A 55,045-nucleotide genomic window follows, 5' to 3' on the forward strand; every position below is an offset into this window, starting at 1 on the left:
AGGCCATGCTGGCCGAGAAGCTCAGCGCCGAGCGGCTGCTGGCCGAGCAGCTGCGCTATGCCGAACGGGCGCTGATGGCCCGCGAGCTGCACGATGTCGTGGGCCACCACCTGACCGCGCTGAATCTGCAGCTGCAGCTGGGCGGCGCACTCTTGCAGCGCGCCGATGCCGAAGGCGCGGCGCAGGCCGTCGAGAAGGCGCGCGGCAGCGCCGAGCGGCTGCTGGCCGATGTGCGCGAGGCCGTCACGGCCGAGCGCGCCTCGCAGCGCATCGATCTGAGCGAGGCCTTGCTGACCCTGGCCCAGGGGATTGCCAGCACCCGCATCGAGCTCGATATTGCCGAGGCCGCGCGCGACCTGAGCCCGCGCCTGGCCCATGCGCTGCTGCGCTGCGTGCAGGAGGCCGTCACCAACAGCGTGCGCCATGCCGGCGCCAGCCGGGTGCGGGTGGTGCTGAGCGCCGACAGCGAGTCCGTGACGGTGACGGTCGATGACGATGGCGGCGGCGCGGCGCGTCTGGTGGCCGGCAACGGCCTGACAGGCATGGCCGAGCGGATGAGCGAGCTGGGTGGACGGATGGCGGTGCGGCGCCAAAGCCCCGGCTTCATGATTGAACTGCATTGCCCGAGAGAGGCCTGATGATGAACAACCCGATCAAGGTGCTGCTGGTCGAGGACCAGCAGCTGGTGCGCGAAGGCCTGAAAGGCCTGCTGGCGCTGAGCCCCGAGATCCAGCTCGTCGGCGAGGCCGCCGATGGCGCCGAGGCGCTGGAGCTGCTCTCGCAGCCACAGGCCCTGCTGCCCGATGTGGTGCTGTCGGACATGCGCATGCCGCGACTGGACGGCCTGGGCCTGATCCGTGCGCTGGCGGCGCGGGCGCTGAACATCCCGGTGCTGCTGCTGACCACTTTCGACGATGCGGCCGCCTTCGACGAGGCGGTGCGCGCCGGCGCGCGCGGCTTTCTGCTGAAGGCCATCAGCCCCGAGACCCTGGTGCAGGCGCTGCGCGATGTCGCGGCCGGCGGCACCGCGCTGCGCCCGGGCCTGACCGAGCGCATGGGCCGGGTCGCCGCCAAGCTGGAGCGCGGCTTCGAGGCCACGCCCGAGCCCGACCCGCTCTCGCCCAAGGAGCTGCAGGTGCTGCGCCTGGTCGCCAGCGGCCGCAGCAACACCGAAATCGCCGCGCTGCTGGGCAATAGCGAGGGCGTGATCAAGAACCACTGCTCGGCGGTGTTCTCGAAGATGGGCGTGCGCGACCGCACCCAGGCGGTGCTCAGGGCGATCGATCTGGGCTGGATCTGAGGCGCGCGCCTAGAACCAGTAGTCCGCGACACAGCGGCCGTCGCGCGGCAGGTCGTCAAAGCTGTCGAGCCCGTCGAAGTGGTCGATAGGAATCGGCGCCACCGCCTCGGGTTCGGCCAGACGCAGATTCACCGCGATACGGGTGCGGCCCTGCTCATCCTTGCGCAGCCCGCGCCAGAAGGCGACGCAGCCGCAGTGCGGGCAGAAGTGGAATTCCAGCGCCCTGCCCCGCACATAGGCCTTGGACGGTCCGGACACCTGGATGCCCTCGCCTTCATAGTCATAGGCCCAGAGCGTGCCGTAGCGGCGGCAGGCCGTGCAGTTGCACGCCGTCGCGCCCTCCGGCTGGCCCTCGAACTGCCAGCGAATGGCGCCGCAAAGACAGGAACCCTGGATCATTGGAGCCTCGCCTTGCATGTCTGATGCCGGTGTCCGGCTGGAGAGCCCATCGGCTACGGCTTGGTCTTTGTTTCGCCGAAGTCTGCAGCTTGTTGCGCCCCCAGTCTAGCCAAGACAGCTTGCTTCGCGCCGATGGCTTACCCGGCTACAGCGCCAGCCGTGCCGCCCTGCGCGCTGCGCGCGCCTGCAAGGCGCTGGTCCGGCGCTGGCTGATCAGCGCCTTGCCATCATCCTCGCCGAACGCTGCGATGATCGTTGCGAACCGGTCGTCGGTCTGCGGGCAGTTCAGGGAATAGGCACGGCCACCATCGCGACGCCGCCACAGGCCGAAATCGATCAGCACGCGGCGCAGTTCCACATGGTCGATACGCAGCATGCCCTCACCGGCCTGCAGCCAGGCCAGCAGCGCCTCGTTCACCTCTTTCTCGCTGTATTCCTGGCCCGGGCTCAGACTCAGCGCCGCCAGCGACAGCATCAGCCAACGCTCTTCCTCGCCGAGACTGGCCAGAGACACCGCACTCTTGCGGCTGATCTGGTCCAGCATTTTCAGCGCCTTCTCCCGGCATTCGGTCGATGGCTGGTCGGTTTGCAGTTCCATAGGCAATCACTCCCGCATGGGCCTGTCGTCAATTTAGCCGATCAGGCGGTGGCCGGCTCGAAGTCATGCCGGTCCGCTCGTTCGCTCGCTCACTCCGCGGCCCCACGCCCCAGATGCAAGACCCAGAAGCGCTCATGCCGCCCCGGTGCGGCGGCGCAGGCCAGGCCGGCATCGCGGAATTCGGCCAGCATCAGGTTCTCGCAATGCCCGGGGCTGGCCAGCCACAGCGCCAGCGCCTCTTCCAGGCTGGCCGGCCCGGCGGCCAGGTTTTCTCCGCTCAGCCGCATGCGGTAGCCGGCGCGGTGCAGGCGCTCGCGCAGGCTGCGGGTCTTCAGGCCCTGGTGACTGAGGGTGTCGCGCTGCGCCAGCTCGCGGGCATGCTCGTCGGCCGAGGCGGCCAGCAGGGCCTGCCAGCGCAGCGCCGGCGCGGCCGGCATCGGCGCCGCGCCGCAGGAGCGTGGCTGCTCACGCAGCGCGTTGAGCCGGGCCAGCACCGAGGCCGCGTCCAGATCGTCCGGGCAGGGCAAGTCCTGACCCCGGGCGGAGCCCATCAACATCAGCGCCGGCAGCAGTAGCGCCAGCATCCTCAAGCTCGGCATTAAGACCTCTTCATGCGGAGCGAGATTATTGGCCCCGCCGACGTGGCCGGGCGCGGAAATCTGCGCACAATGCCGCAGGCTTCCCTCACATCGACGACAAAGTCCATGGCCGAACACTCGAACGCCCCGCTCGCCAGCCTCAGGATCGAGCGCCCAAGCCCCACGGCGACCGGCCGCCGGCGCCGCCTGCCCTGGCGCTGGATCGTGGCCGGTCTGATCGTGCTGGCGGTCGCCGCCGCCGTGCTCGCGCCCCGGCCTCCCGAGGTGCAGCTGGCCTCGGTACAGCAGACCACGCCCTCGCAGCAGTATGCGCAGCTGACGGCCTCGGGCTATGTGGTCGCGCAGCGCCGCGCCGCCGTCGCCTCCAAGGCCAGCGGCCGGCTGCTCGAGCTGACGGTGCGCGAGGGCAGCGTGCTCAAGAAAGGCGAGCTGATCGCGCGCATCGATGCCAGCGATGTGCAGGCCTCGATCGCAGCGGCGGCCGCCGGCGTGCGCCTGGCCGAGGCCGGCGCACGCCAGGCCGAGAGCGCGGTGCAGCAGGCCCGGGTCGAGCAGGCCAATGCCGAGGCCGAGTACCGGCGCAGCCAGGACCTGCAGGCCCAGGGCTTTGTCTCGACCCAGGCGCTGGAAGCCCTCAAGCGCCGGCTCGACGCTGCCCGCGCCGGCCTGGCCTCGGCCCAGGCCGGTGCGGGCTCGGCCCAGGCCGGTGTGCAGCAGGCCCAGGCCCAGCTCCATCTGCAGCAGGTCAACCGCGATTTCACCGAGATCCGCGCGCCCTTCGACGGCGTGGTGCTGGTCAAGAACGCCAATGTCGGCGACATCATTACGCCCTTCTCCAACGCCGCCGGCTCGCAGGGCGCGGTCGTCACCATGGCCGATCTGAGCACCCTGGAGGTGGAGGCCGATGTGTCCGAAGCCAGCCTGGCCAAGGTCAGCGCCGGCCAGCCGGTCGAGATCACGCTGGACGCCCTGCCCGGCCAGCGCTTCGCGGGGCAGGTGGCCGGCATCGTGCCGACCGTCGACCGGGCCAAGGCCACCGTGATGAGCAAGGTGCGCTTCGAGCAGCTGGACGCGCGCATCCTGCCGGAGATGAGCGCCAAGGTGGTGTTCTTGTCGCAAAAGCCCACGGCCGCCGAGCTGCAGCCGGTGCTGGCGGTCAAGCCGAAGACGCTGAGCGAGCGTGATGGCAAGACCTGGCTCTTCAGGGTCAAGCGCGAGGGCGACAAGGAGATCGTCGAGGCCGTCGAGGTTCGGCGCGGGCGCACGCTGGGGGACTTGGTCGAAGTGAGCGGCAGCGGCCTGAAGTCCGGCGATCGCCTGGTGCTGGAGCCGCCGGCCAAGCTGGAGAGCGGCGGCGTCGTCACGCTCGCCGCCAAGCCATGAGCGACGCGCCGGTGCTGATCAGCATCGAGGGCCTGTCCAAGGCCTACCGGCGCGGTGCCCAGCAGATCCCGGTGCTGCTGGACATCGCGCTGCAGGTGCGGGCCGGCGACTTCGTCGCGCTGATGGGCCCCAGCGGCTCGGGCAAGAGCACCTTGCTGAACCTGATCGCCGGCATCGACCAACCCACGAGCGGGCGCATCGTGATCGGCGGCGTCGACATCGCCACGCTCAGCGAAGGCCAACTGGCCGACTGGCGGGCCGCCCATGTGGGCTTCATCTTCCAGTTCTACAACCTGATGCCGGTGCTGACGGCGCTGGAGAACGTCGAGCTGCCGCTGCTGCTGACGGGGCTGTCGGCGCGCCAGCGTCGCGCCCATGCCGAGGCGGCGCTGGCGATGGTCAGGCTGCAGGACCGCATGGATCATTACCCCAACGAGCTGTCGGGCGGCCAGCAGCAGCGCGTCGCGATCGCGCGGGCCCTGGTCAGCGACCCCAGCCTGATCGTCGCCGACGAGCCCACCGGCGATCTGGACCGCACGACCGGCGCCGAGGTGCTGGACCTGCTGGAGCAGCTCAACCGCGAGCTCGGGAAGACCATCGTGATGGTGACCCATGACCCCAAGGCCGCCGCGCGGGCGCGCCGCCTGATCCATCTGGAAAAGGGCGTGCTGGTGCCGGACGAGGCGGCCACGGCGCTGAACGAGCGGCCATGTTCATCCTGAAGCTGCTGCTGCGGAACGTGTTCTTGCGCCACAAGCTGCGCAGCGCGCTGACCCTGGTGGGCCTGGTGGTGGCGATCTCGGCCTTCGGCCTGCTGCGGACCATCGTCGACGCCTGGTATGCCGGCGTCGAGGCCAGCAGCAGCACGCGGCTGGTCTCGCGCAGCGCGATCTCGCTGACCTTCCCACTGCCGCTGAGCTATGCGCAGCGGCTCAAGAGCGTAGGCGGCGTGGCCAGCGTGTCCTGGGCCAACTGGTTCGGCGGCATCTACATCACCGAGCGCAATTTCTTCCCGCAGTTCGCGGTCGAGCCGGCCAGCTATCTGGCCCTGTATCCCGAGTACCGGCTCAGCGACGAGCAACGCCTGGCCTTCATCCGCGACCGCCAGGGCGCGGTGGTGGGCCGCAAACTGGCCGACAAATTCGGCTGGAAGCTCGGCGACCAGATCCCGCTGCGCGGCACCATCTACCCCGGCACCTGGACCTTCACCCTGCGCGGCATCTGGGACGGCGCCGATGCCAAGACCGATGAGAGCCAGATGCTGTTCCACTGGGGCCTGATCAACGAAAGCCTGCGCAAGCAGTTGGGCAATCGGGCCGATGCGGTGGGCGTCTACATCGTCGGCATCAGCGAGCCGCAGAACGCCGCGCTGATCTCGCAGCGCATCGACGAGCAGTTCCGCAACTCGCTGGCCGAGACCCTGACCGAGACGGAATCGGCCTTTCAGCTCAGCTTTGTCTCGATGAGCGAGGCCATTCTGGTGGCGGTGCAGGCGGTCAGCCTGATCATCGTCGTCATCATCATGGCGGTGATGGCCAACACGATGACGATGACGGCCCGCGAGCGCCTGGCCGAGTACGCGACCCTGAAGGCGCTGGGCTTCGCGCCGGCCTTTGTCGCCCGGCTGCTATTCGGTGAAAGCCTCTTGCTGGCGCTGCTGGGCGGCCTGCTGGGCCTGGCTGTGACCCTGCCGCTGGCGGCCGCCTTCGCCAGCGCCGCCGGCACGCTGTTCCCGATCTTCCGGGTCTCGGCGCTGACGATGGCGCTGCAGCTGCTGGCCGCGCTGGTGATCGGCTGCGTTGCGGCCGCCTGGCCGGCCTGGAAGATGAGCCGGATCGATATCGTCAATGGGCTCAGGCACGTGGCATGAAAGCCATTCCCTTGTCCTACATCGCACGCAACCTCTGGGTGCGCCGCGTCACGACCCTGCTGACCGCCGGGGGCATGGCCCTGGTCATCTATGTGTTCGCCACCGTGTTGATGATGAGCGAGGGCATACGCAGCACCCTGGTGGCCACCGGCCAGGCCGACAATGTGATCGTGCTGCGCAAGGGTGCCGGCGCCGAGATCAATAGCGGCATCGCCCGCGGCCAGGCCGCCATCGTCGAGAGCCTGCCGGGCATTGCCAGCGCGGCCGGTGGCGGCTTGCTGCTGAGCAAGGAGCCGGTGGTGCTGAACAATCTGCCCAAGCGCGGCAGCGGCAAGCCCAGCAATGTCACGGTGCGCGGCACCTCGGCGCTGGCCCTGCAGCTGCGGCCCAAGGTGCAGCTGGTCGAGGGCCGCATGTTCAGGCCCGGCAGCTCGGAGATCATCACCGGCCGCGCGGTTGCCGGCGGCTTCCAGGGCGCCGGCCTGGGCGAGACGCTGCGCTTTGCCGGTCGCGACTGGCGGGTGGTCGGTGTGTTCGATGCCGGCCGCAGCGGCTTCGACTCAGAGATCTGGGGCGACGCCGAACAGATGCTGCAGGCCTTCCGGCGCGAAGGCTTCTCGACCCTGGTGCTGCGCCTACAGGACAGCGCGCAGTTCGACGCGCTGAAGAGCGCCATCGAAGCCGACCCACGGCTGCAGCTGGAGGCCAAGCGCGAGATCCAGTTCTATGCCGAGCAGAGCGAGGCGCTGGCCACCTTCATCTCCATCCTCGGCACGGCGCTGTCCATCATCTTCTCGATCGGCGCCATCGTCGGCGCGATGATCACGATGTTCGCCGCCGTGGCCCAGCGCACCGGCGAGATCGGTACCTTGCGCGCGCTGGGCTTTCGGCGCGGCGCGGTGCTGATCGCCTTTCTCGGCGAAGCGATGCTGCTGGCCCTGGTGGGCGGTGTGATCGGCCTGGGCGCGGCGGCGCTGATGCAGGCCGTCGATGTCTCGACCACCAATTTCCAGACCTTTGCCGAGCTGGCCTTCCAGTTCAAGATGACCACCACTATCGTCTGGCAGACCCTGCTGTTCGCGCTGCTGATGGGTGTTGTCGGCGGCTTCATCCCGGCCTGGCGGGCCGCCAGGCTGAAGATCGTCGACTGCCTGCGCGAGGCTTGATCAGGATGGTGGGGCGCTCTGCGCGGTGAAGTAAAGGAGGAGGCCGAAGGCCGGGGGACATGAACGGCGCATAGTGCCCCACCGTCCTGATCAAAGCTCAGGCCAGCGCAAGCGCACCGGGATTGATGCCGGTCCAGCGCCTGAAGGCGCGGCGGAAATTGGCGGCGTCGTAGAAACCCAGCTGCTGGGCCACGGCCTCGCTGGCCTGGCCTTGCAGGCCCAGCAGATACAGGGCCACATGGCTGCGCACCTGATCGAGCTCGGCCTGGAAATGGGTGCCATGCTGGGCCAGATGGCGCTTCAAGGTGGCGGGGCTGATGCCGAAGGCGGCGGCCGCCGTGTCCAGACTGGGCGAGCGGGTCAGATCGCTCAATAGCTGGTCGTACAGCGCCGCCAGCAGGCCGCGCCGCGCGCTGGCCGGGTCGGCACCCTGGGCCAGCGCACCGGCGGCCAGGGCGCTGCCGGCCAGCGAACTGCCGTTCATCGTGGGCCAGGGTTGCTGCGCCAGCGCGAGATCGATGCGCATCGCGTCGACCTGGCAGTCAAAGCGCAGCGCGCCGCCCAGATAGACCACATGCTGGGCCGGGTCGCGCGGCCGCGTACGGTTGAAGCTGTAGCGCCAGGGCAGGCGCTGGCCGGCCAGCTGCTCGCACATCGCGCTGACCGCGCTCATCTGCTGGTCCACCAGGAAAGCGCGCTGGGCCGGCGGGGCACCGCAGGCCTCGGTCCAGTAGAGCAACAGCTCGGAGCCGCTGCACAACAGGCGCGGCGTCAGCAGCGGGCTCAGCCGGCCGGCATGGCGCACCAGCAGCCGCAGCGCATCGAGCAGGCAGGCCGATTGCTGCAGCGCCTGGCTGGCCAGGCCGTAATGGCCCGGCAGGCTCAGCCGGCCGATCACGAAGGCGCTGTCGGCACCACAGGTCTGCAAGGGCGCCAGCAGGGCCAGCAGCTGGCGCGGGCTCAGCAAGGCCTGACCCTGCTTCACCTGAGCCGTCGCCAGCCAGGCCGGCAGGTCCAGCCCGCGGCTGCGCGCCAGCTCGGCCAGCAAGGCACCGTGGTCGGCCCAGGCGATGCAGGCGCTGTCGAGCTGATAGGGCACTGTCGACGGCGGGCCGGGCTCGGCCACCAAGCCCAAGGGCCGCAGCGCGGCAATCTGCTGGGCCAGCATCGTCATCAAGCCAGCCGGCCGGCCAGCTGGGCCAGCAGCTCTTGCGGATCGGTCGGGCCCGCAGTGCCGACGCGGGCCATCAGCACCGGCAGCCGCAGCCGCTCGCCGCCGGGCAAGGGGTAGGCAAAGCCGGCCAGCGCCTCGCGCAAGACCTGGCCCTCGCTATCGCCATGGCTCTGCGCCAGACCCGGCAAGAGCACGATGAAGCGGTCGCCGGCATAGCGGCACAGCAGCGCATCGCCACGCAAGTGCAGCAGCAGCAGCTGGGCGGCGGCCTGCAAGAGCCGGTCGGCCTCGGCCAGGCCGTGGCGGCGCGCCACCGCCTCGAAGCCCTGCCAGCCCAGCATCAGCAGGCTGCCCTCGCGGCCCTCGGCGCGCTCCAGCAGCAGCTGCTGCGCCATATAGCCGGCATCACCCAGCTGGGTCAGGCCATCGACGCGGCGATGGTCGCGGAACAGGCGCTCGCGCTGGTGCAGCTGGGCGTTCAGCACCAGCTGCTCGCGGCGCCACTGGTGCAGGCCGCAGGTCAGCAAGACCATGCCCAGCGGGGTCAGCGTCGATTCCAGCGCGTTGTCCCACAACACCGATTTCGGCAGCACCCAGAACTCGTCCAGCGTGTCGACAAAGCCGCCCAGCAGCATGCCCGCCAGACCCAGGCACAAGAGGCTGGTGACCGGGCCGGCCGGCCGGCTGGCGCGCACATAGACCAGCCAGACGCCCACCATCAGCGCCATGCCGCCCTCGCCGACAATGTCCAGCCAGACCCATTGCGCCAAGGGTCGCGCCTGGCCCTGCTGCGCATAGAGCCAGAGCAGCGCCGCCATCAGCAGCAGCAGGCTGTGGCCGAAGGCGTGCAGACCCAGCACCGGGGCCTGGGGCAGCGAACGCAGCCGGCGCGGCAGCAGCGAGGCGAGGGAAGAAGCAATCGACATGGCCTCGCGATGCTAGTGAGGCTTTGTGACAGACCGTCATCTGTGGCCGGGGGGAGTCATTTCAGCTCGGCGCCGACCCCGATCTGCGCTGCTTGAGCCGGCGTCCAGGCGGGCCGGGCGCTTGTCACGGGACTGCCATGCGGCCTGCCTAAGGTGCGCCCCATCCCTTTGCTTTGCAGCCTCCTCCTGATGAACACGACACCCCGACTCAGCCTGCTGGCCCTGTGCCTGCTCAGCGCCTTCAGCCCCGTCCAGGCCCAGGACAGCAAACCGGCCGAAACCCTGGACCGCGTGCTCGTCACCGGCCAGGCCGCCAATCTGCGCAGCGCGCTGGCCAAGCAGCAGGCCGCGCAAGGCATCGTCAACATCGTCCATGCCGACGCGATCGGCCAGCTGCCCGACAACAATGCCGCCGAGGCGCTGGCGCGTTTGCCGGGCGTCTCGGTCGAGCGCGACCAGGGCGAGGGCCGTTTCATCCGGGTGCGCGGCCTGGGGCCGGACTACAACGCCGTCACGATCAACGGCGCCACCATGCCCGCGTCCGAGGCCGACCGCCGCGCGCCGGGCCTGGACGTGGTGCCGGCCGGGCTGATCCGCTCGCTCGAGGTCAGCAAGACCCTGACGCCCGAGCAGGACGCCAACTCCATCGGCGGCAGCGTCTCGGTCAACACGCTGTCGGCCTTCGATCTGGCCGGTCGGCTGTTCAGCGTCGAGCTGGGCGCCAACCATGATGCCAACGCCGGCAAGACCCGGCCCCGCGGCTCGCTGACCTTCGCCGACCGCTTCGCCGGCCAGCGCCTGGGCGTGGCGCTGGCGCTGTCGGCCGACCAGCGCCGTTTCGCCAGCGACAACGTCGAGACCGGCGGCGCCTGGGACGGCGACAAGCTGGAGGAATTCGAGCTGCGCCGCTACGAGATCACGCGCGAGCGCGTCGGCGCGGCGCTGAATCTGGACTACCGTCCCGCGGCCGGCCAGCAGTTCTACCTGCGCGGCTTCGCCAGCCGCTTCAGCGACCGGGAGCAGCGCGAGTCGCTGGGCATCGCGTTCGAGGACGCCCAGGCCAGCGGCGCCAGTGGCGCGGCCGAGGCGGTGCGCAGCCTGAAGTCGCGCACCGAAACCGCCAAGACCCTGGCGCTGAGCCTGGGCACCGAGCTGCAGCTGAACGAGGCCTGGCGCCTCTGGGCCGAGACGGGCCTGGGCCGCGCCAGCGAGCAGACCCCCGACGGCATCGCCGGCGCGGGTTTCGCGGCCGAGTTCGACGGGGTCGGCTTCGTCGGCGGCAAGCGCCCGGCCTTGCAAGGCCCGGCCGCAGTTCGCCAGGACAGCAAGGCCTACGAGCTCGACGAGATCGAGCTGGAGAACAGCCACGCGCGCGACCGCGTGCGCCATGCCAAGCTGGACCTGCAGCGCGAATTCGATCTGGCCGGCGGTGCCGAGCTGACGCTCAAGGGCGGTCTGAAGGCCACGCGCCGCCACAAGAGCGGCGTCCAGGAGACCTACAAGTTCGGTGGCGGTGATCTTGGTGATCCCACGCTGGCCGAGCTGACGACCGGCCGCGACCTGCCCTATGCCTGGGGCAGCTTCGGCCAGGGCATCTCGGACCCCAAGCTGCGCCGGCTGCTGGAGGGCCTGGACCGCGGCGACTATCGCGACGAGATTGATTCCAGCGTCAACGACTTCGAGATGCACGAGGACGTGAACGCCGGCTATCTGCAGCTGGGCTACAAGCAGGGCGCGACCGAGCTGCTGGGTGGCCTGCGCCACGAGCACCTCGCCTTCCGCGCCGACGGCACGGCCTCGGTGGACGATGAGTTGCAGGCCAGCCAGGCGCGCACGCGCAGCCGTCACTGGCTGCCCTCGCTGCTGCTGAAGCAGGGCCTGTCCAAGGAGCTGCAGCTGCGCGCAGCCTTGACGAACTCGGTGCTGCGTCCGAGCTTCGGCCAGCTCTCGCCGGGCCTGGTGATAGACGGCGACGAGGCCGAGCTCGGCAACCCGCTGCTGAAGCCGCTGCGCTCGCGCAATCTGGATCTGGGCCTCGAGCGCGCGCTGGGCCGCGACGGTGCGCTGTCGGCCTATGTCTTCCACAAGTCGATCCGCGACTTCGTGTTCCAGACCGATCTGGCGGGCAGCCCCGGCTGGGAAGATTTCGACGAGGTGATCAGCTACGCCAACGGCGGCAAGGCCAGCGTGCGCGGCGTTGAACTGGCCTACAGCCAGGCGCTGCGCCAGCTGCCGGCGCCTTGGAACGGCCTGGTGGTCGGCGTCAACGCGACTTTCGTCGACTCGAAGGCCGCGATTGGCGGGTTCAAGGACGGGCAGTGGCAGCAGCGCCAGATCAAGCTGCCCAGCCAGAGCGACCGCACGCTGAACCTGAGCCTGGGCTGGGAAGGCCAGGGCTGGTCCACCCGGCTGGCGCTGAATCACAAAAGCCCCTATCTGCTGGAGGTCGGCGATGTATTCGACGCCGGCAAGGACCTGAAGGTGGATCGCCAGAACCAGCTCGACTTCTCGCTGCGCTACCAGATAGCCCGCCGCTGGCAGCTCAGCCTCGAAGCCCTGAACCTGACGAACGAGCGCTACTACGTCTACCAGGCCGACAACAAGGCCCGCAACGCGCAGTACGAACAATATGGCCGCAGCATCAAGCTGGGTGTGAAACTGGCGCTGGACTGATGACACCGATGACGATGAAAAGAACCTTGCTGGCGCTGGCCCTGCTCGCCACCGCCACACTCAGCCCGGCCCAGAGCCTGCAGCTCGACAGCAAGGGCCTGCGGTTGCTGGACGCCCAGGGTCAGACCCTGCAAGACCTGAGCCTGCGCGCCAAGCGCTGGGACCAGCGCGCCCTGCCCGACGGCAGCCGCCTGGCCCTGCTGCAGGACGCCGACAGCGCCGAGCTGCTGCTGGTGCGCGCGCGCCAGGGCCGGCTGACGGTCGAGGCCCGCTGGCCCGGGCCGGGCTTCGCGGTCGAGCAACTGTGCCTGTACCGCGATGCGCAGCAAGGCCTGCTGCAGGTCTTTCTGCTCGGCGAGCGCGGCCTGAGCGAGCAATGGCTGCTGCACGAGGGCCGAGCCCTGCCGCTGCGCCGCCTGGCCACGCCGCTGGAGCCGGCCGCCTGCCGGGTGCGCGACGACGAGGCCCGTCTCTACATCGCCGAGCCCGGTGTCGGCCTGTGGGCCTATGGCGCCGATGCCGAGAGCGAGGGCCGGCAGTTGCTGCAACACCTGCCCGAGGCTGATGAAGACCGGGCCGCCCGGGCGCTGGGCGACTGGCTGGCCAGCCATGCCGAGCAGCCGCGCGCTGCCCTGCCCATCGTCCTCGCCCAGGCCCAGACCACGCCTGTGGCCAGCCCCGGCGACGCGGCCGACGACCCGGCCATCTGGGTCCATCCGCGCCGCCCCGCCGACAGCCGCATCCTGGCCACCGACAAAAAGCGTGGCCTGGCGGTCTATGACCTGCGGGGCCGCGAGATCCAGTTCCTGCCGGTGGGCCGCATCAACAATGTCGATCTGCGCCAGGGCCTGCGCTACGGGCCCGGCAAGACCCTGGGCCTGGCCGTCGCGACCCAGCGCGACGAGGCCGGCCTGGTGCTGTTCGAGATCGGCAGCGGCGGCCGGGTGCGCGAGCTGGCGCGGCTGCCGACCGGCCTGTCCGACATCTACGGCGTCTGCAGCGGCCGCAACGCCAGCGGCGGGCTCGATGTGTTCGCCAACGACAAGGATGGCCGCGTGCAGCAGATCCGCCTGCTGCGTGAGCGGCACCAGGGCAAGGACGCATGGCGGGGTCAGCTCGTGCGCGAGATCCGGCTGGCCAGCCAACCTGAGGGCTGCGTGGTCGACGAGGCGACGCAGCAGCTGTTTGTCGGCGAGGAGAAACGTGGCGTCTGGCGCTTGGCGCTGGACCGCGCCGACAGCCTGCCCGAGCTGGTGATACCGGTGGGCGCCACGCTGCAGGCCGATGTCGAGGGCCTGGCCATTTATCAGGGTGGGCCCGGTCGGCGCTATCTGATCGTCTCCTCGCAGGGCAATGACAGCTACGCGGTGTTCGACGCCGACGCGCCGCATGCGCCGCGCGGCGCCTTGCGCATCGGCATCAACGCCGGCCTGGGCATCGACGGCGTGTCCGAGACCGATGGCCTGGATGTCAGCGCTGCCAATCTGGGCGGTGGTGCCTACGCCGAGGGCCTGCTGGTCGTGCAGGACGGCCGCAAGCGCCTGCCGCAGGGCACGCAGAACTTCAAGCTGCTGGGCTGGCGCGAGGTGGCGAAGACGCTGGGGCTGCGCTGAGGCTTGCGCGGCCGCCGTGCATGGGCCAGTATCAGGCCATGACATCGCCCCTCACCTACCCCCGTGGCTGGAGCACCGCCCTGCTGCTGAGCCTGAGCAGCCTGCTGGCCTGCGCCACCGAACCGCTGACCAAGCCGATTGGCAAGTCCATGAACAAGCCTGCCCAGACCAGCGCCCAGCTGCACGCCGAGATCAAGACCCTGATCGGCGACGCGCCCTGCGACGACGGCTCGCAGTGCCGCACGATCGCGGTTGGCTTCAAGGCCTGCGGTGGGCCGGGCAGCTATCTGGCCTGGTCGACCAAGAATGTCGACGAGGCCCGGCTGAAGGATCTGGCGCAGCGCCAGACGGCCGCTGAGCAAGCCGAGAGCCAGCGCGCCGGCATGATCTCGGACTGCCGCCTGGTCACCGACCCCGGCGCGGTCTGCCGCGCCGGGCGCTGCGTGCTGGGCACGGGCAGCGGCGGCGGCAGCAGCGCGAAATAGCGCAGCCATGAAAAAGGCCGCGAGCCTGTCGACTCGCGGCCTTGGCAAGACCTGCCCCCGAGAACGGAGGCAGCGGTCTGCTGATCAGTGCTGGTTGGCGCCCTGGCCCTTGGTCGGGCTCAGCTCGGCGCTGGCCGGAACCGGGGCAGCGGTGTCGACCGACACCAGGGTGCTGGCGACCGCGGCACCACCGACCACGTAGTACACCGCCCCCAGATGGCGGGTGCCGGCGGCCAGGCCGGACCAGCTCAGCGTGGCCGAGGCCGTGCCGCCCACCACCGCATTGCTGGGCATCAGCACGCGGAAGTTGCCACCGGTATCGCTGCTGCCGACCACCCAGGACGACAGCGTGTAGTCCACGCTGGCCGCCCCGTCGGCGGGCTCATAGCTGACCGTGCAGACCTTGTAGTTGCCCGCAGCCGGAGCCGTCAGTGTGATGACCTCGTTGGAGCCGCCATTGCCGCTGTAACCGACCTGGGTGCCGGCCGCATTGACCATCACCAGATCCAGATCATCCAGGCCGCCGGCCTGGAAGCCCGAGGTGTCCTCGTTGTACAGCGCGAAGCGCGCCACCATGGTGGCGGCCGGGATCGCGACGTTCTGAACCTTGACACCGGCGCCGCCGCCGGCCGCGCAGGCCGCTGCCACCGTGGCTGCGTTTCCGGTGTTGGTGCCAGCCACCGAATCCGCACTGCGGGTGGCCGGCTTCAGGCCTCCCTTGAGCGTGCTCGATGCGCCGGCATAGCCAGTGCCGATGGTCATCACGCGGTTGCCGCTGGCGGTCTTGGCCGACACCGAGGCCGGCGCCGCGACCAGCTGCGCACGTGCGGTCACCGGGCTGCGCACGCTGTGGACGCCGTCGCTCCAGGTCAGCGAGCCATAGTTCCAGGCGTTCTGCGCTGCTGTCGTGCGGGTCAGCTTGACCGAGAAGCTCTTGCTCTCACCGGCCGCCAGGTTCAACGTCGACGGCGTGACCACCGCGTCGAAGCCCGGCACCGCGATGCTGGCGTTATAGGTCGAGGCCTGGCCCGAGACATTGGTCACCGTGCGGGTCAGCGTGATGCTGCCGAACACGCTGGCCGCGGTCAACGAGGGCAGATTCAGGTTGTAGGGCTGGATGCTGCCGATGGTGCCGCAAGCCACGCCGCCCGGCGGCGTGACGCCGACGCCGCACAGGAACTTGTTGTAGTCGGCTGCTGCGATGTCATAGACCAGACCCGGATCGGCCGCCTTGGTGGGCTGGGCGAAACCTGCGCCCTGGCCCCAGGGCAGACGACCCTGCTGCATGCCGGTCAGTGTGTTGACCACATCGATGCCGGTGGTCATCAAGGCCGAGCGGATCGCCGCCGGCGACCAGCTGGGGTGCTTGTGCTTGAGCAGCGCGGCCATGCCGGCGATGTGCGGGCTGGACATCGAGGTGCCCGACAGCAGCGACCAGTCGGGGATGGCCTCGGTGGTGCCGGCGACGATGCCGTCGCGGTCCGCATAGCTGTAGGCCGGCGTGTAGGCCGCCAGAATGGAGGTGCCGGGCGCCGTGACATCGGGCTTCAGCACATTCAGATTGCCCTGGTTGGGGCCGCGCGAGGAGCCATCGGCCATCGCCGGGGCGGCGACGCTGAGATCCTTGATGGCCTGCAGATTGCCCAGGCCGCCGGTCGCGCTGCCGACATTGGCCGCCATATAGGCCTTGATCGCATCGCCGTCGGCCGCCGTCACATGGACGGTGGACAGCAGATGGCCCTGGTTGATGATGGTGTTGTTGCCACCGGCCACGTTCGCGATGATCACGCCGGCCGCACCGGCATCCTTGCCGTTGGCGCTCTTGTTGACCAGCACATTGTTGCCGCGGTTGCAGACCAGCAGCTTGCCGGCGACCTTGGCCGGGTCCAGCAGGCTCTTCTTGACCCAGGGGGCGCCGCCCACGACGGCGTTGGCGTCGGCCATGCCGAAGCATTCCTTCAAGCGCGCCTGGTCGCTGACCGACAGGCCGTCGATGCCGGCGTTCTCGGCCAGGATCAGATCGCTGCTGGGCGTGGCCGGGTTGCTCGAGGCGCCGACGTAGCTGGCGCCATTGCCCAGCGTGACCGTGCCGGCGAACAGGCGGTCGTGGGTGGAATTGCCCACCGTGGTCATCCACGGGCCGAGGTGATTGACCTGGTTGGCCGGGCCGCTATTGCCGGCCGAGGCGGCCACAAAGATGCCTGCATCGGTCGCGCCCTTGAAGGCCACATCAACCGGGTCGGCGATATTGGTAGCCGAGCCGCTGATCGAGTAGTTCAGCACATGGACGCCGTCGGCGATCGCGCGGTTGATCGCGGCGATCGAGTCGGCGCCGTAGCAGCCGTTGGCATGGTCGGGCCAGCGCGGATCGGGGCGGGTGGTGGCCGGGTCCAGACGCGACCAGCAGACCTTGTAGCTGGCGACGCGGGCGCGCGGAGCGATGCCGGCGATGCCCTCGACCTTGCTGGCGCCGGTGGCGAAGCCGCCGTCCATATAGCCGGTCACATTGGCATTGCCGGCGGCCGTGCTGGCCACATGGGTGCCGTGACCTCCGTTATCGCGCGGCGAGACGAACTCGGACGGGTGGATCTTGAAGGCCGGATTGATGGAGCCGTCGGGCAGGCTGATCACGCTGCGGAAGGCCCGCGCACCGATCAGCTTGTTATTGCAGTTCTCGGGACCGAAGCCTTCGCCGGTCTCGCAAACGCCTTGCCAGTGGGCCGGCGGCGGGCCATAGACCAGGGCGCCGGCAGCGTCGAAAGTGGGCACGCCATTGGCGTCCACCTTGTCGGCGAAGGACGGGCTTTCCGGCCAGATGCCGCCGTCGATGACGCCGACGATGATGTTCTCGCCGGCACCGGCCTGGCTGGTCGTGCCGGTCGGGCCGCCGAGCTGCGACCACAGGCCGCCGGGCTGGGTCAGACCGATGAAGCCGGGCGTGTAGTTGGTGTCGAGCTGGCGCGGCTCGTCCAGCGTGACGGCGGCCACCGCCGCATTGCTCAGCAGGCTGCGGGCCTCGGCCTCGGTCAGCAGGGCGGCGAAGCCGTTGAAGGCCAGCTTGTAGTCATACAGCTTGTGCATGGCCGGCAGCGTGGCGGTGATCTTGTTCTGCTGCTGGTCCAGATAGCTGATATAGGCCTGCACGTTGGCGGCCGACGCATCCAGGCGCGTGCCCTGAGCCGGCTTGGTCGCGGCCAGACCGGCGACGCCGCCGGTATAGGAGGCGGCCGGCGCGGCGGCCAGTTGCACGATATAGGGGCGACGTGCCTCCTGGGCGACGGCGGCAGCGGTCAGGCCGGTCAGCAGCACGGCAGCGGCCAGGCGGGTCAGCCGCGGGTTCGAGCGAATCTTCATGGGATGGTGTTCCTTCTTGGTGACGCGGATAGCGACCAGGGTGTGTTCAGCGGGCGGCCTGGCGACGGCGGATCGCGCCGATGCCCACGAGGCCGAGAGCCATCAGGCCCCAGGTGGCGGGCTCGGGCACCGCCGTGACGTTCAGGTTGTCCAGCGCGAACTGGGCCTGGCGGCTGCCGTCGGCCACGCAGTCGCCGCCGAGATTGATCAGGCAGGTCGAGACGCGCAGCTCGGTGAAGTTCAGCGCCGCGAAGGCACCCAGCGAGGCAAAGCTCGAGAAGTGATAGCGGTTGTCCTCGCCCTGGCCGGGCAGCAGGAAGCTGGTTTGATAGGTCTGGCCGCCGGACACGCCGCTCAGCACGATACGCGCGAACTCGACATCACCGGTGGAAGCCACCACGGGCGCGACAAAGGAGGCATCAAAGCTGCTCAGCTTGAACGCCAGGCCGGCGCCATGGCTGATGGCCAGCGCGCCGTCATTCAGGCCGAGGTAGTAGTTGCCGGCGGCGCCGAGCGGGCAGTCCGCGACCACGCAGCTGTCGGGAAAGCCGATCGCGCCGGCAGCGCCCTGGCCGAAAGGATCCAGTGCCGTCAGCGTGAAGCCATGGTGGCTGAAGGACTCGTCACCTGCAAAGATGGACGAGACCAGGTTGTCGATCTCCGGGCCGTCAAAGTCGATCACCGCAGCCTGCGCGGATGACATGGCGGCGCAGGCGGCGAACACCGCCGAGACCAGCGCCTTGCTGACAAATTTCTTCTGCATCGAAAACCTCACTCTGTGACCAATGATGATGGTGTTGTTTCGCACCGCGGTGTGGCATGTGACGAGGCCCCGGCGGTACCAGGGCTCGCGCAGTCGATCGTGATCGCTTTGCCGTTCAACACCGAGTGCGGCAATCCACCCCGCTCCGTGTTGAGCGCTGGATTCTGGCCGTGACAAATTCACTTGAAATCCCCACTTGCCCACCCCCGCAGGCTAGGGGGAGGCGGGTTTTCACGGAGCTGTCATCAAGTCCCGGACGGGACGGATCGGTTATAGCGGCGCACTCGCCGCCGAGGCAGCGGGGTCAGGTTTTGCCGCGCCCTCGGCCGCAGCGGCGCTGAACAGCCAGTCGCTGGCGCGCGAGGCTTGCTCGCCATCGGGGCTGATGCGCCGCAGCAGTGTCTGTTCGGCGCGACTGTGAACCGCGTGGAAACCCTGGGGATCGGTCGGCGCCGGCACCAGCACCCAGTCCGGCTTGCCGGTCATCGGGTCGACATAGGCACGGCGCAGATGGTGGCGCGGCTTGATGCCGCGCCGGTCGACCAGCAAGTCCTCGAAGCTGCGCGGATGGCTGCCGACCGCGCCGGCCGCCGCGCCCGCTGCGGCATCCTGGCCGGGCGCAGTCGGCACGCCGGCCTTCAGATAACTGGCGATCGCGCGCGCGATCTCCTGGCCGCGGAACTCCAGCTCGCGCTCGCGCTCGCGCTGCGCCGCCGTGGTCCAGCTCTGCCCCAGCGCCGCCATCGCGGCGGCCGTGATCGCCACGAAGAACAACATGCCCAGATAGGTAAAGCCCTGCGGCTGCCGGCTACCAGTCCGCATAGAGCCGCCCATCGCTGGCGCGGCCGGCCGCGCCGCTGCGCACATCGTAGAGCTGGCCCTTGATCTGCGCGTCGGGCGGCGGCCCCAGCTCGACCCAGGCATCGCGCGCACCGGCCACCGGGTCCTCGGGAATCTCGCGCAGATAGCGCGCGCTGGCCAGCTCCTCCAGCGTGTCGGGGTAGCGCCCCTTGTCGGCAGCGAACTGGTCGATCGCGTCGCGCATCACCGTCAGCGAGCTGCGCAGCGCCGTCTCCTTGGACTTCTCCAGGCTCAGGAAATAGCGCGGCGCGGCGATCGAGGCCAGCAAGGCGACGATGGCCATCACGACGATCAGCTCGATCAGCGTAAACCCACGGCTGCGCTTCATCGCCTCACCAATCCCTGTAGCGGCTGCCGTCGAGCCCGCGGCGCTCGGACTGCGAATAGACATCGAAGACATCGCGCCCCGGGCGCGGTTCGTCGGGCGGACTGTCGGCCGCGCGCAGGCCCCAGGTCTGCGCCGGCTCCAGCGTCGCCTCGGCAAAGGGGTCGCGCGGCAGGCGGCGCAGGAAATAGAGCTTGCGGCCCTCGGGCGATTTCGCATCGGGCACGCCGCGCACTAGATCCATCAGCTCATGCGGGTAGCCGCTGTCCTCGGGGCTCAGCTGGATCTGCCCGGCCTCGGCCGCGCGCTTGTAGGCATCGAGCCCGCCACGGATCTGGCGCAGCGCCTCGCGCAGCTGGAACTCCTGGCTGCGCTGCACCGAGACCTGCAAAAGCGGCCGCGCCGCACCGGCCAGCACGGCCAGCATGGCCAGCACCACCAGCATCTCGATGAGCGTGAAGCCGCGAACGCGCATGGCGGTATCAGCGCGCAGCTTCGACCGCGACCATGCCCGTGCCATCCAAACGCACCGGCGGGGTTTCGCCATTCAGGCCGGCGGCGCTGAGCGCGCCGACCCCGATATTGACGACCTGGCCGGCCGCCGCCGGCAGCACGCGCAGCACCAGCACCCGCTCGCCACGCGGCGTCAGCTCGAAGGGCAGGCGACCGGTGGCGGCCGTGCCGGCGCTGGCCTGGGCCGGCTGCAGCTTGCTTGGGTCGAACTCGATCTCGCCCTTCACCGAGAAGGCGCTGTCATGCTTGAGCGTCACGCTGACGACGCCGCCGGCCGCCACCTGGGGCGTCACGTCCAGCTTCAGCGCCACCTCGGCCTCGGCCGCTGCCGGGGCCACCGGTGTCGCACTGGGTGCCGTGCTGACGCTGCCAGGTCTTGCCTGGGCGCTGCCCGACAGGCCGACACCGGCACGCGCCTCGTTGCGCATGCGGCTGCTGTAGGCGCCGGGCATCGCATCGGTGCCGCCGGGCAGGCGAGTCAGGCCGGAGTCGGGCAGGGCCAGATTGCGCACGATGCGCGGCGTGATCAGCATCACCACCTCGGTCTTGTTGCGCGTGTCGGTCTGCACACCGAACAGCCGCCCCAGCACCGGCAGCGTCGACAGGCCCGGCACGCCATTGGCGGTGCGGCGGTCCTCGTCATTGATCAGGCCGGCCAGGATCTGGGTCTCGCCGTCGTTCAGACGCAGCGAGGTCGAGGTCAGCCGGGTGCCGATCTGGTAGGCCACCGAGCCGGCCGGGCCGGACACCTGGCGGATCAGATTGCTGACCTCCAGGCCGACCTTGATGATGACTTCGTTGTCCAGCTGTATCGTCGGCTCGACATCGAGCTTCAGGCCCACGTCCAGATAGGTCACCGAGGCCGAGACGCCGACATTGACCGCCGAGGTGGTCGTGAACACCGGCAGCTTCTCGCCGATATGGACCTTGGCCTTCTCGCGGTTGCGCACCCGCAGCTTCGGGTTGGCCAGCAGATTGACATTGCCCGAGGTGCCGCGAACGGTGGCGACCAGGGCCGGGTTGGCGACGCTGGCGCGGAAGTTGTCGCGCTGACCCAGCGCCACCTGGCCGGTCACGCCGGGCAGGCCGTACTGCACCTCGCTGGGCCATTGCAGGCCCAGCGCGTCGACACGGTCGGTTGCCAGCTCCAGCACTTCGACCTCCAGCATCACCTCGGGCTCGGGCAGGTCCACCGAGGCGATCAGCTTCTCGACCAGACGCATCACCTCGGGCGTGTCGCGCACCACCATCAGGTTCAGGCGCTCGTCGATATGGATGTCGCGCACCTTGGCAATGGTGCGCACCATGGCCTGCACCTGCTTGACGTCGGCATTGGTCAGGTAGAGGGTGCGGGTGATCAGCTCCTGGTGCTCGCGCTGCTTGCCCTGGGTGTTGGGGAAGATCAGCACCGAGCTGTCGTTGAGCAGCTTGCGGTCCAGCTGCTGGGTCGACAGGATCACGCGCATCGCCTCGTCCATCGATACATTGCGCAGAAACACCGTGACCTTCGCATCGGCGCGCACATCCTTGTCGAACACGAAGTTGACATTGCTGCTGCGCGCCAGGGCCTCGAAGACCTGGCGCAGCGGCGCCTCGCGGAACTCCAGCGTCACCGGCTTCTGGAAGGCCGCGCCGAGCTCGCCGGTCAGCGCCTCCAGCGGCCGCGCCTGGGCGATCTGCGCCAGCAGCAGGCGGGCGCCCGGGTGACTGGGCGTCTCGGCCACGATCTCATGGGCCAGCGCCTCGGCGCGCGTCAGCCGGTTCTCGCGCAAGTGCCGGCGGGCTTCGGCCAGCTTGCTCTCCTGGCTCTGGCCACGGGCGATCTCGGCCTCGAACCAGACCAGGCGCGGATGGCGCGGGTCGAGCTCGCGCAGGCGCTGCACCGCCTCGCGGGCCTCGTCCCAGCGGCCGGAAGCCCGCAGGCCCTCGATCTGCATCAGCAGCCGCGCATTGAGCTGCTCGCGGGTGCGCATCTCGGCGGCGCGCAGCGCGGCGTCGGTGGGCGTCTGGCTCAGGGCTTTTTCCAGCACCGCATGGGCCTGGGGCAGCTGGTTGGTACGGGTCAGTTCCTCGGCCTCGCGCAGCACCGGGTTGGCACAGCCGGCCAGGGCCATGATCAGCAGCCAGGCAAGTCGGTGGGATCGCAGGGTGGACATCATGAGGGACGGAAGGTGATGGTTTGGGACTGCTGGCCGGGCAGCCAGAGCAGACCGAGTCCGTTGGGGCCGACGCGCTCGACCCGCCACTGGCCGTCGATCACATCGCCGGCCTTGGCATTGAGGCTGCGGTTGCCGGCCGACAGCAGGGCCTGGCTGACGCCGCCCTCCTCCAGTCGACCGATCAGCTGGTAAGGAAAAGCCGGGGCCACCGGCGCTGGCGCGGCCTCCGGAGGTGGCGCCGGGGCCGGTGGCGGCGCGGGTGGCGGCGGTGGCGGCCCCCAGGCGGCCAGCTGGGCCTGCGGGGCCTCGGGCCAGGGCGCGCGCTCGACCTGGGCCCAAGGTGCCCGGGACGGCGGCGGCGCCGCGCTGGCCGCCGCTGCTGCCCCCGCCGTTTTCGGGCGCGCCAGCGCCACCGGCTCGTCGGCCGTCTCCTCGATCTGGGCCGCCCACATGGTCGCGGCCAGGGCCGCCGCCAGCGCGGCGGCCAGCAGCACCTGGCGCGGCGTCACCGATTGGCTGGGGCCACTCATGGCTTGCTCCCGTCCACACTGTGATGCCGCGCATGCAGCGACCAGACCAGCTCGGCATCGATCTGCGCGGCGGCCGGGCTGGCGCGGCGCAGCTTCAGGCTGTCCAGGCTCAGCGCCGGGTCTTGGCGCAGCGCCGCTTCGATAAAGCCGCGCAGCTGGGCATAGCCGCCTTGCACCGGCATGCTGACGCGCAGCCGCTCCAGGCCGGCCGTCGCATCGATGCTCAGGCGATGTTCGGTGCGGCTGCTGAGCAGCCCGGCGCGCAGGCCCTGCTCCAGCAGATCGGCCAGACGCTGCTGGCGCTGGTCGGCATCGGGCAGGGCCAGTTGCCAGCTCTGCAGCGTGGCTTCGGGGCCGGCACCGCTGGCGCGCTGCAGGCGAAGCTGGCGCTGCAGGCGCTCGGCCGTGGCCTGCAACTCGTCGCTCTGGGCCTGCCAGCGCTGGGTCAGGCCCAGCTCCAGCAGCGCCGCCAACGCGAGCGCGGCCAGCCCCAGCAGGCCGGGCCAGCGCAGCGCGCGCAGCGATTGCTGCATCGAGGCGATGCTCATCATCTTCATGGCTGGGTCACCGGTTTGGAGCGCGAGACGCGCGGCAGATCGTCGCGCAGCAGCTCGGGCCGCAGCTTGGCGCCCAGATCGAAGCGCTGGCCCACCAGCCCCTCGCCGGCGGTCTGGAAGCGGCTCAGCACCACATCGGTCCAGCCCGGCGCGGCGCTCAGGCGCTCGACCAGCTGCAAGGCCAGGGCCTGATCGCCGGCCAGCCCGTCCAGGCGCAGCTCGCGGCGCAGCGCCGTGTAGTCCAGGCCCAGCCAGCTGATGCCCTGCTCCGGCGGCTCACCCATGCCGGCCTGCTCCACATGGCTCAGCAGCGGCCCCCAGGGCGTTTGCAGCAGCGCCTGCACCTCGGTGGCGGCGCGCAGCCGCTCCTGGTCCAGCACGGCCTGGGCGCGCGCGGCACCGCGCTGGGCGGCCGGGTCGAGTCGCGGCGGGGCTGGCTGGCGCTGCAGCTGGGCCGACAGCGCGGCCACGCGCTGCTGCGCGGCGCCCAGCTGCTCACGGCTGTCCCAGGCGCTCCACAAGGCGGTGGCCAGCACCAGCGCGCCGCACAGCGCCAGCGGCCAGCCCAGCCGCGAGCGCGGTGCGCTGTCGGCGGCGAAGTCGGGACGCGGCAGCGCACCGCGCGGCTGTGCCGGCGGCTCAAACCAGGCCGGCTTGGGTGCGGCCGCATCCAGCGGCGCCAGCTGGCGCACACCCGGCAGCGCCGGCATCTGGGCGGTATCGAGCCCGTAGCCCTGCAGCAGCACCTGCGTCGCCGCGTTGCTGGCCTGGCCCTTGATCTCGGCCAGCGCCTCATGCAGGGCCAGCACGGTGGGCGCGGCCAGGCGCTGGTGGCGCAGCTCATGGACCACGCCGGCACGCAGCGCCAGCCAGCTCAGCAGGCCGCCCTCGACCCAGGCCAGCGCCGCCTGCGGCGCGCGCAGCCAGTCGGGCTGCTCGGCCGATACGGTCTGCAGCACCGCCGCCCAGGCCGGACGCAGGCCGCGCAGGCTGACCTGGTGCGCGTCCAGGCCCTGGCGCAAGGCCTGGAGATCCAGCCCGTGCAGGGCGCTGACGCCCGCCGCGCCCTCCACCCGCCAACCGGCCAGCGCCCAGCGCTGCGCGGCCGCGCCGAAATAGTGGCCGAAAAGCTGGCGCGCATAGGCCTGCAGCGCGGACTCGTCGGCCAGCGGCAGACCCGGCTCGCAGATCAGATGCTGCAGCAGATGTTCGGAGGCCACCAGCTCCAAGGCCCGGCCCGCATGCGCGGCGGGGTCCAGGCCTTCGGCCGTCAGCCACAGCAGGCTGGGCTTGGCGACGCGGGCACCCAGACCCCGGCGCCAGCGCAAGACCTGACCCTTGAGCCCGTGACCCTTGATCCCCGGGGTGCTATTCATCGAGGGTGACACGCTCGAGTTCCTCGAAAGTGGTGACGCCGCGGCAGACCGCCTCGAGCGCCATCGCGCGCAGCGGCTTCATGCCGCGGGCACGCGCGGCTTCCTTGATCTGCGACATCGGCGCGCGCGCCGCGATCAGGTCGCGCAGGCCATCGTCGAGCTTCAGCAGCTCGGCCACCGCACGCCGGCCGCGATAGCCGCTGCCGCGGCAATGGCCGCAGCCCTCGCCGCGCATGAAGCGATGGCCGGCGTCGGGCTTCAGGCCATGGCGGGCCAGGGTCGCGGCCTCGGGTTCGTAGGGCCGGGCGCAATGGCTGCAGTTCAGCCGCACCAGACGCTGGGCCAGCACCGCGTTAAGTGCCGAGACCACGTTGTAGAGGTCCAGCCCCATATGCATGAAGCGACCGATCACATCGAAGGCATTGTTGGCATGGACCGTCGAGAACACCAGGTGACCGGTCAGCGCCGCCTGCACCGCGATCTGGGCGGTCTCGGCATCGCGAATCTCGCCCACCATCACGCGGTCGGGGTCGTGGCGCAGGATGGAGCGCAGGCCGCGCGAGAAGGTCAGACCCTTCTTCTCGTTGACCGGGATCTGCACGACGCCGGCCAGCTGGTACTCGACCGGGTCCTCGATCGTGATGATCTTGTCGGTGCCAGTGTGGATCTCGGCCAGCGTAGCGTACAGGGTGGTGGTCTTGCCGCTGCCGGTCGGGCCGGTCACCAAGAGCATGCCGTGCGGCTGGCGCGCCTGGGCGCGGATCGCGGCGCGTTCGTCGGCATCAAAGCCCAGCGCGTCCAGCGTCAGCTGGCCGCCGGCCTGCTCGATGCGGGCGCGGTCCAGCACCCGCACGACCGCGTCCTCGCCGAACACGCTGGGCATGATGGAGAGGCGGAAGTCGACCTCGCGACCCTGCACCTTGAGCTTGAAGCGGCCATCCTGCGGCAGTCGGCGCTCGCCGATGTCCAGCTCGGACATCACCTTCAGCCGCGACACCAGCTGCTCGGCCACCGCCGCGCCCTCGACGGTGCGCACCATGGCCATGACCCCGTCGACACGGAAACGTATGACCGCACCGCGCACCGTGCACTCGATATGCACATCGCTGGCGCCGTCCTGCAATGCGTCGTACAGGGTGGCGTTGAGCAGGCGCACGACCGGCGAGGCCTGCTCGGACATGCGCAGCGCCGACAGCTCCTCGGTGCCGGCGCCGGCCTCGCCGGTGGCCACCGCTTCCTCGACATCGGAGAGCGCGCGGAAGTCCGCCTCGCCCGCGCCCAGCCAATGCTCGACCGCGGCCGCCTCGCAGCGCAGCCAGCGCACCGGCTGCTGCAGCCTCGTCTCTATGCTTTGCAGCAGCAGCGCATCGGGGTCGCGCTCGGCCAGCAGCATCGCGCGGCCGCCCGCACCGACCGCCAGCACCGCACGCCAGCGCTGCGCCTGGGCCTGCGGCCAACGCTCGAAGTCCAGATGCCAGGGGCCTTGCTCGGCCGGCAGGAAGTCCGAAAGGGAATGAACGACGGCGCTCACTGGACTTGCTCCACCAATTGAAAGATCGGCAGATACATCAGCACGATGATGCCGCCGATCAGCACGCCCATGACCAGCATCAGCGCCGGGTTGATGGCCCGGGTCAGCAGCTCGGTCAGGCGCACCGCCTCCTCGTCATGAAAGGCCGCCGCACGCTCCAGCATCGCCGGCAGCTCGCCGCTGCGCTCGCCGACCCGCACCATGCGGCGCGCCACCGGCGTCGCCAGGCCCTGGTCTTCCAGCGCATCCGAAAAACGTCCGCCCTGGGCCACCTGCTCGGCCGCTGCGGCCACCGCCGCGCGCCAGGGCAGGGCCACGACGCCCTCGACGATGCGCAGCGCCGCCAGCACCGGCACACCCGAGCCCAGCAGCATGCCCATGCTGCGGTACAGCCGCGCCAGCGCGAGCACGCGCAATCTCGGGCCGAGACCCGGCAGGGTCCACAGCGAGGCCTGCAGGCGCTGCCTCAGGCCGGCATGGCGCCACAGCGCAAGACCCGACCCCAGCATCAGCGCGAGGCCACCCAGCACCAGCAGCGGCTGGCTGCCGGCCGTCTGGCCGAAGCTGATCAGCGCGCGCGAGGCCCAGGGCAGCTCATTGCCCAGACCGTCCAGGATGCCGGCAAAGCGCGGCAGCACGAAGAGCAGCAGAAACAGGATCACCGCGCCGCCGACCAGCAGCAGCATGGCGGGATAGACGCAGGCCGCGATCAGGCGCGAGCGCAGACTCTCGACCCAGGCCAGGTAGCGCGCGTGCTGGGCCAGCGCGGCGCTGAGCTGGCCGGTGCGCTCATTGGCCGCGACGATGGCGCAGACCAGCTCGTCGAAGGCCTGGGGCTGGGCTTGCATCGCGGCCGACAAAGGCCGGCCCTGCTGCACCGCCTCGATCACACCATCCAGCGCCGCGCGCACGGCCGGGTTGGCCTCCTTCTCGCGCAAGGTGGTCAGCGCCTCCAGCAGCGCGATGCCGGCATCCAACAGCACGGCCAGCTCCTGGCTGAAGAGCTGCAGCGGAAAGCGCTTGCCGCGGCCGCCGCGCTTGGGGCGCTCGGCGCCCCCTGACAACTCCTCCACCTCCAGCAGATGCTGCGGCGCGACGCCGGCCAAGCCGGCCAGCGACTGCCGGTCCGGCGCCTCGATGCGCCGCGACTGCACCCCCAGCTGGGGATGAAAGATACGGATCTGGTACTGCGGCATGGAGGGCGCGAGCGATCTCACCAGTTGGTCAGATCGGCATCCTCGCCTTCGCCGCCGGGGCGGCCGTCGCGGCCCAGCGAGAACAGATCGTAGTCGCCATGTTCGCCCGGCGAGCGGTACTGGTAGTCATTGCGCCAGGGGTCCTTGGGCACGGCCTTGCTCAGATAGGGCCCGCCCCAGCGCGGCTCCTCGCCGGGTTTGCTGACCAGGGCCGCCAAGCCCTGCTCGGTGCTCGGGTAGCGGCCGACCTCGATGCGGTACTGGTCCAGTGCCTTGGACAGGCCGTCGATCTGCGCACGCGCCGCCTTGACCTCGGACTTGCCGATCTGGCCAAAGAACTTCGGGCCCACATAGCCGGCCAGCAGGCCGATGATGACCATCACCACCAGCAGTTCCAGCAGCGTGAAGCCAGCGGTCCGGCTTGCAGGGCTGTGTGACGAATTGAAGACAGGGGATCGTGACATGACAATTTGAAAACTGAGCCGGCGACTATTCCACGCCGATCAGAGGCTCGCAATCAGGGCTTGCGCTCCCCGTGTTCGCGGTGGGACTCCGCAATGTAACGGCCAAAAATGACAAATGGCCCGAGCACCGGCCGCAGCAAGAGCGTCACAAGAACGGCACAATGCCCCCCAGCGCCAGCGCCTCGCCTTTGGCCGAGGTGCGCGGTTAGCCAGGTGGAACTTTCTGACCATGCAGTCTTGCCCTTCCCTGGGATTGCACCTGGCATGACGGCCCGCGCCCAGGCCCTCTGGCCTGTGGCGTAGCGGCCCATGCACCAGGCGATGCTCGCCTGCTTCCCTTCGTTCGACTCAGAAAGTCACCTCTCATGAAAATCGCGCTCATCATCGAAAACAGCCAAGCGGCCAAGTCCGACACCGTCTTCAATGCGCTGAAGACCGTCACCGAGCCGCTCGGACATGCCGTGCACCACTACGGCATGTACACCCCCGAGGACAAGGCCTCGCTGACCTATGTGATGAACGGCCTGCTGGCCGGCATCCTGCTGAACTCGAAGGCGGCCGATTTCGTCGTCACCGGCTGCGGCACCGGCATGGGTTCGATGCTGGCCTGCAATGCCATGCCCGGCGTGTTCTGCGGCCTGGTGATCGACCCGACCGATGCCTTTCTGTTCGGCCAGATCAACGACGGCAACTGCCTGTCCATGCCTTACGCCAAGGGTTTCGGCTGGGCGGCCGAACTGAATCTGCAGGACTGCTACCGCAAGCTGTTCGAGCACGAGCGCGGCGTCGGCTACCCGAAGGAGCGCGCCGCCATCATGGCCAAGAACCGCGGCATCCTGAAGGACCTGAAGGCCGCCTCGTGCAAGGACATGCTGAGCGTGCTGAAGACAGTGGACCAGGACCTGCTGAAGGCCACCGTGTCGGGCGAGAAGTTCCAGGAGCTGTTCTTCCCGAATTGCCAGGACGACGCCATCGCCGGCCATATCCGCCGCGTGCTGGGCGCCTGAGGCAAGCAGCGCGGCGTCCCTCAGGGCGCCAGCAAGGCCTCGCGGGCCGCTGACAGCACGGCGCCGGTCAGGCGGTCCAGCAGCCCGGAGGCCGCGCGGGCGTGCTGCCAGTAGAGGGCGACATCCAGCGGTGTGTCGGGCACCAGCTCGACCAGGCTGCCCTCGCTCAGCTGACGGGCGATCATCGATTCCGGATGCAGGCCCCAGCCCATGCCCGCCGCTGCGGCGCTCACAAAGGCATGGGAGGACGGCAGGGTATGCCGCGGCAGTTCCACATGCCGGTGGCACAGGCGCCGTGCCCAGCTGGCCTGCAGCTCGTCCTTGGTATTGAAGACCAGGCTGGGCGCCCGTGCCAGGCTGCCGGCGCCGACGCCGTCCGCGAAATAGCGCTGCATGAAGGCGGGGCTCGCGGCGGCGCGGTAGCGCATCGCGCCCAGCGGCCGGCTGTTGCAGCCGGCGGCGGGCCGCGCCGCCGCCGTCACGGCGGCCAGCACCGCGCCGCTGCGCAGGCGCTCGCTGGTGTGGTCCTGGTCGTCCACCAGCACTTCCAGCAGCACCGGGCTGTCCGCCGCGAAGCTGGCGAGCGCGGGGGCGGCCCAGGTCGCGAGGCTATCGGCATTGACGGCGATCGGCAGCGGCACGCGCGCCGGCGCATCCGCTGACAGGGCCGGCAGCGCGGTATGCAGGTCCTGCTCCAGCAGGCGCACCTGATCCACATGCTGGCACAGCCGGCGCCCCGTCTCGGTCGCGCGGCAGGGCTGCTCGCGTATCACCAGCGCGCAGCCGACCCGCTCCTCCAGCAGGCGGATGCGCTGGGAAATCGCCGAGGGCGTGACATGGAGCGCGCGCGCCGCGCGCTCAAAACTTCCCTCCCGCATCACGGCGGCCAGCGCAGAGAGCGCGGCGTAGTCCAGCATCTGATTAGTTTTCCTAAACTCGATTTAGATTAGTTAGTTTGGCTTCATTGCCAAGGACTGGCAAGCTGAGCCCATGATGATTTCAAACTTGGCCGCGGCCGCACTGCTGCAGGGCCTGGCGCTGAGCCTGGGCCTGATCGTCGCCATCGGGGCCCAGAACGCCTTCGTGCTGCGCCAGGGCCTGCGCCGCGAGCATGTCGGCCCGGTGGTGCTGTTCTGCGCCGCCGCCGATGCGCTGCTGATCATGGCCGGTGTACTGGGCATGGCCCAGGCGCTGGGCGAGCGCCCCGGCCTGGCGCGCGCGCTGGCCCTGGCCGGCGCGCTGTTCCTGGCGGTCTACGGCGCGCTGGCGCTGCGCCGCGCCCGGCAGTCGGGGCAACTGCGGGCGGCGGCCGGCGGCGAAGGCCTGGGCCGCACGGCGGCGCTGGCCCAGGCGGCGGCCTTCACGCTGCTGAACCCGCATGTCTATCTGGACACCGTGCTGCTGGTGGGCAGCATAGGCGCCCAGCAGCCGGCCGAGCTGCGCGCCGTCTTCATCGCCGGCGCCGCGCTCGCCAGCGCCATCTGGTTCGGGCTGCTGGGCTTCGGCGCCCGCTGGCTGGCGCCCTGGTTCGCGCGGCCTCGGGCCTGGCAGGTCCTGGACAGCCTGATCGGCCTGACGATGTGGGTGCTGTCGGCCTTGCTGCTGCGGCATGCGTTGGCGGGGCTCTAAGGCGGGGAGTGCCCACGCTTCACGCCGCCCATTCCAGCCACTCGCCCGGCGTCAGCGCCTGGACGGCAACGGGTTTCTCGCGCGCCGCCTCGCGCAGGCGGGCCAGCGGGTCCTCGATCTCGACGTACTCGGCCATGCCCGAGACGCCGTAGTGGATGGGAATCAGGCGGCGCGCGCCCAGAACGGTCGCGGCGGCCACCGCCTGCTCGGGGGTCAGCACGCCCGGCTGGCCACTGATCGGCTGGCGCCAGCCGAAGCGTGCGCCATTGATGGGCAGAAAGGCGGCATCGAAGGGCCCGAGCTGGCGGCCGATCCGCCACCAATGGCCGTGCCAGAGCGTGTCGCCGCCATGAAAGATGCGCCGCCCGCCGGCCGACACCACCCAGGAGACCTGCGGGTCGCCGAAGCCGTCCGAGGCGGGCACGGCGGTGGCGGTGAAGTCGCCGAGCAGTTGCGGCTCCCACAGCGGGGCCGGCCGGGCCCGTGCGCCCGGCGGCACCGGCAGCGGGTTGGTGCCGGCCGGATGGATCAGCGCGCCGCCCCGCCCCAGCGCCTCGGCCACGGCGCGCGCGTCGAAGTGGTCGGAGTGGGTGTGGGTGATCAGCACCTGGCTGTCGCCGATGGCGTCGCTGACCGGGATCAGCGCGTCCTTCAGCGCGGCCCCCCAGACGGCCGGGCTGACCAGCGGGTCGATGAACAGGCTGGCCTGCGGCAGCAGCAGACGGATGCCCGCCCAGGCCAGGCGCTGGATGCGCAGGCCGTCCGCGCCGCCGGCCGCCAGCACGGGTCGGCCCGCCAGCAGCAGGGCGGCGGCGGACGATAGAAAACCCCGGCGCCGCTGGCCATCGCAACTCAGCTGTATCAAGACCATCTCCAATCGTTGTGAACGCGTCATCCTGGCAAACACCGGTGCCGACGACAAACGAGATGTTTTTCCCTTCGCCTGAGAAAAACTAAGGCGATTGATAGGATGCGCGCCCCCCTGCCAGCCCGAGGCCCGCGTGAAGCCCCGCCATCCCGTCCCGCTGAATGCCTTGCGCGCCTTCGAGGCGGCCGCCCGCTGTCTCAGCTTCCAAGCCGCAGCGGCGCAGCTCTTCGTCACGCCTGCGGCGGTCAGCCACCAGGTCAAGCATCTGGAGGCCTATCTGGGCCTGCCGCTGTTTCATCGCGGCCATCGCTCGATCACACTGAGCGCCGAAGGTCAGGCGCTGGCCGCCTCGCTGAGCGAGCTGTTCGGCCAGCTTGAGCTGGCGCTGGACCGCGCCACCGCCCCCTCGGCAGCGCAGCTCTGCGTCAGCACGATGGAATCCTTCGCCGCGAAATGGCTGGCGCCCCGGCTGCATCACTTCCACCGCGAGCACCCCGATCTCAAGGTCCGTCTCGTGACCGGCAACGAGCCGGCCGATTTCGCCCGCGGCGGTGTCGATGTCGCGATCCGCTACGGCCCCGGCGGCTACACCGGCGTGCGGGCAGAGCGGCTGATGGAAGCCCCGGTGTTCCCGGTCTGCGCGCCCGCGCTGCTGGACGAGGCCTGCCGGCCGTTGCTCAGACCCGAAGACCTGGCACAGCACACCCTGCTGCATGACGACAGCGGGGCCGGCCGGCCCGGCGTGCCCGATTGGTCGGCCTGGCTCCAAGCCGCTGGCAGCCCAGGCGTGGACGCCAGCCGGGGCCCGGTCTTTTCCAGCATCTACCTGGCCCAGGAGGCAGCGGTCGCCGGCCACGGCGTCGCACTGGGCCTGGCGCCGCTGGTCGCGCAAGACCTGCAGCGCGGCCGATTGATCAAGCCCTTCGGCCCGGATCTGCCCAACGCCTACGCCTTCTGGATCGTCACCGGACTGCAGGGCCGCAGCAAGCCGGCCATCGAGGCCTTCTGCCGGTGGCTGCAGGAGGAGGCGGCCGAGCACTGAGGTGCCCTGCGCAACAGCCCCCCATAAGCAAGAAGGCCCGTCGCGCAAAGCGCCACGGGCCTTCTGTTCAGGGTCTGAGTCGGTCGATCTCAGAAGGGAATATCGTCATCCATATCATCGAAGCCGGTCGAGGACTTCGGGGCCGGTGCCGGGCGCGGAGCCGGGGGGCGCGGTGCAGAGGCACGAGGGGCCGGTGCCGGGGCATCGAAATCGTCGCCGCGGTCGGCGCCACGGCCGCCCGCGCTGCGGCCGCCGCCGTAGCTGCTGCCACCACCGCCGCCCTCGTCGCCGCCGTCACGGCCGCCCAGCAGCTGCATCTGGTCGGCGATGATCTCGGTGGTGTAGGTGTCGCGGCCTTCCTTGTCCTGCCATTTGCGGGTGCGCAGACGGCCTTCGACATAGAGCGGGCGGCCCTTCTTGCAGTACTGGCCGACGATCTCGGCCAGCTTGTCGTTGAACACGACACGGTGCCATTCGGTCTCTTCCTGCTTCTCGCCGGACTCGCGGTTCTTCCAGTTGCGCGTGGTCGCCAGGCTGATGGTGCAGAAGGCCACGCCGCTGGGGTTGTAGCGCAGCTCGGGGTCGCGACCGAGGTTGCCGATGAGAATGACTTTGTTGACCGAGGCCATGATGCGCTCCGCTGGCGTTTGTTCGTGAGTAAGGGCTGGATTATGCCGCTGTCGTTCGCCGCCCCCCAACTGGCGCCTCGTGCCCGCGATCCGGCACTTGATCCCCGCCGCCGCCGCCAGCGGGCGGGGGCATCCTAAGATGGCGCCATGCCCCGATCGAGCCCACGCCCCGCCGACAGCAATCACAAGCTCTGGCTTGCCTATGCCGGCCTGTGCCTGCTGAGCTGGATGCTTTATGCGATGGCCGGCACCGAGCTGCAGCGCGGCATCTGGCAGCTCTGGGGCGCGGTCTACCAGGCCACGCTGAGCCTGTGGCCGCCGATGCTGCTGGGTGTGGCCGTGCTGCCCTGGGTAGGCTGGCTGCAGCGCAGCGGCCTGGGCACGCCGGCCAGCCTGAGCCTGCATGCGCTGGCGGCCCTGCTGTTCGCCGCGCTGTGGCAGGGGCTGGAGTTCCTGACCGCCTGGTGGCTGTTCGGCGCCGACCATGCCGAGGCCACCTTGCAGCAGCTGGTGCTGTGGCGGGCGATCTGGGGCGTGTTCGTCTATATCGCGCTGGTGGCCGGCTTCGCGGCCGTGCTGAACGCGCGCCGCGCCCGCGCCAGCGCGGTGGCGGCGGCCCAGGCGGAGTCGGCGCTGGCGCGCGCCGAGCTGGCCGCGATCAGCGGCAAGCTGAATCCGCATTTCCTGTTCAACACGCTCAACATCCTGATCGCGCTGACCCGCAAGGACCCCAAGGCCGCCGAGGACGCGCTGCTGCGCTTTGCCGGCATGCTGCGCTATGTGCTGGACAGCAAACGCAGCGCCAGCGACCGCGTCAGCCTGCAGGACGAGGTCGATTTCGTGCGCGACTATCTGGCACTGGAGTCGCTGCGCCTGGGCCCGCGCCTGCACATCGCCTGGCAGCTGGACCCGGCCACGCTGGACGACGAGCTGCCGGCCCTGACCCTGCAGCCCCTGGTCGAGAACAGCATCCTGCACGGCATCGCGCCGCGCACCGGGGGCGGCTGCATCAGCATCAGCGCACGCCGCGATGCGCTCAACGCCGGCCTGGCCCTGACCGTGCAGGACGATGGCCCCGGCTGCGACCCGGCGCGGCTCGAAGCCGGCGTCGATGCCGACGGCGGCGCACGGCGCGGCATCGGCCTGTCGGCGCTGCGCCGGCGCTTCGCGCTGGACTTCGAGGGCCGTGCCCGCTTCAAGATCCACACCGCTCCCGGCGCGGGCTTCCGCGTCGACCTCTGGATACCGCAAGCATGACGATGATGAACCACGACCACAGCCCCCGCATACACACCCTGATCGCCGAGGACGAACCGCTGGCCGCCGAGAGCCTGGCCGAATGGGTGAGGCAGCTGCCGCAGCTGGAGCTGGTGGCGGTCTGCCACGATGGCGCCAGTGCGCTGGCCCAGATCCGCGCGCTGCAGCCGGCCCTGGTGCTGATGGACATCCAGATGCCGGGCATGACCGGCCTGCAGGTGCTGCGTGCGCTGGCGCAGCAGCCCAACACCAGCGGCCCGGCGGTGATCTTCACGACCGCCTATGACGAGCATGCGCTGACCGCCTTCGAGCTGCATGCGGTGGACTACCTGCTCAAGCCCTTCTCGCATGATCGCTTTGTCGAGGCGGTCGAGCACGCGCTGCAAGGGCTGGAGCGGGTCGATGACGCGGCGTCAAGCCCGACACTCAATCCGGCACTGGAGGCGCTGGAACAAGCCCCCGAGACGCCGCTGACCCGCATCCTGGTGCGCGACCAGGGCAAGATCTTCCCGCTGCATGTCGACGCGATCGAATACCTGCGCTCCGACGCCAAGTACACCGCCATCGCCAGCCGCGGTCGCCAGTTCCTGGTGCGCCTGCCGATCAGCAGCTTCGAGCAGCGCCTGGACCCGCAGCGCTTTCTGAAGCTGCAGCGCAGCTGCATCGTCAACCTCGATTGCGTGGAGGCGATGACGCCCGACGAGAGCTCCCAGCTGGTGGTGCAGATGCGCGACGGCACGCGCTTCACCGCCAGCCGCGAGGTCTCGAAGAAGCTGCGGGAGCAGTCGATATGAGAGCCCTGCTCGCGCTGCTGCTGGTGGCCGCTGCGCAGCCGGCCTCGGCCCAGACCGGCCAGCTCTACACACCGGGCGCCTTCGAGCGCCTGGAGGTCAGCGGCTCGGCCCAGGTGCGCCTGGCCCAGGGCGAGCGCGACCAGGTCTTCATCGTCGGCAATGCGCAGACGCAGAAAACCGTGCAGCTGGACTTGCGCGGCGACCGGCTGGTGATACGGCCGACCGGCAGCTGGAAGTTCTGGGACGGCTCGCGGCTGCAGATCGAGGTGCTGATGCGCGATGTGCGCCAACTGGTGCTGTCCGGCGCCAGCGATCTGCATGCGCCCGGCCCGCTGAAGACGAGGCAGCTGGACGTCACCATCGCCGGCGCCGGCCAGGCCCGTTTCGACGCGCTGGCGGCCGACAGCCTGCGCTTCGTGATTTCCGGTGCCGGCGAGGGCCGCCTGGCCGGCCAGGTCCGCACCATGCAGGCCGCGATCTCGGGCAAGGGCACGCTGCAGGCCGAGCAGCTGCAGGCCGGCACGGCCTCGGTCTCCATCAGCGGCGTCGGCCACGCCAGTTTCTGGGCCACCGACGCGGTGGGCATCGGCGTCTCCGGCGTCGGCACGGTGGACTACTGGGGCCCGGCCGACAGCAGCCGCCACAGCTCGGGCATGGCCTCAATCACCTACCGGGGAGAGAGGCCGCCCTCGGCCCCGGCTTATGCCTCACCGTCCCAGTAATCCAGCGAGTTCTCGCGGCGCTGTATCAGCGCCGGCCCCTTGGAGAACACCCCCACCTTGCCCGAGTCCGGGTACTCGCAGACCTCGGGCCGCTCCTGGGTGCTGATCGACAAGTACTTCAGATCGGCGTTCGAGGTGTTCAGGATGTGGTGCGGGTAGTCGGGGCCGCAGGGGATGAAGATCACATCGCCGGCCTTGATGGGCAGCAGCTCATCGGCCACCCTCAAGGTGCCCGAGCCCTCCAGCACGACAAACATCTCCTCCTGCGTGTGATGGAAGTGATAGGGGCAAGTCTGCTTGCCGGACGGCACGGTGTCGATGCCGCAGCCCAGCTTGCGCGCCGCCGTACCGTCGGACAGCGGGCCGACCAGGCTCTCGTAACGCGGCGCGCGCTCGAAGCGCTCGCGCGGGATCTCGTGGAAGTTGCGGATCAGCTGACTGCGCAGCTGCTGGGCTTTTTCTGTCAACGGGCTTCTCCTGGACAATAGCGGGCTCCATGCATCATCACGCCCCCCTCCAGATCCTGCAAGAAGTCTTCGGCTACGGCGCCTTCCGCGGCGCGCAGGCCGATATCGTCGACCATATGGTGAGCGGCGGTGACGCGCTGGTCCTGATGCCCACCGGCGGCGGCAAGAGCCTGTGCTACCAGGTGCCGGCGATCGCGCGGCACCGCCAGGGCCGGGGCGTGGCGGTGGTGGTCAGCCCGCTGATCGCGCTGATGCACGACCAGGTCGGCGCACTCGAAGAGGCCGGCGTGCATGCCGCCTTTCTGAACTCGACGCTGAGCTCGGAGCAGGCCGCCCATGTCGAGCGCGAGATGATGAGTGGGCGCCTGGTGATGCTGTATGCGGCACCCGAGCGCATCACCAACCCGCGCTTCCTGGCCCAGCTCGACTCGCTCAACGAGCGCGGCCTGCTGAGCCTGTTCGCGATCGACGAGGCGCATTGCGTCAGCCAGTGGGGCCATGACTTCCGCAGCGAATACCTGAGCCTGAGCCTGCTGCACGAGCGCTATCCGGACGTGCCGCGCATCGCGCTGACCGCCACCGCCGACGACCTGACGCGAGCCGACATCATCGAGCGCCTGAAGCTGGAGGACTCGCGTGTCTTCATCAGCAGTTTTGATAGGCCCAATATCCGCTACGCCATCGTCGAGAAGGACAAGCCGCGCGAGCAGTTGCTGCGCTTCATCCGCGACGAGCATGAGGACGAGGCCGGCGTCGTCTACTGCCAGAGCCGTAAAAAGGTCGAGGAGACCGCCGCCTGGCTGGAAGCCGAGGGCATGAAGGCCCTGCCCTATCACGCCGGCCTGGACGCCGCCGTGCGCCAGAGGCACCAGGATCGCTTTCTGCGCGAGGACGGCATCGTGATGGTGGCCACCATCGCCTTCGGCATGGGCATCGACAAGCCCGATGTGCGCTTCGTCGCCCATCTGGACCTGCCCAAGAACATCGAGAGCTACTACCAGGAGACCGGCCGCGCCGGCCGCGACGGCGCGCCGGCCAATGCCTGGATGGCTTATGGCCTGGCCGATGTGGTCAACCAGCGCCGCATGATCGACGAAAGCCCGGCCGAAGAAGAATTCAAGCAGGGCCAGCGCGGCAAGCTGGACGCGCTGCTGGCCCTGGCCGAGGCCACCGACTGCCGGCGCGTGCGCCTGCTGAGCTATTTCGGCGAGGCCAGCAGCGCCTGCGGCAACTGCGACAACTGCCTGAGCCCACCGGCCACCTGGGACGGCACCGAAGCCGCACGCAAGCTGCTCAGCTGCATCTACCGCTTCCACCAGAACGGCGGCCAGCGCTTCGGCGCCGGCCATCTGATCGATGTCCTGCGCGGCAAGGTCACCGACAAGGTCACGCAGTACGGCCACCAGAGCCTGTCGACCTGGGGTGTCGGCGCCAGCCTGCCCGAGCAACAGTGGCGCGCCGTGCTGCGCCAACTGATCGCGCTGGGCCATGTCGTCAGCGAGGGCGAATACCACACGCTGGCGCTGGCCGACAGCGCCCGCGCGGTGCTCAAGGGCGAGGTCCAGCTGCTGCTGCGCGTGCCCAGCGTCACGCGCGGCAAGGCCACGCGCGGCGCGCCGGGCAAGAGCAGCGGCAGCAAGGCCGCCCCCATCGATCTGGACTTCGAGGCCCAGCAACGCTTCGAGGCCTTGAAGGCCTGGCGCGCCGAGGTGGCCAAGGAGCACGGCCTGCCGGCCTATGTGATCTTCCAGAACGTCACGCTGGCCGAGATGGCCCGGCTGCATCCGCAAAGCCTGGACGAGCTGGCCGGCATCAGCGGCGTCGGCGCGAAGAAGCTGGAAGCCTATGGGCGGGAGATCTTGCGGGTGCTGGGCGGCGAGGACTGAGGCCAGGCACCTGCTCGGAGGCCTGGCCGCGCTCTCAGCACATCGCCTCTGGCGCGCAGGAAAGTTGGGCCAGGCGCTGGTCGCCGCCGTCCGCACGCTGACCCAGCACCAGCACACGCGGCAAGCGCTCGACCCGTTGCATCAGCAGCTGGGTCGGTTCCGAACTCTGGCCGATGATCAGCACCCGCTCCAACCGCATCAGCGGCTGCTCGGCCGTGGTGCCGACATCGATCAGCGCCAGCAGCGCGCTCGTGACGCTGAGGGCCACCAGGCTGGCGACGGATTTCTCGGTGAGGCTGTGCTTGAACATCATGCTGAACTCCTTGATGCATCGGCCTGACGCGGGCCGGTGAATGCAGTGTCGGCGGCGTCCGCTCAGCAGGCGAGGCCGACGCGACAGGCTGGCAAAAACGCTGTCTGAACCGACCCTGGGAGCGACCGGGCGGACCGATCAGCAGCTCGACAGGCTGGCGCAATCGAGCTGGCTGAGGCGCTCGGCCGAAGCCGCTGCCTGCGGTGCGGCCGGCTGCGCCACGGTGTGCAGGTTTTGCGGTGCGCTCTGCTCGGCCAGCACCAGGGCCATCGTGGCCGCGCCGGCAACGGCGATGAGGGCGGTCAGAAAGGTCTTGGCGCTGCTGTGCATGGCGGGCTCCGGCGGGGCATGGGAGGCGTGGGTAGAAGTTTGCAGTGTCGGCAGGACGGCAGCGCGCCGCCAGCGCTTGGCGACGGGCAGCGGCAGGCGCCGCATGAAATGCGGGCAGCCGCGATGAGCGGGGTGGCCGAGCGACGAGGCCCGCGCTCAGCGCTGCAGATCCAGGCGCTTGTGCAGCGCCTGCGCCCGGGCGCGCGATTCGCGCTCGCGGGCCTGGCGTGCCCCCTGCTCCTGCTCGGCCAGGCGCTGCGCGCCGCTCAGCGCCGCCGGTCGGCCGGCGGCGACGGCGGCCTGGTCGAGGTTCTCACCCCAGCTCAGCCCCGGCTTCAGCAGCACAGGGCTGGCGAGACGATCGGCCGCATCGGCCTCCAGCCAGGGCAGCAGATCGGCCAGCACCAGGCGCACACGCGGCCGCAGCGCGGCCTCGCCGATACGGCCGCGCTGGCCCCAGACCACCGGCAGATCGGCGCTGCTGCTGGCATCGGCCGCCAGCTGGGGCGCGATGGCGATGTCGCGCAGCACCCCGTAGCGCAGCTGCATCATGGCCTCCTCCACCAGCATCGCGGCATCCTCGTGCGGCACGCTCTGGCCGGCCGGCACCGAGTAGCTGTAGTCATCGCTGACCCGGTCCTGGCTGAAGAAATGCACGATGTCCTCGGGCCTGTAGGCCTGCTGCTGCGCGCTGGCCTCGGCGCCGAAGAACAGCACCTGGCCCAGCGCGCGCATCTCCTGCGAGAAGAAGGGGTAGCGCTGGTGCAGATCCTGCGAAGCCGTCAGCGCCGGGCTGGCCTCGTAGACACGCAGATGACCGGCCAGTCCGCTCTGCACCCGCGGCGGCACAAAGTCCGCCGCATGCGCCAGCTCGTGATAGAGCAAGCGTGCCAGCTCGTAGCGCAGCGCCGCGAGCGTGCGCGAGGGTCGCTCGGCCACCGGATAGGCGGGGGTGGCATGGCGGTTGTCCAGCACATAGCGCCAGGGCGTGCTGTAGGCCAGCGCGGCACCGTAGGCGCTGCGCGGATCGGGGCTTTCGCTGAGGGTGTCGCGCTGCTCGGGCGTCATCCAGAGGTAAGCCCCATCCAGATAGATGGCGCCGGTGGCGCTCCAGTAGAAGGCCGGCCGCACGCGCGCCCCGATCACCACAGCCGTGCTCGCGTTGAGCATGCGGCGGAAGTCGCCATGCGGATCTTGCTCGCGCAAGAAGCGCTCGAACACCGCAGCCATCCAGTCATGCGAGACCAGCAGCCGCTGCATCACCTGCTCCACCGTCGGCACGGCACCGGCCGTCTGCTGGCCCAGCAGCGGCAGGCGGGACAACGTGCAGAGATTGTTAGGACTGCTGCTCAGGCCGGGGTGGTAGATGCAGTCGCTCAGGGCGCGGGCATGGGGGCCGTCGGCCAGCCAGGGGTAGACGCGGCTGCTCGGGTTGTCGCCGCCAAACAGCGGGTTGGCCGCCGGCTGCGGCGGCGGTTGGACCAGCAGGGTGAATTCATCGCTGGCGCTGCGGCCGTCGGCCAGGCTCAGCCGGGCGCGCAGGCGCAGCAGGCTGTCGACGCTGACCGCCGGCGCCTTGAACACCAGTCGCGCCTCGTCGCGGCGCTCCAGGGTGGCGGCCGGGCCGTCCAACTGCTCCCAATGCCATTGCGCGCCGGCCAGCTCGCCAGCGTTCAGTCCCGACGCCCAGGCCCGCAGCGACAGGCTGCCACCGCCCCAGACCGAGGGCTCGCCGCGCACGCTCAGCCCCGGCCCTGCAGCGGCCGGTGCCATCTCAAGAGCCAGCTCGGCCGTATGGGCCGCGCCGCCGGCGTCCTTGAAACTCAAGGCTAAGCGGTAGGCACCGGCCTCGGCCGGCTCGATGCTGAGCGCCGGCGAGCGCGCAGCCAGCATGGCAAGACCTGGCCCCGCCGTCTGCTGCCAGCGCGGCTCGGCCAGGGCCGCGCCACCACAGGCCAGCAGGGCCAGCTCGGTCGCGCGGCCGGCCTGTATCGTCGCTTCGCGGGCCAGCCGCGCCACCGAACCGGGTTCGCAGCTGGCACTCAAGGGCGGCACGACCGGCGGCGGTGCAGGATCGGCGGCGCCACCGCCGCCGCCACAGGCACCCAGCAGCAAGGCCAGGCCCAGGACTCCGACAACTCTGATCGTCACGCCGCCTCCCGCCGCGAGCCTCATCGATGCCCGACAGCATAAGGGACCAGCGCAGCGGAGCAGAGTCACCGCAGCACGCGCGATGCGGCCGTGGCTCTGCTCCGTTCAGAGAAGCGCACGCATCAGATGCGGCGAGCCGGCTTGGCAGCGGCCAGCTGCACGGCGGGCTGGGAAGCCAGGCTGCGGCCTTCGATGACCACGCGCGGCAGTTGCACGATCTGCTGGCTGGCTTGGGCCGACTTGCCGGTGATGACGACGCGCGGCAGCTGCTCGATCTTCTGCGGGGCGGCCTGGGCGCTGCCGATGGCGGCGAGAACGAGGGCGGCGGCAAGTTGGATCAGACGGACTTGCATGATGGGCTCATTGGGTTTGACTGTTTGGTCGACATGTTGTGTCGATGGAGTCAGTATCGGAGCCGATCCCGGCGCGCTCCAGCGCCTTGTGATGAACTGCAAGCCGCGCCGGATGGGGCGTCACAGGCGCCGACGGATGTGCGAGCTGGCCTCAGGAGATGGCGCCGCCCCCCAGCACCTGCCGCACCAGCGGCGCCAGCTCCTCCAGGGTCTGCTCCTTGCGGATCAGGCCGCGCACACCGAGGCTGCGCGCTTCGGCCAGCAGGGCCTCGGTGACATGGCCCGAGCTAAGCAGCACCGGCAGCGCCGGCGCGATCAGGGCGAGGCGGCGTGCCAGCTCAAGACCGGTGCAGGCCGGCATGTTGTAGTCGCTGACCAGCAGGTCGATGCCGCCGGCCTGGGCCAGACGGAGCGCCTGCTCGGGCTCGGCGCACAGGCTGACACGCCAACCCTGGCGCTGCAGCAGGCCTTGCACGGTCAGGCGCATGACCTCGTCGTCGTCGACATAGACGATGTGCTGCCCCTGGCCGACCGCCGTCACGCCCGGCTCCGGCGCCGGCTCGGCCGGCAGCTCGCCGCCCTGCAGCAGCGGCAGATAGAGGTGGAAGCAGCTGCCGACACCAGGCTGGCTGTCGACCTGGATCTCGCCCTGATGGGCCAGCACGATGCCATGGGCGACCGCCAAGCCGAGGCCCGTGCCCTGACCCTGCGGCTTGGTCGTGAAGAAGGGCTCGAACAGGCGGCTGCGCGTGGCGGCGTCGATGCCGCTGCCATCGTCGCGCACCCACAGATGGGCGCGCGCCGGGCTGCCGGAAGGGTGCTCGGCACTCAGACCCACCTCGACCCGCCCGACGCCACCGGCCAGTGCATGCCAGGCATTGGTGCACAGATTGATCAGCACCTGCTGGATCTGCGTGGCGTCGGCGCGCACATGCAGGGGCTGGTCCGCCAGGCTCAGCACCAGCTGCACGCCGGGCGGCAGCGCGGTGCGCAGCAAGGCCAGGCTTTCCTGCACCAGGGCCTGCAGCTGCACGACGCGCAGCTCCTGCGGCTGGCGCCGGCTGAAGGCCAGGATCTGCTGCACCAGGCTGCGCGCCCGCTGGCCGCCGATGCGTATCAGGCCCAGATGGGCGGTGGCCGGATGCTCGGCGGGCAGTTGCTCCAGCGCCAGCGCCACATTGCCGAGGATGGCGCCGAGGATGTTGTTGAAGTCGTGCGCGATGCCGCCGGCCAGCGTGCCCATGGCCTCGAGCTTCTGCGCCTCGCGCAGCTGGGCTTCGAGCTCGCTGCGGCGCGCCTCGGCGCGCACCCGCTCGCTGAGGTCGATGTCGACACAGTAGAGCTCGGCCTCGCCGCGGCTGTTGCGCTGCATCGTGTGGCTGGAGAACACATGAACCGGGCTGCCGTTCTTGTGCTGCAGCACCAGCTCCTCGGCCGGCGTCGAGACCACGCCGGCCGCCAGCCACTGCCGCGTGGCTTCGATCACCAGCGGCCGCATCGGTGGCGGGATGATCAGCTCCTCCAGCGGCCGGCCCAGCGCCTCCTCGCGGCTGTAGCCATAGAGCTGCTCGCTGGCGGCATTCCAGAAGATCACCCGGCGCTCGGCGTCATAGCCCTGCACCGAGATCTTCTCGACCCCCTCCAGCAGCGCGCGAAAACGGCTCTCGCTGCCGGCCAGCGCCTGCAGGGCCTGCTCCAGCGGCTTGTTGCGCAAGCTGTCCATGGCGTCGCTCCCTGTGGCGAGAGCCTGGCTCCCGGGGTCGGAGCCCGGCCGGCGCCTGTGTCGGACCATTGTTGCCCGGGGCCGGGCCGGCTGCAAAGCTCAAAGAGGGGACGTTCGGACGCGGCTCAGGACGCGTTGCCCAGCATGATGCGGGCGAGAGCCGGCAGGCCGCCGGGACCGTGGGACTCGGTCTGCGCCATGGGCTCGGCGTCGAACCCGGCCGAGCCCAGCCACAGCGTGCCCAGCAGGGCCAGGCCGAGAAGCAGGAGCAGGAGACGGGGTTTCATGGGCCCGCAGTATCCGTCAGCGCGGCCCGGGCGCAAGCCCCAAGAAGGGCGATATCGACCGGGCCTTCATCTTCTCTTAAAAGAATTCTTGCTATTCAATAAACAAAGAATAACAATAAATAAAAGCAAGCAAGTACACAAATGCGTATTTCCAAGACCCAGCAGGCCAGCAACAAGCGCCTGATCCTGCAGACGGCGGTGGACCTGATGACACAGCAGGGTTTCGACGCCACGACGATGAAGCAGATCGCGCGGGCCGCCGGGGTCGGCGACGCGACCATCTACAAATATTTCCCCAGCAAGGAAAAGCTGGTGCTGGCCTATTTCGAGCAGGCCTTCGAGGATGCGCTGGCCCAGTGGCGCGCCACGCCCGGCCAGGCCGAATGGAGCCTGCAGGAGCGGCTGCAGCTGCTGATGGACAGCCTGCTGGAGCGCCTGCTGCCCGACCGCGAGTTCGTGGCCCTGGCTCGCGAGCTGGTCGAGCGCGCCCCGCTGCTGATGCTGGGCGGCGGGCTGCCCGGCCGCGAGTTGCTGCAGCAGGCCCTGCTGGAGCTGCTGGACGATGCCCAGGCCCGCAGCGAGATCGTTCCCTGCGGCCCTCTGCTGAGGACCGGCCTGTCCGCGCTGATGGCCGACTACAGCTATGGCGTGATCAGCTACTGGCTCAAGGACGATAGCGAGGACTTCGGCAACACCACGCAGCTGCTGGAGCTGAGCCTGTCGCTGCTGGTGCTGAGCCTGGCCAGCGGTGTGATCGGCAAGCTGATGGAGCTGGGCGGCTTTGTGCTGCGCAGCCAGCTGATGCGCCTGCTGCAGGACGGCGGCGGCCTGCTGGATCTGCTCAAGATGGCCAAGGGTGGCTTGAGCGGCCTCGGTGGGCGGGCATGATGAGCGGCACCGCCAACCCCGCCCTGCTGCTCGGCGCGCTCCTGAGCGCGCTGGCCGCCGCGCTGCATCTGGCCATCATCGTCGGTGGTGCCCCCTGGTATCGCTGCTTCGGTGCCGGCGAGGGCATGGCCAGGCTGGCCCAGGCCGGTCATTGGTGGCCGGCCTTGCTGACGCTGGGCATCGCTGTTGCGCTGCTGGTGGCCGCCGCCTATGCGCTGGGCGCCGGCGGCTGGAGCGCAGCGTTGCGCGGCCTGCCGGGGCTGCGCTGGGTGCTGCTGGGCATCACCGCCGTCTATCTGCTGCGCGGCCTGGCGCCCTGGCCGGCCATGCTGCTGCAGCCCGAGCTGCGTCAGCCCTTCTGGATCTGGAGCACGCTGATCTGCGCCGGCTACGGTGTCATCCATGCGCTGGGCCTGGCCCAGGTCTGGAGCCGGCTGTGAGCAAGCATCCTGCGCGCAGCTGGACCTGCCCGCTGCCGCCCGCCAGCCTGATCGCCGCCGAACTGCCGGGCGCCGACTTCGCCGACTGCCATGCCCTGCCCGACACCCGTCCGCATGAGCCGGCGCTGGCCAGCTATCTGTCGCTGATGGCGCACACGCCGGCCTGGATGAACGGCCTGATGGCGCTGCGCAACCGCCTGGTCCAGCCTTTCGGCTTGAAGCATCTGGGGCGGCTGGATGCGCTGCGACCGGCCGATGCGGCCTCGGGCTATAGGGTCGGCGAGCGGCTGGGCATCTTCAGCCTGGTCACGCTGAGCGAGCGCGAGCTGGTGCTGGAGGACGACGACAAGCATCTGCGCGTGCGGCTCTCGCTCTACAAGGACGGCGGCGACCCGGCGCGGCCGCTGCTCAAACTCAGCGCCGTGGTCCATGTGCATCGCGGCCTGGGCCATGCCTATATGGCCCTGGTCGGGCCGGTGCACCGCCGCATCGTGCCGCTGATGCTGAGCCATTGGATGCGACAACAGGCGGGGACGGCCCATGGCTGAGGCACCGCCGACCGGGCGGCTCGCGCGCGGCGCGGTGGCCGGTGCCGCACTGGCCCGGGCCGGGCTCAGCCAGCTGGGCCACAAGGCCGCGCAAGGCCTGGGCCTGGCCGGCCCGCAGGCCCAGGCCGAGCAGGAGGCGCGGCTGGGCCGCATCCTGTTCGGCGCGCTGAACCAGCTCAAGGGCGTGGGCCTGAAGGCGGCGCAGCTGCTCAGCATGGAGGCCGGCCTGCTCCCCGAAGGCGTGCGCGAGCAGCTGGCCCACGCCCAGTACCGCGCCACGCCGCTGAACCGCGCCCTGGTCCGCAAGCTGCTGCGCGAGGAGTTCGGCCAGGGGCCGGAAACGCTGTTCGCTGCCTTCGAGCCGGAGGCCTTTGCCGCCGCCAGCCTGGGCCAGGTGCATGGCGCACTGGGCGCCGACGGCCGCCGCCTGGCCGTCAAGCTGCAGTACCCGGGCATGGCCGCGACGGTGCGCAGCGATATGCTGCTGCTGCGCACCCTGCTCGGCGGCCTGGGCGGACTGCCCGATCCCGAGCTGCTGGCGCGCACGCTGGCCCAGATCGAGCAGGCCCTGCTCCAGGAACTGGACTACCGGCTGGAGGCCGAGCAGCTGGCCTGGTTTGCCGCTCATCTGCCCGAGCAGGACTTTGTGCTGCCGCGAGCGCTGCCCGCGCTCAGCAGCGCACGCGTGCTGACGATGGAGCGGCTGGCCGGCCTGCATCTGCCCGACTGGCTGGCCGGCGGCCCGAGCCAGGCCGAGCGCGACCGCCAGGGTCAGGTCTTGCTGGACCTGTTCATGACCAGCGCCTTCGAGCTGCGGCGTCTGCAGGCCGATCCGCAGCCGGGCAACTACCTGTTCATGCCCGACGGCCGGCTGGGGCTGCTGGATTTCGGCTGCACGCGAACGCTGGCCCCCGACTTTGCCGAGAGCCTGCGCCAGACCTGGCGCGCCCGGCTGCGCGGCGACGATGCCGGCCTGCTCGACGCTTACATAGCCCTGGGCCTGGTCGCGCCGGAGCTGGGTCTGGTGGAGTTCCGCAGCCAGCTGCTGCCGGCGCTGGCGCCGCTGCTGGACTGGCTGCTGCTGCCCTGGCGCACGCCGCGCTACGACTTCGGCCAGCACCCGGCGATGCCGCGCATGCCGGCCGCCCAACATCGCCTGGCGATGCGCTACCTCAAGCACATGCCCGCCGAGCAGCCCTTCTTCGACCGCAGCCTGCTGGGCCTTGTGCATCTGCTGAGCCGGCTGCGGGCCCAGGTCACCACCCACCAAGACTGGATTTGATGATGAACACGACGACGTTTTCGACACCCCGCCCACGCGCCTGGGTCGGCCATTGGCTGATGGGCGTGGCCGCCCTGCACACGGTGTTTGCGGGCGCGGCGTTCGCGCCGGTGCTGCTGCAGATGGCGCGGGGCGGATTGCTGGACAGCGTCGGCGCCGATCCGCTGCGCGGCGCGGTGACCTGGTTCACGCTGTTCGGTGCGGTGCTGGCCTTGCTGGCCATCAGCATCACGGCACTGGAGCGCGACGGCCAGACCCGGGCGCTGCGCCGACTCGGCTGGGGCCTGCTGGCCCTGACCCTGCTGAGCCTGCTGCTGATGCCGGCATCCGGCTTCTGGCTGGTGCTGCCGGCGATCTGGGCCCTGCTGCGGCGCTAACGCCCCCCGCTCACTTGCAGCTGAAGCTGCGCGTGTTGACCTCCTTCACCTGACCCTCGCCGCAGGTCTTGATGGCCTGCTCGCCCATGCGGGCTACATCGGTCGGATCACTGCTGCGCGACGAACCGGGCGCCAGCACGCAGGCGGTGGACATGAGGGCGGCGGCCAGGGCCAGGGCGAAGGTGGCGAAGCGGTTCATCGGTGACTCCTCGATACGGGTTGAATCTAACCCGCACTGTAGGAGAACCGGTGCGCGCGCCAAACGCAGGGCCGACGAACTGCAGAACCGAAGGGGCAGTCTGCTGCGGCCGCGCTTCGGGCAGGCTCAGGCCCAGGCCGCCCGTGCCGAGCGGGCACCGCGCGAGATACATTTACGCGGCGAGCATCATCTCGTTGCTATCCATACAAAAAAGAGGGGAGGAAGAGATGGGGAACACTTCCACGTCCGCGCAGCAGCGGATGACGAAATTTGGGGCCGCACTTTTTGGCGGCGCGCTAGCGCTCCTCTTGACCGCTTGCGGCGGCGGTGGCGGAGGCGAAACGGCCGTCCCACCACCACCACCTCAGCCACCGCCTGTACCCGTCAGCCAGCTATCGGCCGAGCACTTTCCAATGACGGTGGGTGATCGGCGCCTTTGGCGCACGATTACGGGCCAGCCCGGCTCAGCAGAGCAACTCGCACGCGTCATCGAGTCAACAACCATCGACGGCCAGGCCGCATTTCGTGTCCTCGACGAAGGCGTGGAAGAGGTGGAGTACATCGCAGTCAGCGCCCAGTCCGTCCGTAAGCTACCAGGCCCATTGGCGGATGCAGTTGAACGGGATTTCGGGGCGGTAGAGATGCTTCGATTTGGCCATCGCCAAGGCGAAACGCTGCGCGTCGTGGAGCGCCGGATCAGCCGGGATGTCGATGGTGATGGTCGGCCGGACACCTTGGACCTCACGATTGATCTGCTCTATGTAGGCGATGGCTCTGTGACCGTACCGGCCGGTACCTTCGCCTCAGCAGCCCAGATTCGCACCACGGCCCGACTGCGCAGCACCCTTAGCGGCCAAGCCCAGCCACAGGATGTGACTGTGGTCGAAGATCAATGGCTGGTGCCGAAGATCGGCCAAGTCAAAGTGGTGGAAACCACACAGCCGGACGGGCAGACGCAAACCCGAGAGCTTGCCGGGTACGCGTTGGCGGGCCAGCGCAATGATAGCGATGCGCCACGCGTGATCAGCAGCGAGCCCGCTCAGGACGAGCTACGGTCGTCGATTGGCCCGATCCGGCTGCGCTTCAGCGAGGCGCTGGACGTGCAAAGCATTCGTGGAGCCTGGCAGTTGAAAAACTCGGAGGGGCAAGAGATGTTGGGCAGCCACAGCTATCTGGCTGAGGAACACAGCCTGCTGATCACGCCCATGTATGCGCTCGGCAATGGCAGCTACACCTTGACGCTGAGCGGCGCGATTACCGACCGGCTGGGCAACGTGTTGGCCCCGTTGCAATTGCGTTTTACGATTGACTCGGCAGGTCCACGCCTGATTGCAAGCCAACCCACCAACGGTGACGGCGATGCAGCGGTAGGCGGTGAAATCGCCCTTACCTTTGATCGCCCGGTATCCCTGGTCAATGGCGCAGAAGTCTTGACGCTGGTACTGCACGGCGGAATGAACGAGAGGATCGAGCTGCCCGCTCGTTTTGACGACACGCGCCTGCTTGCCCCGCTGACGCAAGCATTGCCCTACAACCGCAGCTACAGCGTCAGCATCAAGAACCCGCTCAAGGATGCATCCGGCGTGCCGGCGCGGCCAATCGAGCTCTCTTTCAAGACCACGCAAGGGCCGTTGTCACGTCCTCAGGGTCAGCAGTCCGACTTTGAGTCGGCCGCGTCGACACCGGCCGATATCAATGGCGACGGCTTGGTCGATCTGATCTCGGTGGGCCGGGATAGGCAGAGCCAGCGTGTCGGAGCAGCGATCCGCCTGCGTCTGCCTGGAGGCGGTTTTGCTGCGCAAGTGCATTACCTCAGCAATAGTGTAGGAAGAGTGAGCGACAGCGGGCAGCCGGTCATTGCTGATTTCAACGCGGATGGCCGATTGGACATTGCACTGGTCCACTACGGGCTGACAACTGAAACCCTGGTGCTCCTGCAGCAGGCAGGCGGGAGTTTCGGCCCAAGTCTGAGCGTGAATACTGGAAGCTCTTCGGCAGTGTCGGCCATCGCGCTGGTGGGCGCCGTCAGCCCTGCCCTTGTCTACAACTCGGACAGCGGTTTGTTGGTCACCCAGCTCAGCAATGGCGCCTGGTCTGCAGCAAGGACTCTCGTTCCAACCGGAGGCAATGGCGCGATGGTCTGGCGCGTGGGTGACCTCAACAACGATGGCCGCCAGGATCTCGCTTGGTTGCGCTATCGCTCGGATACCAACAAGTACGAATTGGCCTGGTCTTTGCAAACTGCGGCAGGAGGCTTTGCTACGGAGCAAAGCCAAACACTGCCGGGTACCGGCGGGCTGTTGGAACGGTCGCTTGAACTCGTCGATATGAATGGCGACGGTTACACCGACCTGTTGGTGTCGGGGCCCGGCATGCTCAGGGAGCAGCCGCTGCTGCTGCTACGCAATGATGGCAGCGGTGGCTTTCAGAGCGCGCTGAAGATAACGCCTGCAACTGACCAAGGGCCCGGCCTCCTCGCCATAGCTGACATGAATGGCGATGGCCGTCTGGATGTGGTGAGCGCAGATGTCTTCGAGGACACCCTCTCCATCTACCTGCAGGGAAGCGACGGTCTCTTGCAAGCCCGTCGAGTGTTTGAGCGAGGCCCAGGACTCAAGAACTTCAGCCTGGTGGACCTCAATGGCGATGGTCGGACGGATGTGGTTGGCATGATGTCCGTGGTCTACGCTCGGCCATGGACGGGCCTCTGGCCTCTGGCGAGTCCCTAGGAGCCGTTGAGCGGCACCTATAGGGAGCAGGGCCGCCAACTGCTGCTCGCCGAGAGTACAAAAAAGGCGACTCCGCAGAGTCGCCTTTCGAGCCGGGGATGCAGCGTGCCTCTGTGTCAAGCAGCCGCAGCCGCCGTCTCCTGATAGCCGCGCGGCACCGCGCCGAGCAGGCGGCGGGTGTACTCCTGCTTCGGAGCGGCCAGCAGGGCCTGGGTCTCGCTTTGCTCGACCACATCGCCGTTCTGCATCACCAGCACCTCGTCGGAGATGAACTTGACGACCGCGAGGTCATGGCTGATGAAGATGTAGCTGAGGCCGAACTCGTCCTGCAGGTCCTTCAGCAGGTTCAGCACCTGGGCCTGCACCGAGACGTCCAGCGCCGAGACGGCTTCGTCCAGCACCAGCACCTCGGGGTTCAGCGTCAGGCAGCGCGCGATCGCGATGCGCTGGCGCTGGCCGCCGGAGAACTCGTGCGGGTACTTGTTCAGCGCCGAATCATCCAGGCCCACCTTCTGCAGCAGCGCGCTGGCGCGCGCCTGGCGGTCGGCCGTGCTGGTGCCGATGCCGTGGATCTCCATCGGCTCCAGCAGGGTCTGGCCGATCGTGAAGCGGGGGTTCAGCGAGGCATAGGGGTTCTGGAACACGACCTGGATGCGGCGGCGCATCTTCTGCCAGTCATTGCCGCTCATCTTCAGCAGGTCCTTGCCCTCGAACAGCACCTCGCCGCCGCTGGGCTCATGCAGGCGCAAAAGGGTCAGGCCCATGGTCGTCTTGCCGGAGCCGGACTCGCCGACCACGCCCAGGGTATAGCCCTTGCGCAGCTGGAAGTTGACTTCCTTGACGGCCTTGAACTCCTTCTTGCCGAACAGCCCATCCTTGAAGAAGAAGCTCTTCTTCAGACCGCGCGCCTCCAGGATCACCGGCGCGTTCGGGTCCTTGGCCTTGCCCAGGCCTTGCGCTTCGCGACCGGCGATGTGATCGTCGATCACCATCAGCCGCGCCGGGTTCTCGGTCAGGCTGGGGCGGCAGGCCAGCAAGGCCTTGGTATAGCCGTCCTGCGGGTTCTTGAAGATCTCGGCCACCGGGGCCTTCTCGCGGATCTGGCCATGGCGCATCACCACCACATGGTCGGAGATCTCGCCCACCACGCCCAGGTCATGCGAGATGAACAGCATGCTCATCTTGTGCGTGTCCTTGAGCTTGGCCATCAGCTCCATCACCTGGCGCTGGATGGTCACGTCCAGCGCCGTGGTCGGCTCGTCGGCGATCAGCAGCTTCGGCGAACAGGCCAGCGCGACCGCGATCATCACGCGCTGCTGCTGGCCGCCCGACATCTCGTGCGGATAAGCCTTCAGGCGGCGCTTGGGCTCGGGGATGCCAACCTCGTTGAGCAGCTCCTCGGCGCGCACCAAGGCCTGGCGGCGGCTCATGCCCATGTGCTTGATCAGCGGCTCCATGATCTGCTCGGCCACGGTGAAAACCGGGTTCAGGGAGGTCATCGGGTCCTGGAACACGCAGGCGATTTCCTTGCCGCGGATCGCTTGCAGCTGGGGCAGTGTGCAGCCCAGCAGGTCGCGGCCCTGGAACTCGATCTTGCCCTCGCGCTCGGCGTTGTCCGGCAGCAGGTTCAGGATGGACATCGCGGTGACGCTCTTGCCCGAGCCCGACTCGCCCACCAGGGCCACGGTCGAGTTCTCCGGCACATCGAAGCTGACGCCCTTGACGGCCAGCGCGCGCTGCATCTGGCCGCCCTGCTTGCCCATGCGGAAGGCGACCTTCAGGTCTTGAATACTCAACAGCATGGCTTTACTCCAGGCCTCTCAATTTCGGATCCAGCGCATCGCGCAAGGCGTCGGTGAACAGCGCGAACGCGGTCACGAAGACGGCCATCACCACCGTGACGCCGACCAGCTGCCACCAGTAGCCCAGGATCAGCTCGCTCTGGCTCTCGGCCAGCATGGTGCCCCAGGAGACCTGGTCCACGCCGACACCCAGGCCCAGATAGGACAGGATGACCTCGCTCTTGATGAAGCTCACCACATGCAGCGACAGCTGCACCAGCGCCACGTGCGAGACATTGGGCAGGATGTGCTTGAACATGCGGCTCATCTTGCTGGCGCCGATGGCCTCGGCCGAGCGCACATACTCGCGCACCGAGTGCTTCATGAACTCGGCGCGTATCAGCCGGTAGATGCCGGGCCAGCCGGCCAGGCCCAGGATCAGCGCCACCGACATCACGCCGCGCCCGAAGATCACCGCGAACGCGAAGATCAGGAGGATGCCGGGGATGGCGGTGAAGACGTTGTAGAGCCACTCCAGGAAGTCGCCGATCTTGCCGCCGAAAAAGCCCGACAGCGCGCCCAGCACGGTACCGATCAGCGTCGCCAGCACGGCGGCCAGCACGCCCACCATGATGGAGACCTCGGCGCCCTTGATGGCCTTGGTCAACACATCGCGGCCCAGCCGGTCGGCGCCGAAAGTCAGGGTCTCGGCCTTGACCGTGTCCACCGTCTTGAACTGCTTGGCGCGCTCTTCCCATTCGGCATAGCGCGGCGCCAGCGGATCGATGTCGCTGAGGTCGACATTCGGACCCTTGGGCTGCGCGATGGCGCCGGTGGCCTCGGCCGCGCGCGGGCCCAGGAAGGTCGGCGGCGCGTTCGGCACGCCCACTTCCTTCTGCCAGCCCGAGGCGATCACGCCGGCGCCCGACAGGGCCACCAGCACCAGGAACACGGCCACGATGGCCATGCAGACCATGCCGACCTTGTCGGCACGCATGCGGCGCCAGGAGGCGGCCCAGACGCCTTCGGAGCGCTGGGCGCCGGCCTTGGCCGCCGGAGTATTCGACAGAACCGCGCTCATTTCAGCACCACCCGTGGGTCGACCAGCTTGTAGAGCAGGTCGGTAACAAGATTGATCACCATGGTCAGGAAAGCGATATAGATCGCAAAGGCCTGGATGACCGGGTAGTCGCTGCGGTTGACCGCCAGCAGGATCTCGCGGCCCAGACCCGGGATCGAGAAGAACACCTCGATCAGGAAGGCGCCGGTAAACACGCCCGGCAGCGCCACCGCGATATTCGTCAGGATCGGGATCATCGCGTTGCGCAAGACATGCTTGAGCAGGATGGTCTTCTCGGTCATGCCCTTGGCGCGCGCGGTGCGCACATAGTCATGGCCGATCTCGTCCAGGAAGAAAGTGCGGTACAGCCGCGTGTAGGGCGCCAGCGCCACCGCCACCACCACGATGATGGGCAGCGGCGCATAGGTGGTCAGATTGGTCCAGAAGCTGTCGGTCCAGCCCTGCACCGGGAACCAGCCCAGGCGGAAGGCGAACACATACTGGAACACGATCACATAGACCAGCAGCGAGATCGACACCGCCACCGTCGTCACGATCATCACCGTGCGGTCGGTCAGGCTGCCGCGCACATAGGCCACCGCCATCGCGAACGGAATCGCCAGCAGCACTTCCAGCACCAGGATGGGCACCATCACCGTCAGCGTTGCCGGCATGCGGGTGGTGAACAGGCTGGCCACCGACTCGTTGGTGGCCCAGCTGCGGCCCCAGTCGAAGGTGACGATCTGCTGGATGAAGATCCACAGCTGCTCCCAGACCGGCTTGTTGAGGCCCAGCTGTTCGCGGATGGCGTCGATCTGTTCGGGGCTGGCGTTCAGGCCGCCGAGGATTTCGGCAGGGTCGCCGCCGAAGTATTTGAAGAGGAAGAACACCAGCAGCACGACGCCCAGCAAGGTGGGAATCATTTGCCACAAGCGCCTTATCAGGTATGCCGCCATCGCTGTCGGATCTCCATGCCAAGCGTCTTGAGTAGACAAAAGCGAGACCCCGCTCACTTGTGGTGAGGGGGGTCTCCATATTGAAAGCAGGCGCGAGTCTAATGGAGACGGCGCCCGGAATCACCGGCATTTGCCCTTGGCTAATCCGGGTTTGCCCTAGGAAGCCCCCGTATTCAACGGGGTTTGCGGCCTTTCTGGGCCAAAATGCGCGGCCTGTCGGGGGCAACGGCCCTAGACTCCGCACCTCGCCCAGCGCGCCGGAACCGGTGGCGGCCTGGGCCATTGACGCGCCGCACCCACAAGGCCTGCGGCGCGTTGTCATTGCAAGGATTGTGATCGTGATGCGTTCTGGCTTCGCACGACTGGCCCTCGCCGCCGTGTTCTCCTGTGTTTCCCTGGCCAGCCCGGCCCAGACCGGCGCTGCGGCCGGCGAGGCCAAGGTGATCCGCTACTCCTTCCGCGTGGCCGAGACCGGCTTCGACCCGGCCCAGATCAGCGACCGCTATTCCAAAGCCGTCGCCGCCGGCATCTTCGAGGCACCGCTGGACTTTGCCTTCCTGGCCCGGCCCTATCAGCTGCGGCCCTCGACTGCGGCGGCCATGCCCGAGGTCTCGCCCGACTTCAAGAGCCTGACCTTCCGGATCAAGCCGGGCATCTTCTTTTCCGACGATCCGGCCTTCAAAGGCAAGAAGCGCGAACTGACGGCGGCCGACTACATCTACTCGATCAAGCGTCACTACGACCCCAAGCTCAACAGCCGCAATCTCTATCTGCTGGAGAACGTGCAGATCCTCGGGCTGTCGGAGCTGCGCAAGGAGCTGATGGCGGCCAAGAAGCCTTTCGACTACGACCGCGAGGTCGAGGGCCTGCAGCTGCTGGACCGCTACAGCTTCCGCGTCAAGCTGGGCGTCGGCGATCCGCGCTTCATCAACCAGTTCGCCGACTCGGCCTTCCTCGGCGCGGTGGCGCGCGAGGTGGTCGAGTTCTATGGCGACAAGATCATGGAACACCCGGTCGGCACCGGTCCCTACCGGCTGGCCGAGTGGCGCCGCAGCTCGCGCATCGTGCTCGGCAAGAATCCGAACTACCGCGAGGAGCTCTATGACGAGCAGCCGCCGGCCGATGCCGACCCGGTGCTCAAGGCCCAGGCCGCCAAGCTGCAGGGCCGGCGCCTGCCGCTGACCGAGCGGGTCGAGATCGCCATCATCGAGGAGAACCAGCCGCGCTGGCTGTCCTTCATGAACGGCGAGGCCGATGTGCTGGAGGAGGTGCCGTCGGAGTACGTCAGCATCGCCACGCCCAATGGCAAGCTGGCCCCCAATCTGGCCAAGCGCGGCATGCGCGCGGTGCGCTTCCCCTACCCCGAGATCGCCTTCACCTACTTCAATATGGAGGATGCGGTGGTGGGCGGCTACACGCCCGAGAAGGTGGCGCTGCGCCGCGCGATCAGCCTGGCCGTCGATCTGGACAAGGAGATTCTGCTGGCGCGCCGTGGCCAGGCCATGCCGGCCC

Annotated in this window: 54 protein-coding genes (2 of these 54 only partly in view); 23 read left to right on the forward strand and 31 right to left on the reverse strand. The window is 69.2% G+C overall.

The annotated features are described in order from the left end of the window. Positions 1 to 638: the 3' portion of a sensor histidine kinase gene (locus tag O5M90_RS14455; RefSeq protein ID WP_269839292.1), read on the forward strand. It extends 607 nt beyond the left edge of the window; only the last 638 of its 1,245 coding nucleotides appear in the window; its start codon lies off the left edge, out of view; it ends in the stop codon at positions 636 to 638. After that, positions 638 to 1,300: a response regulator gene (locus tag O5M90_RS14460; protein ID WP_440402126.1), complete on the forward strand. Its 663-nt coding sequence runs from the start codon at positions 638 to 640 to the stop codon at positions 1,298 to 1,300. Before O5M90_RS14455 ends, O5M90_RS14460 begins: the two co-directional genes overlap by 1 nt. Positions 1,301 to 1,309: 9 nt before the next feature. Here O5M90_RS14460 and O5M90_RS14465 read toward each other — a convergent pair whose 3' ends face one another. The 3 genes from O5M90_RS14465 to O5M90_RS14475 form a co-directional block, all read right to left on the reverse strand. After that, entirely contained in the window at positions 1,310 to 1,699 is a 390-nt protein-coding gene (locus tag O5M90_RS14465; RefSeq protein ID WP_269839293.1) for a GFA family protein, read from the reverse strand. 145 nt (positions 1,700 to 1,844) lie between these two features. Continuing rightward, the gene (locus O5M90_RS14470; RefSeq protein ID WP_269839294.1) at positions 1,845 to 2,297 is read right to left on the reverse strand and encodes a DUF2087 domain-containing protein; all 453 of its coding nucleotides are present in this window, start codon (positions 2,295 to 2,297) and stop codon (positions 1,845 to 1,847) included. A gap of 89 nt (positions 2,298 to 2,386) precedes the next feature. Next, the gene (locus tag O5M90_RS14475; RefSeq protein WP_269839295.1) at positions 2,387 to 2,896 is read right to left on the reverse strand and encodes a CAP domain-containing protein; all 510 of its coding nucleotides are present in this window, start codon (positions 2,894 to 2,896) and stop codon (positions 2,387 to 2,389) included. A gap of 105 nt (positions 2,897 to 3,001) precedes the next feature. Between O5M90_RS14475 and O5M90_RS14480 the strand changes: the two genes are divergently transcribed. Genes O5M90_RS14480 through O5M90_RS14495 form a run of 4 tightly spaced genes read left to right on the forward strand, consistent with a single transcriptional unit; the run spans position 3,002 to position 7,315 of the window. Continuing rightward, positions 3,002 to 4,279 (forward strand): efflux RND transporter periplasmic adaptor subunit, encoded by a 1,278-nt coding sequence (locus O5M90_RS14480; protein WP_269839296.1) that lies wholly within the window; start codon positions 3,002 to 3,004, stop codon positions 4,277 to 4,279. Then, complete coding sequence (locus O5M90_RS14485; protein WP_269839297.1) at positions 4,276 to 5,001, forward strand: ABC transporter ATP-binding protein; 726 nt, start codon at positions 4,276 to 4,278, stop codon at positions 4,999 to 5,001. Before O5M90_RS14480 ends, O5M90_RS14485 begins: the two co-directional genes overlap by 4 nt. Beyond that, positions 4,989 to 6,149, forward strand: coding sequence for an ABC transporter permease (locus tag O5M90_RS14490; protein WP_269839298.1), 1,161 nt, complete (start codon positions 4,989 to 4,991; stop codon positions 6,147 to 6,149). The genes O5M90_RS14485 and O5M90_RS14490 overlap by 13 nt, the downstream gene beginning before the upstream one ends. Next, entirely contained in the window at positions 6,146 to 7,315 is a 1,170-nt protein-coding gene (locus O5M90_RS14495; RefSeq protein ID WP_269839299.1) for an ABC transporter permease, read from the forward strand. The genes O5M90_RS14490 and O5M90_RS14495 overlap by 4 nt, the downstream gene beginning before the upstream one ends. 97 nt (positions 7,316 to 7,412) lie before the next feature. Here the strand turns inward: O5M90_RS14495 and O5M90_RS14500 are convergent, their stop codons facing one another. Beyond that, entirely contained in the window at positions 7,413 to 8,489 is a 1,077-nt protein-coding gene (locus tag O5M90_RS14500; RefSeq protein WP_269839300.1) for an AraC family transcriptional regulator, read from the reverse strand. Next, a complete protein-coding gene (locus tag O5M90_RS14505; RefSeq protein ID WP_269839301.1) occupies positions 8,489 to 9,415 on the reverse strand; it encodes a GGDEF domain-containing protein in 927 nt (308 codons plus the stop codon). Before O5M90_RS14505 ends, O5M90_RS14500 begins: the two co-directional genes overlap by 1 nt. A 189-nt stretch (positions 9,416 to 9,604) precedes the next feature. Here O5M90_RS14505 and O5M90_RS14510 point away from each other — a divergent pair, with 189 nt between their 5' ends. Genes O5M90_RS14510 through O5M90_RS14520 form a run of 3 tightly spaced genes read left to right on the forward strand, consistent with a single transcriptional unit; the run spans position 9,605 to position 14,186 of the window. Beyond that, positions 9,605 to 12,088, forward strand: coding sequence for a TonB-dependent receptor (locus tag O5M90_RS14510; protein ID WP_269839302.1), 2,484 nt, complete (start codon positions 9,605 to 9,607; stop codon positions 12,086 to 12,088). An 8-nt stretch (positions 12,089 to 12,096) separates the two neighbouring features. Continuing rightward, complete coding sequence (locus tag O5M90_RS14515) at positions 12,097 to 13,701, forward strand: phytase (RefSeq protein ID WP_269839303.1); 1,605 nt, start codon at positions 12,097 to 12,099, stop codon at positions 13,699 to 13,701. 38 nt (positions 13,702 to 13,739) lie between these two features. Further along, entirely contained in the window at positions 13,740 to 14,186 is a 447-nt protein-coding gene (locus O5M90_RS14520; protein WP_269839304.1) for a hypothetical protein, read from the forward strand. Between the two features lie 84 nt (positions 14,187 to 14,270). On the opposite strand, the gene O5M90_RS14525 is transcribed toward O5M90_RS14520, so the two are convergent. The 12 genes from O5M90_RS14525 to gspG all read right to left on the reverse strand — a co-directional run bounded on the left by O5M90_RS14525 (position 14,271) and on the right by gspG (position 27,815). Beyond that, entirely contained in the window at positions 14,271 to 17,540 is a 3,270-nt protein-coding gene (locus tag O5M90_RS14525; RefSeq protein WP_269839305.1) for a S8 family serine peptidase, read from the reverse strand. A gap of 46 nt (positions 17,541 to 17,586) precedes the next feature. Then, the gene (locus O5M90_RS14530) at positions 17,587 to 18,303 is read right to left on the reverse strand and encodes an NF038120 family PEP-CTERM protein (RefSeq protein WP_262968853.1); all 717 of its coding nucleotides are present in this window, start codon (positions 18,301 to 18,303) and stop codon (positions 17,587 to 17,589) included. A 270-nt stretch (positions 18,304 to 18,573) separates the two neighbouring features. Beyond that, positions 18,574 to 19,125, reverse strand: a complete 552-nt coding sequence (locus O5M90_RS14535; protein ID WP_137942554.1) for a hypothetical protein — start codon at positions 19,123 to 19,125, stop codon at positions 18,574 to 18,576. Next, positions 19,112 to 19,492: a type II secretion system protein gene (locus tag O5M90_RS14540; protein ID WP_137942553.1), complete on the reverse strand. Its 381-nt coding sequence runs from the start codon at positions 19,490 to 19,492 to the stop codon at positions 19,112 to 19,114. The genes O5M90_RS14535 and O5M90_RS14540 overlap by 14 nt, the downstream gene beginning before the upstream one ends. Positions 19,493 to 19,496: 4 nt before the next feature. Further along, positions 19,497 to 19,964, reverse strand: coding sequence for a type II secretion system protein (locus O5M90_RS14545; protein WP_137942552.1), 468 nt, complete (start codon positions 19,962 to 19,964; stop codon positions 19,497 to 19,499). A 7-nt stretch (positions 19,965 to 19,971) separates the two neighbouring features. Then, on the reverse strand, positions 19,972 to 22,158 hold the full coding sequence (locus O5M90_RS14550) for a secretin N-terminal domain-containing protein (protein ID WP_269839306.1): 2,187 nt from the start codon (positions 22,156 to 22,158) through the stop codon (positions 19,972 to 19,974). Next, positions 22,158 to 22,691, reverse strand: a complete 534-nt coding sequence (locus tag O5M90_RS14555) for a hypothetical protein (RefSeq protein ID WP_269839307.1) — start codon at positions 22,689 to 22,691, stop codon at positions 22,158 to 22,160. Before O5M90_RS14555 ends, O5M90_RS14550 begins: the two co-directional genes overlap by 1 nt. Beyond that, entirely contained in the window at positions 22,688 to 23,248 is a 561-nt protein-coding gene (locus O5M90_RS14560; RefSeq protein ID WP_269839308.1) for a GspMb/PilO family protein, read from the reverse strand. Before O5M90_RS14560 ends, O5M90_RS14555 begins: the two co-directional genes overlap by 4 nt. Beyond that, positions 23,245 to 24,624, reverse strand: coding sequence for a hypothetical protein (locus O5M90_RS14565; RefSeq protein ID WP_269839309.1), 1,380 nt, complete (start codon positions 24,622 to 24,624; stop codon positions 23,245 to 23,247). The genes O5M90_RS14560 and O5M90_RS14565 overlap by 4 nt, the downstream gene beginning before the upstream one ends. After that, positions 24,617 to 26,155, reverse strand: a complete 1,539-nt coding sequence (locus O5M90_RS14570) for a GspE/PulE family protein (protein WP_269839310.1) — start codon at positions 26,153 to 26,155, stop codon at positions 24,617 to 24,619. The genes O5M90_RS14565 and O5M90_RS14570 overlap by 8 nt, the downstream gene beginning before the upstream one ends. Next, positions 26,152 to 27,372, reverse strand: coding sequence for a type II secretion system F family protein (locus O5M90_RS14575; RefSeq protein WP_269839311.1), 1,221 nt, complete (start codon positions 27,370 to 27,372; stop codon positions 26,152 to 26,154). The genes O5M90_RS14570 and O5M90_RS14575 overlap by 4 nt, the downstream gene beginning before the upstream one ends. Then, a complete protein-coding gene (gspG, locus tag O5M90_RS14580) occupies positions 27,369 to 27,815 on the reverse strand; it encodes a type II secretion system major pseudopilin GspG (RefSeq protein ID WP_269839312.1) in 447 nt (148 codons plus the stop codon). Before gspG ends, O5M90_RS14575 begins: the two co-directional genes overlap by 4 nt. A gap of 365 nt (positions 27,816 to 28,180) precedes the next feature. Between gspG and O5M90_RS14585 the strand changes: the two genes are divergently transcribed. Beyond that, positions 28,181 to 28,822 (forward strand): RpiB/LacA/LacB family sugar-phosphate isomerase, encoded by a 642-nt coding sequence (locus O5M90_RS14585; RefSeq protein WP_262968835.1) that lies wholly within the window; start codon positions 28,181 to 28,183, stop codon positions 28,820 to 28,822. A gap of 20 nt (positions 28,823 to 28,842) precedes the next feature. Here the strand turns inward: O5M90_RS14585 and O5M90_RS14590 are convergent, their stop codons facing one another. Beyond that, complete coding sequence (locus O5M90_RS14590) at positions 28,843 to 29,739, reverse strand: LysR family transcriptional regulator ArgP (protein ID WP_269839313.1); 897 nt, start codon at positions 29,737 to 29,739, stop codon at positions 28,843 to 28,845. 76 nt (positions 29,740 to 29,815) lie between these two features. On the opposite strand from O5M90_RS14590, the gene O5M90_RS14595 reads away from it, so the two are divergent. Beyond that, positions 29,816 to 30,451, forward strand: coding sequence for a LysE/ArgO family amino acid transporter (locus tag O5M90_RS14595; protein ID WP_269839314.1), 636 nt, complete (start codon positions 29,816 to 29,818; stop codon positions 30,449 to 30,451). Positions 30,452 to 30,470: 19 nt separating this feature from the next. Here the strand turns inward: O5M90_RS14595 and O5M90_RS14600 are convergent, their stop codons facing one another. Beyond that, positions 30,471 to 31,316: an MBL fold metallo-hydrolase gene (locus O5M90_RS14600; RefSeq protein ID WP_269839315.1), complete on the reverse strand. Its 846-nt coding sequence runs from the start codon at positions 31,314 to 31,316 to the stop codon at positions 30,471 to 30,473. A gap of 136 nt (positions 31,317 to 31,452) precedes the next feature. Between O5M90_RS14600 and gcvA the strand changes: the two genes are divergently transcribed. After that, a complete protein-coding gene (gene gcvA, locus O5M90_RS14605; RefSeq protein WP_269839316.1) occupies positions 31,453 to 32,361 on the forward strand; it encodes a transcriptional regulator GcvA in 909 nt (302 codons plus the stop codon). Between the two features lie 89 nt (positions 32,362 to 32,450). On the opposite strand, the gene ssb is transcribed toward gcvA, so the two are convergent. After that, positions 32,451 to 32,990, reverse strand: a complete 540-nt coding sequence (gene ssb, locus O5M90_RS14610) for a single-stranded DNA-binding protein (protein ID WP_440402129.1) — start codon at positions 32,988 to 32,990, stop codon at positions 32,451 to 32,453. 147 nt (positions 32,991 to 33,137) lie between these two features. Between ssb and O5M90_RS14615 the strand changes: the two genes are divergently transcribed. Genes O5M90_RS14615 through O5M90_RS14625 form a run of 3 tightly spaced genes read left to right on the forward strand, consistent with a single transcriptional unit; the run spans position 33,138 to position 35,763 of the window. After that, positions 33,138 to 34,247 carry a sensor histidine kinase gene (locus O5M90_RS14615; protein ID WP_269839317.1) on the forward strand — a complete coding sequence of 370 codons (1,110 nt, stop codon included), beginning with the start codon at positions 33,138 to 33,140 and terminating at the stop codon, positions 34,245 to 34,247. Next, positions 34,244 to 35,041, forward strand: a complete 798-nt coding sequence (locus tag O5M90_RS14620) for a LytR/AlgR family response regulator transcription factor (protein ID WP_269839318.1) — start codon at positions 34,244 to 34,246, stop codon at positions 35,039 to 35,041. The genes O5M90_RS14615 and O5M90_RS14620 overlap by 4 nt, the downstream gene beginning before the upstream one ends. Continuing rightward, the gene (locus O5M90_RS14625) at positions 35,038 to 35,763 is read left to right on the forward strand and encodes a head GIN domain-containing protein (RefSeq protein ID WP_262968829.1); all 726 of its coding nucleotides are present in this window, start codon (positions 35,038 to 35,040) and stop codon (positions 35,761 to 35,763) included. The genes O5M90_RS14620 and O5M90_RS14625 overlap by 4 nt, the downstream gene beginning before the upstream one ends. Here O5M90_RS14625 and O5M90_RS14630 read toward each other — a convergent pair. Further along, positions 35,742 to 36,230, reverse strand: coding sequence for a cupin domain-containing protein (locus tag O5M90_RS14630; protein ID WP_269839319.1), 489 nt, complete (start codon positions 36,228 to 36,230; stop codon positions 35,742 to 35,744). The two genes, O5M90_RS14625 and O5M90_RS14630, sit on opposite strands and share 22 nt — an antisense overlap. A gap of 29 nt (positions 36,231 to 36,259) precedes the next feature. On the opposite strand from O5M90_RS14630, the gene recQ reads away from it, so the two are divergent. Then, entirely contained in the window at positions 36,260 to 38,116 is a 1,857-nt protein-coding gene (gene recQ / locus O5M90_RS14635) for a DNA helicase RecQ (RefSeq protein WP_269839320.1), read from the forward strand. A 34-nt stretch (positions 38,117 to 38,150) separates the two neighbouring features. Here recQ and O5M90_RS14640 read toward each other — a convergent pair whose 3' ends face one another. The 6 genes from O5M90_RS14640 to O5M90_RS14665 form a co-directional block, all read right to left on the reverse strand. Next, positions 38,151 to 38,429, reverse strand: a complete 279-nt coding sequence (locus O5M90_RS14640) for a hypothetical protein (protein WP_269839321.1) — start codon at positions 38,427 to 38,429, stop codon at positions 38,151 to 38,153. A gap of 138 nt (positions 38,430 to 38,567) precedes the next feature. Further along, complete coding sequence (locus tag O5M90_RS14645; RefSeq protein ID WP_137942528.1) at positions 38,568 to 38,759, reverse strand: hypothetical protein; 192 nt, start codon at positions 38,757 to 38,759, stop codon at positions 38,568 to 38,570. Between the two features lie 156 nt (positions 38,760 to 38,915). Beyond that, positions 38,916 to 40,910: a hypothetical protein gene (locus tag O5M90_RS14650; RefSeq protein WP_269839322.1), complete on the reverse strand. Its 1,995-nt coding sequence runs from the start codon at positions 40,908 to 40,910 to the stop codon at positions 38,916 to 38,918. A gap of 122 nt (positions 40,911 to 41,032) precedes the next feature. Further along, positions 41,033 to 41,263, reverse strand: coding sequence for a hypothetical protein (locus O5M90_RS14655; protein WP_269839323.1), 231 nt, complete (start codon positions 41,261 to 41,263; stop codon positions 41,033 to 41,035). A gap of 151 nt (positions 41,264 to 41,414) precedes the next feature. Next, positions 41,415 to 42,986: a hybrid sensor histidine kinase/response regulator gene (locus tag O5M90_RS14660; RefSeq protein ID WP_269839324.1), complete on the reverse strand. Its 1,572-nt coding sequence runs from the start codon at positions 42,984 to 42,986 to the stop codon at positions 41,415 to 41,417. A gap of 125 nt (positions 42,987 to 43,111) precedes the next feature. After that, positions 43,112 to 43,273, reverse strand: coding sequence for a hypothetical protein (locus O5M90_RS14665; protein ID WP_171018225.1), 162 nt, complete (start codon positions 43,271 to 43,273; stop codon positions 43,112 to 43,114). Positions 43,274 to 43,414: 141 nt separating this feature from the next. Between O5M90_RS14665 and O5M90_RS14670 the strand changes: the two genes are divergently transcribed. From O5M90_RS14670 to O5M90_RS14690, 5 genes are read left to right on the forward strand one after another with little or no spacing between them, the layout of a single operon-like run. Then, complete coding sequence (locus O5M90_RS14670; protein ID WP_269839325.1) at positions 43,415 to 44,161, forward strand: TetR/AcrR family transcriptional regulator; 747 nt, start codon at positions 43,415 to 43,417, stop codon at positions 44,159 to 44,161. Continuing rightward, on the forward strand, positions 44,161 to 44,601 hold the full coding sequence (locus tag O5M90_RS14675) for a hypothetical protein (protein ID WP_269839326.1): 441 nt from the start codon (positions 44,161 to 44,163) through the stop codon (positions 44,599 to 44,601). The genes O5M90_RS14670 and O5M90_RS14675 overlap by 1 nt, the downstream gene beginning before the upstream one ends. Then, on the forward strand, positions 44,598 to 45,149 hold the full coding sequence (locus O5M90_RS14680; RefSeq protein WP_269839327.1) for a DUF2867 domain-containing protein: 552 nt from the start codon (positions 44,598 to 44,600) through the stop codon (positions 45,147 to 45,149). The genes O5M90_RS14675 and O5M90_RS14680 overlap by 4 nt, the downstream gene beginning before the upstream one ends. Further along, positions 45,142 to 46,431, forward strand: a complete 1,290-nt coding sequence (locus O5M90_RS14685) for an ABC1 kinase family protein (RefSeq protein ID WP_269839328.1) — start codon at positions 45,142 to 45,144, stop codon at positions 46,429 to 46,431. The genes O5M90_RS14680 and O5M90_RS14685 overlap by 8 nt, the downstream gene beginning before the upstream one ends. A 2-nt stretch (positions 46,432 to 46,433) precedes the next feature. Continuing rightward, positions 46,434 to 46,808, forward strand: a complete 375-nt coding sequence (locus tag O5M90_RS14690) for a DUF6463 family protein (RefSeq protein WP_269839329.1) — start codon at positions 46,434 to 46,436, stop codon at positions 46,806 to 46,808. A gap of 10 nt (positions 46,809 to 46,818) precedes the next feature. Here O5M90_RS14690 and O5M90_RS14695 read toward each other — a convergent pair whose 3' ends face one another. After that, positions 46,819 to 47,007, reverse strand: a complete 189-nt coding sequence (locus O5M90_RS14695; protein WP_269839330.1) for a hypothetical protein — start codon at positions 47,005 to 47,007, stop codon at positions 46,819 to 46,821. Positions 47,008 to 47,420: 413 nt separating this feature from the next. Here O5M90_RS14695 and O5M90_RS14700 point away from each other — a divergent pair, with 413 nt between their 5' ends. Beyond that, positions 47,421 to 49,736, forward strand: coding sequence for an FG-GAP-like repeat-containing protein (locus O5M90_RS14700; RefSeq protein ID WP_269839331.1), 2,316 nt, complete (start codon positions 47,421 to 47,423; stop codon positions 49,734 to 49,736). Between the two features lie 116 nt (positions 49,737 to 49,852). Here the strand turns inward: O5M90_RS14700 and O5M90_RS14705 are convergent, their stop codons facing one another. Genes O5M90_RS14705 through O5M90_RS14715 form a run of 3 tightly spaced genes read right to left on the reverse strand, consistent with a single transcriptional unit; the run spans position 49,853 to position 53,533 of the window. Next, positions 49,853 to 51,538: an ABC transporter ATP-binding protein gene (locus O5M90_RS14705; protein WP_269839332.1), complete on the reverse strand. Its 1,686-nt coding sequence runs from the start codon at positions 51,536 to 51,538 to the stop codon at positions 49,853 to 49,855. A 4-nt stretch (positions 51,539 to 51,542) separates the two neighbouring features. After that, positions 51,543 to 52,598 (reverse strand): ABC transporter permease, encoded by a 1,056-nt coding sequence (locus O5M90_RS14710; RefSeq protein ID WP_137942517.1) that lies wholly within the window; start codon positions 52,596 to 52,598, stop codon positions 51,543 to 51,545. Beyond that, positions 52,595 to 53,533: an ABC transporter permease gene (locus O5M90_RS14715; protein ID WP_137942516.1), complete on the reverse strand. Its 939-nt coding sequence runs from the start codon at positions 53,531 to 53,533 to the stop codon at positions 52,595 to 52,597. Before O5M90_RS14715 ends, O5M90_RS14710 begins: the two co-directional genes overlap by 4 nt. A gap of 341 nt (positions 53,534 to 53,874) precedes the next feature. Here O5M90_RS14715 and O5M90_RS14720 point away from each other — a divergent pair, with 341 nt between their 5' ends. Next, positions 53,875 to 55,045 carry the 5' portion of an ABC transporter substrate-binding protein gene (locus O5M90_RS14720; RefSeq protein ID WP_269840077.1) on the forward strand. The gene runs 662 nt beyond the window's last position, so only the first 1,171 of its 1,833 coding nucleotides appear in the window; the start codon lies at positions 53,875 to 53,877; its stop codon lies beyond the right edge, outside the window.

Origin of the sequence: Paucibacter sp. M5-1 (genome assembly GCF_027498415.2) — a bacterium.
Classification (GTDB): domain Bacteria; phylum Pseudomonadota; class Gammaproteobacteria; order Burkholderiales; family Burkholderiaceae_C; genus Roseateles_E.

Bases quoted from the DNA above. Each gene is read 5' to 3' on its own strand.
- O5M90_RS14520 (WP_269839304.1), top strand. From the start codon at position 13,740: ATGACATCGCCCCTCACCTACCCCCGTGGCTGGAGCACCGCCCTGCTG.
- O5M90_RS14485 (WP_269839297.1), top strand. From the start codon at position 4,276: ATGAGCGACGCGCCGGTGCTGATCAGCATCGAGGGCCTGTCCAAGGCC.
- O5M90_RS14550 (WP_269839306.1), bottom strand. From the start codon at position 22,158: ATGTCCACCCTGCGATCCCACCGACTTGCCTGGCTGCTGATCATGGCC.
- O5M90_RS14615 (WP_269839317.1), top strand. From the start codon at position 33,138: ATGCCCCGATCGAGCCCACGCCCCGCCGACAGCAATCACAAGCTCTGG.
- O5M90_RS14695 (WP_269839330.1), bottom strand. From the start codon at position 47,007: ATGAACCGCTTCGCCACCTTCGCCCTGGCCCTGGCCGCCGCCCTCATG.
- O5M90_RS14470 (WP_269839294.1), bottom strand. From the start codon at position 2,297: ATGGAACTGCAAACCGACCAGCCATCGACCGAATGCCGGGAGAAGGCG.
- O5M90_RS14685 (WP_269839328.1), top strand. From the start codon at position 45,142: ATGGCTGAGGCACCGCCGACCGGGCGGCTCGCGCGCGGCGCGGTGGCC.
- O5M90_RS14665 (WP_171018225.1), bottom strand. From the start codon at position 43,273: ATGAAACCCCGTCTCCTGCTCCTGCTTCTCGGCCTGGCCCTGCTGGGC.
- O5M90_RS14565 (WP_269839309.1), bottom strand. From the start codon at position 24,624: ATGAATAGCACCCCGGGGATCAAGGGTCACGGGCTCAAGGGTCAGGTC.
- O5M90_RS14480 (WP_269839296.1), top strand. From the start codon at position 3,002: ATGGCCGAACACTCGAACGCCCCGCTCGCCAGCCTCAGGATCGAGCGC.
- O5M90_RS14670 (WP_269839325.1), top strand. From the start codon at position 43,415: ATGCGTATTTCCAAGACCCAGCAGGCCAGCAACAAGCGCCTGATCCTG.
- O5M90_RS14585 (WP_262968835.1), top strand. From the start codon at position 28,181: ATGAAAATCGCGCTCATCATCGAAAACAGCCAAGCGGCCAAGTCCGAC.
- O5M90_RS14510 (WP_269839302.1), top strand. From the start codon at position 9,605: ATGAACACGACACCCCGACTCAGCCTGCTGGCCCTGTGCCTGCTCAGC.
- O5M90_RS14595 (WP_269839314.1), top strand. From the start codon at position 29,816: ATGATTTCAAACTTGGCCGCGGCCGCACTGCTGCAGGGCCTGGCGCTG.
- O5M90_RS14590 (WP_269839313.1), bottom strand. From the start codon at position 29,739: ATGCTGGACTACGCCGCGCTCTCTGCGCTGGCCGCCGTGATGCGGGAG.
- O5M90_RS14660 (WP_269839324.1), bottom strand. From the start codon at position 42,986: ATGGACAGCTTGCGCAACAAGCCGCTGGAGCAGGCCCTGCAGGCGCTG.
- O5M90_RS14500 (WP_269839300.1), bottom strand. From the start codon at position 8,489: ATGACGATGCTGGCCCAGCAGATTGCCGCGCTGCGGCCCTTGGGCTTG.
- O5M90_RS14495 (WP_269839299.1), top strand. From the start codon at position 6,146: ATGAAAGCCATTCCCTTGTCCTACATCGCACGCAACCTCTGGGTGCGC.
- O5M90_RS14525 (WP_269839305.1), bottom strand. From the start codon at position 17,540: ATGAAGATTCGCTCGAACCCGCGGCTGACCCGCCTGGCCGCTGCCGTG.
- O5M90_RS14715 (WP_137942516.1), bottom strand. From the start codon at position 53,533: ATGGCGGCATACCTGATAAGGCGCTTGTGGCAAATGATTCCCACCTTG.
- O5M90_RS14545 (WP_137942552.1), bottom strand. From the start codon at position 19,964: ATGCGCGTTCGCGGCTTCACGCTCATCGAGATGCTGGTGGTGCTGGCC.
- gspG (WP_269839312.1), bottom strand. From the start codon at position 27,815: ATGTCACGATCCCCTGTCTTCAATTCGTCACACAGCCCTGCAAGCCGG.
- O5M90_RS14625 (WP_262968829.1), top strand. From the start codon at position 35,038: ATGAGAGCCCTGCTCGCGCTGCTGCTGGTGGCCGCTGCGCAGCCGGCC.
- O5M90_RS14655 (WP_269839323.1), bottom strand. From the start codon at position 41,263: ATGCAAGTCCGTCTGATCCAACTTGCCGCCGCCCTCGTTCTCGCCGCC.
- O5M90_RS14555 (WP_269839307.1), bottom strand. From the start codon at position 22,691: ATGAGTGGCCCCAGCCAATCGGTGACGCCGCGCCAGGTGCTGCTGGCC.
- O5M90_RS14515 (WP_269839303.1), top strand. From the start codon at position 12,097: ATGACGATGAAAAGAACCTTGCTGGCGCTGGCCCTGCTCGCCACCGCC.
- O5M90_RS14700 (WP_269839331.1), top strand. From the start codon at position 47,421: ATGACGGTGGGTGATCGGCGCCTTTGGCGCACGATTACGGGCCAGCCC.
- O5M90_RS14460 (WP_440402126.1), top strand. From the start codon at position 638: ATGATGAACAACCCGATCAAGGTGCTGCTGGTCGAGGACCAGCAGCTG.
- O5M90_RS14710 (WP_137942517.1), bottom strand. From the start codon at position 52,598: ATGAGCGCGGTTCTGTCGAATACTCCGGCGGCCAAGGCCGGCGCCCAG.
- O5M90_RS14505 (WP_269839301.1), bottom strand. From the start codon at position 9,415: ATGTCGATTGCTTCTTCCCTCGCCTCGCTGCTGCCGCGCCGGCTGCGT.
- O5M90_RS14540 (WP_137942553.1), bottom strand. From the start codon at position 19,492: ATGAAGCGCAGCCGTGGGTTTACGCTGATCGAGCTGATCGTCGTGATG.
- O5M90_RS14535 (WP_137942554.1), bottom strand. From the start codon at position 19,125: ATGCGGACTGGTAGCCGGCAGCCGCAGGGCTTTACCTATCTGGGCATG.
- O5M90_RS14705 (WP_269839332.1), bottom strand. From the start codon at position 51,538: ATGCTGTTGAGTATTCAAGACCTGAAGGTCGCCTTCCGCATGGGCAAG.
- O5M90_RS14690 (WP_269839329.1), top strand. From the start codon at position 46,434: ATGAACACGACGACGTTTTCGACACCCCGCCCACGCGCCTGGGTCGGC.
- ssb (WP_440402129.1), bottom strand. From the start codon at position 32,990: ATGGCCTCGGTCAACAAAGTCATTCTCATCGGCAACCTCGGTCGCGAC.
- O5M90_RS14620 (WP_269839318.1), top strand. From the start codon at position 34,244: ATGACGATGATGAACCACGACCACAGCCCCCGCATACACACCCTGATC.
- O5M90_RS14560 (WP_269839308.1), bottom strand. From the start codon at position 23,248: ATGAAGATGATGAGCATCGCCTCGATGCAGCAATCGCTGCGCGCGCTG.
- O5M90_RS14475 (WP_269839295.1), bottom strand. From the start codon at position 2,896: ATGCCGAGCTTGAGGATGCTGGCGCTACTGCTGCCGGCGCTGATGTTG.
- recQ (WP_269839320.1), top strand. From the start codon at position 36,260: ATGCATCATCACGCCCCCCTCCAGATCCTGCAAGAAGTCTTCGGCTAC.
- O5M90_RS14645 (WP_137942528.1), bottom strand. From the start codon at position 38,759: ATGCACAGCAGCGCCAAGACCTTTCTGACCGCCCTCATCGCCGTTGCC.
- O5M90_RS14490 (WP_269839298.1), top strand. From the start codon at position 4,989: ATGTTCATCCTGAAGCTGCTGCTGCGGAACGTGTTCTTGCGCCACAAG.
- O5M90_RS14675 (WP_269839326.1), top strand. From the start codon at position 44,161: ATGAGCGGCACCGCCAACCCCGCCCTGCTGCTCGGCGCGCTCCTGAGC.
- O5M90_RS14465 (WP_269839293.1), bottom strand. From the start codon at position 1,699: ATGATCCAGGGTTCCTGTCTTTGCGGCGCCATTCGCTGGCAGTTCGAG.
- O5M90_RS14530 (WP_262968853.1), bottom strand. From the start codon at position 18,303: ATGCAGAAGAAATTTGTCAGCAAGGCGCTGGTCTCGGCGGTGTTCGCC.
- O5M90_RS14640 (WP_269839321.1), bottom strand. From the start codon at position 38,429: ATGATGTTCAAGCACAGCCTCACCGAGAAATCCGTCGCCAGCCTGGTG.